Origin of the sequence: Bacillus sp. G16 (genome assembly GCF_021282335.1) — a bacterium.
In the GTDB taxonomy this organism is placed as follows: domain Bacteria; phylum Bacillota; class Bacilli; order Bacillales; family Bacillaceae; genus Bacillus; species Bacillus inaquosorum.
This window is the reverse complement of sequence record NZ_JAJSOZ010000004.1, coordinates 115,344-173,014: the sequence shown is the minus strand read 5'-3', so window position 1 is coordinate 173,014 and position 57,671 is coordinate 115,344. Positions and strand designations below refer to the sequence as shown.

The window sequence follows — 57,671 nt, the reverse complement described above, 5'->3', positions numbered from 1 at the left end:
GAAGCATACAACATGCCTGTTGAAAATATTAAACAAGCCATCGGTTCTACTGACGCGATGAAGGAAGATTTAAAAGTTCGCAAAGCAATTGATTTTCTTGTAGAAAACCGTTAATATGGTGCATAATAATAGTAATAATAAAACAGGGCGCGAATGATTCGTGCCTTGTTTTGTACAATTATGATATATCTCTTTTTCTTGGGGCAAGATAGTTAATGCAAGGCTGTTTTTTGTCATACATATAGAATGTGCAAGTCAGAAACACATTGTTACCGTCTTTTTGGAAAGTATGGTAAAATGCAATACATACTCGTTCGTTTCAAGAATCATTTTCTTTTGCTCTGCCGGTAAAAGAAAAAGTGAGACAAGATTAAGGGGTGAAAGAATGTTTAAATTTAACGAGGAAAAAGGACAATTAAAATGCTCGTTCTGTGGAAAAACACAAGATCAGGTTCGTAAGCTTGTAGCCGGACCTGGTGTATATATATGTGACGAATGTATCGAACTCTGCACTGAAATTGTGGAAGAAGAACTCGGAACTGAAGAAGAAGTAGAATTTAAAGACGTACCGAAGCCTCAGGAAATCCGCGAAATTCTGAATGAATATGTCATCGGCCAGGATCAAGCGAAGAAATCACTCGCTGTTGCTGTGTATAACCACTATAAGCGCATTAACTCCAACAGCAAAGTTGATGATGTTGAGCTTTCGAAAAGTAATATTTCATTAATCGGTCCTACAGGAAGCGGTAAAACCCTTCTGGCGCAAACATTGGCTCGTATTTTAAATGTGCCGTTTGCGATTGCGGACGCTACGTCTTTGACTGAAGCTGGATACGTGGGTGAAGATGTAGAGAATATTCTCTTGAAGCTCATCCAAGCTGCTGACTATGATGTAGAAAAAGCCGAAAAAGGTATTATCTATATTGATGAAATCGATAAAGTGGCAAGAAAATCAGAAAACCCGTCTATTACACGTGACGTGTCAGGTGAAGGTGTTCAGCAGGCGTTGCTTAAAATTCTTGAGGGTACAGTGGCAAGCGTGCCGCCTCAAGGAGGACGTAAGCATCCTCATCAAGAATTCATTCAAATTGACACAACAAATATTTTGTTCATTTGCGGCGGTGCTTTTGATGGCATCGAACAAATCATCAAACGCCGTTTAGGCCAAAAAGTGATTGGATTCGGTGGGGACAATAAAGCTGCTGATCTGGAGAAAGAAGATCTTCTTTCAAAAGTGCTTCCTGAAGACTTGCTTCGCTTCGGGTTAATTCCTGAATTTATCGGACGTCTTCCGGTTATTGCAAGCCTTGAAAAGCTCGACGAGGAAGCGTTGGTTGCGATCTTAACAAAACCGAAAAACGCTCTTGTTAAGCAATTCAAGAAAATGCTTGAGCTTGACAATGTTGAGCTTGAGTTTGAAGAAGAAGCGCTTTCTGAAATTGCTAAAAAAGCAATTGAACGCAAGACTGGAGCACGCGGACTCCGTTCTATCATTGAAGGTATTATGCTTGATGTGATGTTTGAGCTGCCTTCCCGTGATGACATTGAAAAATGTGTGATTACCGGGGCAACTGTAACACACGGAGAGCCTCCTCGCCTCTTATTAAAAGACGGCACTGAGGTAAGCCAAGATAAAACATCTGCATAAAGATAAGCACGAACCTCCTGAGTGGTGACATTCAGGAGGTTTTTTTGTCCTGCAAACTCTTCCGGAAAAACGTTTATTCCCGTCTTCTATGGGAGATACTAGCAATCAGAGGAATGAATTGGATACATAAATTGTTTTTCAGGAGGGACCATCATGAGTTGGACAGGGATCGCGTTATTTATTCAGCTGTTTTTTGGGATCATCATTGGTTTGTATTTTTGGAATTTGCTTAAAAATCAAAGGACACAAAAGGTCACGATAGATAAGGAATCAAAGAAGGAAATGGAGCAGCTTCGGAAAATGCGCGCTATCAGCTTGTCCGAGCCATTATCTGAAAAGGTCCGCCCCAAAAGCTTTCAAGATATCGTCGGACAGGAAGACGGTATTAAAGCATTAAAGGCGGCTTTATGCGGGCCGAATCCACAGCATGTCATTGTCTATGGACCTCCGGGCGTCGGGAAAACAGCTGCTGCACGGCTTGTGTTAGAAGAAGCGAAAAAACATAAACAATCACCGTTTAAAGAACAGGCTGTTTTTGTGGAACTCGATGCGACAACAGCTCGTTTTGATGAAAGAGGAATTGCCGATCCGCTCATCGGCTCTGTCCATGACCCCATATACCAAGGGGCCGGAGCAATGGGACAGGCGGGGATTCCGCAGCCGAAACAGGGAGCTGTTACCCATGCCCATGGCGGTGTGCTGTTTATTGATGAAATAGGGGAGCTGCATCCTATTCAAATGAATAAAATGCTGAAGGTGCTTGAGGACAGAAAAGTCTTTTTAGACAGTGCGTATTACAGTGAGGAAAACACACAAATCCCGAATCATATTCACGATATTTTTCAAAATGGGCTGCCGGCTGATTTTCGTCTGATTGGCGCGACGACAAGAATGCCGAACGAAATTCCGCCAGCTATCCGATCCCGCTGTTTAGAGGTGTTTTTCCGTGAGCTTGAAAAGGATGAGCTGAAAACCGTTGCCAAAACAGCAGCGGATAAAATTGAAAAAAACATTTCCGATGAAAGTCTGGATCTGCTGACCAGCTATACGCGGAATGGGCGGGAAGCTGTTAATATGATTCAAATCGCAGCGGGAATGGCGGTAACGGAGAATCGGAAAGACATTACGATTGAGGATATTGAATGGGTCATTCATTCCAGCCAGCTTACTCCAAAGCACGAACAGAAAATCGGCGCTGAACCGCAGGTCGGCATTGTAAATGGGCTTGCCGTATATGGACCTAACAGCGGGTCGCTGCTGGAAATCGAAGTGAGTGTAACTCCGGCTCAGGATAAAGGATCAATTAATATCACGGGAATAGCTGAAGAAGAAAGCATCGGGAGCCAATCAAAATCAATCCGGCGAAAAAGCATGGCGAAGGGTTCGGTTGAAAATGTGTTAACCGTGCTCCGGACAATGGGAATGAAGCCGTCTGATTATGATATTCACATCAATTTCCCAGGAGGGATTCCAATTGACGGTCCGTCGGCGGGCATCGCGATGGCTGCAGGAATTTTCTCGGCGATTCACAAAATTCCAATTGACAATACCATTGCCATGACGGGTGAAATCAGCTTGAACGGTCTTGTGAAACCCATTGGAGGCGTGATTCCGAAAATAAAAGCGGCCAAGCAGTCCGGTGCGAAAAAGGTGATTATTCCATATGAAAATCAGCAGTCGATTTTAAAGCAGATTGATGGAATCACGATTATTGCAGTAAAGACGTTCCAGGAAGTGCTTGATGAAATTTTAGTGAATCCGCCAACGGAACAAAAACCGTTTAATATTGAAATCAATAAAGAATCCGTTTAACCCTATTTTTTAAAATAGGGTTTTTTTCATGAAGGACATCTTTTCCTTTTTCATATCAGAAAGAAAGGGTATACTACGAGGAGACTGTTTTATAGAAAATGGAACCATGCCGTTTATTGTACAAGGATGAAAAAGTTGTATTATAATGGTTCATACTAAAGTCACGGAGGTGTCAGTCACATGGCAGAAGAATTAAAACGCAGCATCCCGCTCCTCCCTTTAAGAGGTTTATTAGTGTACCCGACGATGGTTTTGCATTTAGATGTAGGACGTGACAAGTCGGTTCAGGCCCTTGAACAGGCAATGATGCATGATCATATGATATTTTTAGCCACTCAGCAGGATATTTCGATAGACGAACCGGGTGAAGATGAGATTTTTACTGTCGGCACCTATACAAAAATTAAGCAAATGCTGAAGCTTCCGAACGGTACGATTCGTGTGTTAGTTGAGGGCCTTAAGCGCGCCCAAATCGTCAAATACAATGAGCATGAGGATTACACGTCGGTCGACATTCAGCTGATTCATGAAGATGAATCGAAAGATACAGAAGACGAAGCATTGATGCGGACTTTGTTAGATCACTTTGATCAGTACATAAAAATTTCTAAAAAAATCTCGGCCGAAACATACGCCGCGGTTACTGATATCGAAGAGCCAGGGAGAATGGCAGACATCGTTGCTTCTCACCTGCCTCTTAAACTAAAGGACAAGCAGGATATTTTAGAAACGGCTGACGTCAAAGACAGGCTGAACAAGGTTATTGATTTTATTAACAATGAAAAAGAAGTGCTTGAGATCGAGAAAAAGATCGGCCAGCGCGTCAAACGTTCGATGGAGCGTACGCAGAAGGAATACTACTTGCGTGAACAGATGAAGGCGATCCAAAAAGAGCTTGGCGATAAAGAAGGCAAAACAGGCGAAGTTCAGACACTGACGGAAAAAATCGAAGAAGCAGGCATGCCTGACCATGTGAAGGAAACCGCGCTTAAGGAATTGAACAGATACGAAAAAATTCCGTCAAGTTCCGCAGAAAGCTCTGTCATCCGCAACTATATCGACTGGCTGATTGCTCTTCCGTGGACGGATGAGACAGATGATAAGCTTGATTTGAAAGAGGCAGGACGCCTCTTGGACGAAGAGCATCACGGACTTGAAAAAGTGAAAGAACGTATCTTAGAATATTTGGCTGTCCAGAAGCTGACAAAATCCCTGAAAGGTCCGATTCTCTGCTTGGCGGGACCTCCTGGTGTCGGGAAAACGTCTTTAGCCAAATCAATTGCAAAAAGCTTGGACCGGAAATTCGTCAGAATCTCACTCGGCGGCGTGCGTGACGAATCAGAGATCCGCGGACACAGACGGACCTATGTCGGAGCAATGCCTGGACGCATTATTCAAGGCATGAAAAAAGCCGGCAAGCTGAATCCGGTCTTCTTATTAGACGAAATTGACAAAATGTCATCTGATTTCAGAGGCGACCCGTCATCTGCTATGCTTGAAGTGCTTGATCCAGAGCAAAACAGCACCTTCAGTGATCACTATATTGAAGAAACCTTTGATTTATCAAAAGTGCTGTTTATCGCAACGGCGAACAATTTGGCCACGATCCCGGGCCCGCTTAGAGACAGAATGGAAATTATTAATATTGCGGGTTATACAGAAGTAGAAAAGCTCGAAATTGTAAAAGACCACCTGCTTCCAAAGCAAATCAAGGAACACGGGCTTAAGAAAAGCAACTTGCAGCTTCGTGACCAGGCGATTCTCGATATCATCCGCTACTATACGAGAGAAGCGGGTGTGAGAAGCCTTGAACGCCAGCTTGCCGCGATTTGCCGTAAGGCCGCAAAAGCCATTGTTGCTGAAGAGCGAAAACGGATTACGGTCACTGAGAAGAATCTTCAGGACTTTATCGGAAAACGCATTTTCAGATACGGACAAGCTGAAACAGAAGACCAGATAGGTGTAGTTACAGGGCTTGCCTATACAACCGTCGGCGGAGATACGCTGTCGATTGAAGTATCGCTTTCTCCGGGGAAAGGAAAATTGATCCTGACAGGAAAGCTCGGAGATGTCATGAGAGAGTCAGCTCAGGCTGCATTCAGCTATGTGCGTTCAAAAACAGAAGAACTTGGCATTGAACCTGACTTTCATGAGAAGTATGATATTCATATACATGTACCTGAGGGTGCGGTGCCTAAAGATGGTCCGTCAGCCGGTATTACGATGGCGACAGCGCTTGTTTCTGCTTTAACTGGGCGGGCGGTTTCACGCGAAGTCGGCATGACTGGGGAAATCACGCTACGCGGACGTGTGCTGCCGATCGGCGGATTGAAGGAAAAAGCGCTTGGTGCGCATAGAGCGGGATTAACGACCATCATTGCGCCTAAAGAGAATGAAAAAGATATAGAGGATATTCCGGAAAGCGTCAGAGAAGGGCTGACATTTATATTGGCGTCCCACTTAGACGAAGTTTTGGAACATGCCTTAGTAGGAGAGAAGAAATGAAAGTCACAAAGTCAGAAATCGTGATCAGTGCAGTTAAGCCGGAACAGTACCCTGAGGGCGGGCTTCCGGAAATTGCACTGGCCGGAAGATCGAACGTGGGAAAATCATCTTTTATCAATTCATTAATCAATCGCAAAAATCTTGCGAGAACATCATCTAAACCGGGAAAAACACAAACGCTCAATTTCTACATTATCAATGATGAGTTGCATTTTGTGGATGTACCGGGCTACGGTTTTGCCAAAGTGTCAAAATCTGAGCGTGAAGCTTGGGGCAGAATGATTGAAACCTACATCACAACACGCGAGGAATTGAAAGCAGTGGTGCAGATCGTTGATTTGCGGCATGCGCCGTCTAATGATGATGTACAGATGTATGAATTCTTAAAGTATTACGGCATTCCTGTTATTGTTATCGCTACAAAGGCGGATAAGATCCCGAAAGGAAAATGGGACAAACACGCGAAGGTTGTCCGACAGACATTAAATATTGATCCGGAAGACGAACTGATTCTCTTCTCCTCAGAAACGAAAAAGGGGAAAGATGAAGCTTGGGGAGCGATCAAAAAAATGATAAACCGGTAGAGAAACTCTCTGCCGGTTTTAAATTGTTGAAAAATCCTAAAATGATTTCAGTTTTAGGATTTTGTCATCTTTTTTCAGCGTAATTGAAAACCTTTGAAGTCTAGGAAAGGCGAGCATTGGAGCGGAGCGAATGTTCTAATTCGTGAGCACCGACGCGCAGGCTTGACAACGAATGCGAGGGTTTGTCAACACGCTGAACCGGTAGAGAATACTCTCTGCCGGTTTTATTTATCGTATAGATTTTTTTCGTTTTATCAATAATAACAATAAACTGATTCCAATAAAGACAAACGGCCAATACTCTTTCAGAAGCGCTGTCGGAATACGAGCAGACTCAAGCCACGCCATTATTTGTTTGAAAAAGTACAAAAACAGGGAAAAACAAATCATCGACACAGCTTCATATACATATTCTTTTTTCTGAACGGTTGAAACAAAGAGCGAAAAACCGATCAGAAAGAGAAGCATTTCAAAATCATCCGGCCACCATGTCCATTTCGGCTTTGCAAAAAAGTGCAAACCAATCCCGAAAAGAAGCAAACCGATAAAAAAATGGGGTGTGACGGCTTCTTTTTTTCCTTGATATACAAAGGCAGCGCCTAACAGCATGAGGAGAACAGGCCATTGATCCTGCCCTGAAAACAGTTCAGCTTGGCCGCTCTCAAGCCATGCATATACAGAAGCGGCAAGGAGCAGACAAGGGAATAAAATTGATTTTTGTTTCATGCAAATATCACCTTCTTGTTTTTTAGAGCTGATGTGTAGTAAAATTCTGCTGTTTTTGGTATTGTCAATAGGAATGCTTCTTTTGCGTGAAGCTTTTTCTAATATAGCATAAGAATTTTAAAATCTGTTCACATTTTGCGAAAGAAACTATGTTATAATTATTATAAATAATGAGTTCTATGTTAGAATGATTATAAATAAAGATTGGGTGTTGGGGGTGTAATTAAAGCGATGCATATACTTGTTGTGGGAGTAGATTATAAATCCGCCCCTATTGAGATACGTGAAAAAGTAAGCTTTCAGCCAAATGAGCTGGCAGAAGCGATGGTGCAGCTGAAAGAAGAGAAAAGCATTCTTGAAAACATCATCGTTTCCACCTGCAACCGCACTGAAATTTATGCGGTAGTCGACCAGCTCCATACCGGCCGTTATTATATAAAAAAGTTTTTAGCTGATTGGTTTCAACTAAGCAAAGAAGAGCTGTCACCGTTCTTAACATTTTACGAGAGCGACGCGGCTGTTGAGCATTTATTCCGTGTAGCCTGCGGACTTGATTCGATGGTGATTGGCGAAACGCAGATTCTCGGCCAGGTGCGCGACAGCTTTAAAACAGCTCAGCTAGAAAAAACGATCGGGACGATTTTTAATGAGCTGTTTAAGCAGGCTGTTACGGTGGGTAAACGGACTCACGCTGAAACAGACATTGGCTCAAATGCAGTGTCAGTAAGCTATGCAGCAGTTGAACTTGCGAAAAAAATCTTCGGAAACCTTTCAAGCAAGCACATATTGATTCTCGGTGCGGGAAAAATGGGCGAGCTTGCAGCGGAAAACCTGCACGGACAGGGAATCGGCAAGGTTACTGTCATTAACCGAACTTACTTGAAAGCGAAGGAGCTTGCAGACCGTTTCTCCGGTGAAGCGAGAAGCTTGAATCAGCTTGAAAGCGCGCTTGCGGAGGCCGATATTCTTATCAGTTCAACCGGCGCAAGTGATTTTGTCGTGTCCAAAGAGATGATGGAAAACGCGAATAAGCTTCGTAAGGGACGTCCGCTGTTTATGGTGGACATTGCTGTGCCAAGAGATCTTGATCCGGCGCTGAATGACCTTGAAGGTGTTTTCCTTTATGATATCGATGATCTGGAAGGCATTGTAGAAGCGAACATGAAAGAGCGGAGAGAAACCGCTGAAAAAGTTGAACTGTTAATTGAAGAAACCATTGTGGAGTTTAAACAATGGCTGAATACACTTGGGGTTGTGCCAGTTATTTCCGCATTGCGCGAAAAGGCGCTTGCCATCCAGTCAGAAACGATGGACAGTATCGAGCGGAAGCTGCCGCACTTGAGCACAAGAGAGAAAAAACTGTTGAACAAACATACCAAAAGTATCATTAATCAAATGCTGCGCGATCCGATATTAAAGGTGAAAGAGCTTGCAGCAGATGCTGATTCTGAAGAAAAGCTGGCCTTGTTTATGCAGATCTTTGATATTGAAGAAGCTGCGGGCCGTCAAATGATAAAAACTGTCGAAAGCAGCCAAAAGGTCCATTCTTTTAAGAAGGCTGAATCAAAAGCGGGCTTTGCCCCACTTGTAAGTGAGTGAATGCTGAATGATTGATACTGCAATGGCAAGACTTAATGAGGGAACAATCGTCATTTACGCATTAAGTGTACTCTTTTATTTTATAGATTTTCTTCAACACAACCGGAAGGCTGGAAAAATGGCCTTCTGGTTGCTTTCTATTGTCTGGACTCTGCAAACCGTGTATTTGGCCTATTTTATGTGGGTGACGGGGCGGTTTCCAGTATTAAATGTGACGGAGGCGCTTTACTTTTATGCCTGGGTGCTTGTCACGCTGTCACTTGTTTTAACAAAGCTGTTACGAGTTGACTTTATCGTGTTTTTTACAAATGTAATAGGATTCTCTATGATCGCCATTCATACCTTTTCACCGACAGAGCAGCAATCAGCTGCTTTTTCCGGACAGCTAGTATCCGAGCTTTTGGTGATTCATATTACAATGGCGATTCTTTCATACGGCGCTTTTTCCCTTTCTTTCGTTTTTTCTGTGCTATATATGTTTCAATATCATCTGCTGAAAAAGAAAAAATGGGGAAAATGGCTGTTGAGAATAGAAGATTTGTCTAAGCTTGATTATATGGCATATGTTCTGAATGTCATCGGGGTTCCGATGCTGTTGCTGAGTTTGATTCTCGGCGTCATTTGGGCGTATGTCTCACTAGAAACGCTGTATTGGTTCGATGCCAAAGTGCTTGGTTCGTTTGTCGTCCTGCTGCTGTACAGCTACTATCTTTATATCAGGCTGATTAAAGAGCTGCAAGGAAAGGTCGCTGCACTGTGGAATACGGCTTGTTTTCTCGTGCTGATGATCAATTATTTCCTGCTGGGAAGCCTGTCGCAATTCCATTGGTTCAGTTAAATGATGTCCCAAGCAGATTCGGGAGGAAAGAAAAATATGAGAACGATTAAGGTAGGTTCCAGACGGAGCAAACTCGCTATGACTCAAACAAAATGGGTCATTCAAAAACTAAAAGAAATCAATCCTTCGTTTACCTTTGAAATAAAAGAAATCGTGACAAAGGGCGACCGGATCGTCGACGTTACGCTCTCAAAAGTGGGCGGGAAAGGGCTGTTTGTCAAAGAGATTGAACAAGCGCTTTTAAATGAAGACATTGATATGGCGGTACACAGCATGAAGGACATGCCTGCTGTTTTGCCTGAAGGACTTGTGATCGGCTGTATTCCTGAACGGGAAGACCCTCGTGACGCCCTTATTTCAAAGAATCGCGTAAAGCTTTCAGAAATGAAGGAAGGCGCTGTTATTGGCACAAGCAGTTTAAGAAGAAGCGCACAGCTTTTGATCGAGCGTCCTGACATTACAATTAAATGGATTAGGGGTAATATAGATACGAGACTTCAAAAGCTGGAAACTGAGGATTATGACGCGATTATTTTAGCTGCTGCCGGCCTTTCCAGAATGGGCTGGAAGCAAGACGTCGTAACCGAATTTCTCGAGCCTGAGCGCTGTTTGCCTGCTGTGGGCCAAGGAGCACTGGCGATTGAGTGCCGAGAATCTGATGAAGAGCTATTGGCGTTGTTTTCTCAGTTTACAGATGAATATACAGAACGGACCGTGTTGGCGGAACGTGCTTATTTAAACGCGATGGAGGGCGGCTGCCAGGTTCCGATCGCAGGATACTCAGTGTTAAACGGACAGGATGAAATTGAATTGACAGGGCTTGTCGCTTCTCCTGACGGCAAAATCATTTTTAAAGAAACCGTCACCGGAAACGATCCGGAGGAAGTCGGAAAGCGCTGTGCCGCTCTTATGGCTGACAAAGGAGCCAAAGAATTAATTGATCGTGTAAAACGGGAGCTTGATGAGGATGGAAAATGATTTTCCACTGAAAGGAAAAACAGTGCTAGTCACCCGGAATAAGGCGCAGGCAAAATCGTTTCAGCAAAAAGTGGAGGCGCTTGGCGGAAAAGCGGTTTTGACCTCTTTGATTACGTTTCGACGCGCTTTGCCGAATGATGTTGCGAAACAGGTGAAAGAGGATCTTGCTGCGCCTGGTTGGCTTGTTTTTACAAGTGTGAACGGAGCGGACTTCTTTTTTTCTTATCTACAGGAAAATCAGCTTTTTCTTCCTGCTCATAAAAAAATTGCGGCTGTTGGTGAAAAAACGGCTCGCCGCTTGGAAACGCATAACGTATCGGTTGATGCAATGCCTAAGGACTATATCGCTGAACAATTGGCGGAGGCCCTTAAGCAGCATGCTGAACCGGCGGAACGAATTACAGTGATTAAAGGCAATTTGTCACGTGATGTGATCAAACAAGAACTTGTCCCGCTTGGTTTTGAAGTGAAGGAATGGGTTGTTTACGAAACGATTCCGGATGAAGAAGGCATCGTGGCACTGAAAGAGGCTGCGGGCCAATATTCATTTGACTATGTGACATTTACGAGTTCATCAACCGTACATACGTTTATGCATGTCTTAGGAGAAGAATTGAAAAAGTGGCAGGCGAACAGGACGTCATGTATCAGCATCGGACCTTTAACAAGGGACGCCCTGCTGTCGTATGGCATCACATCACATACGCCTGACACATTTACAATAGACGGCATGCTTGAGTTAATGTGCAGCATGTCAAGAGAGGAAGAGAGAATATGAGTCAATCATTTAACAGACACCGCCGCCTGCGGTCCTCAAAAGCAATGAGAGAGATGGTAAAGGAAACGCGTTTGCATCCATCAGATTTTATTTATCCGATTTTTGTCGTTGAAGGGCTGGAAGGCAAAAAAGCTGTTCCGTCAATGCCGGATGTTTACCATGTATCATTAGATCTATTGAAGGATGAAGTGGCAGAGCTGGTCAAATTGGGCATTCAATCTGTCATCGTGTTCGGCATCCCGGAAGAAAAAGATGATTGCGGAACGCAAGCGTACCATGATCACGGCATCGTTCAAAAAGCCATTACAGAAATTAAAAAACACTTCCCTGAGATGGTTGTTGTTGCTGATACATGCTTGTGCGAATATACAGACCACGGCCATTGCGGACTTGTCAAAGACGGAGTCATCCTCAATGATGAATCGCTGGAGCTTTTGGCGCAGACAGCTGTCAGCCAAGCGAGAGCTGGTGCGGATATCATTGCGCCATCAAACATGATGGACGGATTTGTTACAGTGATCAGAGAAGCGCTTGATAAAGAAGGATTCGTCAATATTCCAATCATGTCTTACGCTGTAAAATATTCAAGTGAGTTTTACGGTCCGTTCCGTGATGCAGCAAACAGCACGCCGCAATTCGGGGACCGCAAAACATATCAGATGGACCCTGCCAACCGTATGGAAGCACTCCGCGAAGCACAATCAGATGTTGAGGAAGGCGCGGACTTTTTAATTGTCAAACCTTCACTTTCATATATGGATATCATGCGTGACGTAAAAAATGAGTTTGCTTTGCCGCTCGTCGCTTATAATGTAAGCGGAGAGTATTCTATGGTGAAGGCTGCAGCGCAGAACGGCTGGATCAAAGAAAAAGAAATTGTGCTAGAAATTTTGACAAGCATGAAGCGCGCAGGTGCCGATCTAATTATTACGTACCATGCGAAAGACGCAGCGAAATGGCTTGCGGAGTAATTTTATTCAGTTGACAGGAGTTGAGGCAGATGAGAAGCTATGAAAAATCAAAAGCGGCTTTTAAAGAAGCGCAAAAACTCATGCCGGGCGGTGTGAACAGTCCCGTTCGCGCATTTAAATCGGTAGACATGGATCCGATTTTTATGGAGCGCGGAAAAGGCTCAAAAATCTTTGATATTGACGGTAATGAATATATTGACTACGTCTTGTCATGGGGACCTTTAATTTTAGGGCATACAAATGACCGCGTCGTAGAGAGCCTCAAAAAAGTGGCTGAATACGGGACAAGCTTCGGGGCTCCGACTGAGGTGGAAAATGAACTGGCACAACTCGTCATTGATCGTGTACCATCTGTAGAAATTGTACGAATGGTCAGCTCCGGAACAGAGGCCACAATGAGTGCCCTTCGATTGGCAAGAGGCTATACAGGCCGCAACAAGATTTTAAAATTTGAGGGCTGCTACCACGGGCACGGCGATTCTCTCTTGATTAAAGCAGGTTCAGGAGTGGCCACTCTTGGTCTGCCTGACAGCCCTGGTGTGCCTGAAGGCATTGCGAAAAACACCATCACCGTTCCGTACAATGATTTAGAAAGCATAAAGCTTGCTTTCCAGCAATTCGGTGAAGACATTGCGGGTGTTATCGTAGAGCCGGTTGCCGGAAATATGGGGGTTGTTCCGCCGCAAGAAGGATTCCTGCAAGGTCTGCGTGATATCACTGAGCAATACGGTTCCCTGCTGATTTTTGATGAAGTGATGACAGGCTTCCGGGTCGATTATAACTGTGCTCAAGGCTATTTCGGCGTAACGCCTGATCTGACTTGTTTAGGAAAAGTGATCGGGGGCGGACTTCCTGTCGGCGCTTATGGAGGCAAGGCTGAAATCATGGAGCAGATCGCTCCGAGCGGACCGATTTATCAGGCCGGTACATTGTCAGGTAACCCGCTTGCGATGACGGCTGGCTTAGAAACATTAAAACAGCTGACACCTGATTCCTACAAGAATTTCATCAAAAAAGGTGACAGGCTGGAAGAAGGCATTTCAAAAGCGGCTGAGGCTCATGGCATTCCGCATACCTTTAACCGCGCAGGTTCGATGATCGGTTTCTTCTTTACAAACGAACCTGTCATCAATTATGAAACAGCTAAATCATCTGATTTAAAGCTGTTTGCTAAATATTATAAAGGGATGGCAAATGAAGGTGTATTCCTTCCGCCATCACAATTTGAAGGCCTTTTCCTTTCAACGGCCCATACTGATGAAGATATTGAAAAAACAATCCAGGCAGCTGAGAAAGTATTCGCTGAGATCAGCCGCGGATAAGAGTGAAAAACCGGTATCAAGGACATCCTTGTACCGGTTTTTTCTGTGCTCTCCCACTCATATTTTCCCCAGTTCATACATACACCTTTAGTGACATCTAATTTTAAGGATTAGATGAAAGGAGGATATGAACTTGCCGCAAAATCATCGATTGCAATTTTCTGTAGAAGAATCGATCTGTTTCCAAAAAGGACAGGAAGTTTCTGAACTGCTTTCTATTTCATTAGATCCTGATATTAGGGTTCAGGAAGTAAATGATTATGTATCAATCAGAGGATCGCTTGAACTTACAGGTGAGTACAACATAGATCAAAACAAACATACTGAAGAGTTTTATACAGATAAGCGGTTTGTTGAAGAAGTCAGAAAGAGAGAGGATGGAAGTGCGGAACTGACTCACTGTTTTCCTGTGGATATTACCATTCCGAAAAATAAAGTGAGCCATTTACAGGATGTCTTCGTCTTTATTGACGCATTTGACTATCAATTAACGGATTCGCGTATTTTAACGATTCAGGCTGATTTAGCGATCGAAGGGCTTTTGGATGATACGGCAAATAAAGAGCCGGAGATTCCTCTATATGAAGCTCCTGCGGCATTTAGAGAGGAAGAGCTTTCTGAGCCGCCGATACACAGTGCATTAGAAACGGATGCAGATCCGGCAGAGGAAGCAATTATGCAGGATGAACCGCCAGAACTTTTTGTCTCGAAAACCGGGCTTCGTGAAGAGTTGGAAACAGAAAAAGCAGAATCTGCGCCTCCGGAATCAGTTGCTTCAGAACCAGAGGCGCGAGAAGATGTGAAAGAAGAAGCCGAGCCAGCAGAGCTTGTAATGCCGGAAGCGGAGTCTCGTGAAGAATCGGAAACAGAAGAAGCTGAGCCAGAACCTAATGCATCAGAAATAGAAATTCAAGAGATCGTTAAAGCAGAAAAAGAAACACCAGAGCCAGCAGCTGCATTAGCAGATGTTCGGATAGACGCGGACTCTCCAGCAGAGGCAGAGCTTCGTGAAGGTTCTGGAGCAGAAGAATCGCCTGCTTTGGAAGCTGAGCTACAAGAAGAGACTGCAATTGAAGAGGAAAAAGCAGAAACACCAGTGTCCTCTATTCTTGAATATGCGTTGCGTCAAGAGGCTCAAAATGAAGAAGCAGATCAATCGGAACAGGCTGAGCCCGCACTTCGTCAAGAAGCAGATCAACCGGAGCAGGCTGAGCACGTACTTCGCCAAGAAGAGAAAGAAGCAGATCAATCGAAACAGGCTGAGCCCGCACTTCGTCAAGAAGCAGATCAACCGGAGCAGGCTGAGCACGTACTTCGCCAAGAAGAGAAAGAAGCAGATCAATCGAAACAGGCTGAGCCCGTACTTCGCCAAGAAGAAAAAGAAGCAGATCAATCGGAACAGGCTGAGCCCGTACTTCGCCAAGAAGAAAAAGAAGCAGATCAATCGGAACAGGCTGAGCCCGTACTTCGTCAAGAAAAGAAAGAAGCAGATCAACCGGAACAGGCTGAGCCCGCACTTCGTCAAGAAAAGAAAGAAGCAGATCAACCGAAACACGCTGAGCCTGTACTTCGTCAAGAAGAGAAAGAAACAGATCAACCGAAACACGCTGAGCCTGTACTTCGTCAAGAAGAGAAAAAAGCAGATCAACCGGAACACGCTGAGCCTGCACTTCGTCAAGAAGAGAAAAAAGCAGATCAACCGAAACACGCTGAGCCTGTACTTCGTCAAGAAGAGAAAGAAACAGATCAACCGGAGCACGCTGAGCCCGCACTCCGTCAAGAAGCGGATGAAGCTTCGGAGACTGTGACTGAGGCGGTTCTCTCTATAGAGGCAAGTAGAGAGAGGAAACCAGCATCAGCTGCATATGCGGAGAATGCCGAAGCCGATTCACATCATCCTACTAATCAAAAAGCAAGCTCGGAGGAGGCATCTCAAGAAGAAGAGCTTGCACCGGCATACCGCACCTTCCTGCCCGAACAAGAAGATGGGGATTCTTTTTATTCAGCGCCTAAACTATTGGAGGAGGAAGAACAAGGGGAAGAAAGCTTTGAAATTGAAGTGAGAAAAATACCTCCGGCTGAAGAGCCTGAGGAAGAAACACCTTTTCAATCCTTCCAGCTGCCTGAAACATCTGAGACTGAAAGGAAGGAAGCGGATGCTGTTCCTAGGGTTACTCCTGCTGCTGAAACGAAGGAATCTCAAACAAAAGAAAGTAATAATTCTCTTTATTTAACAAAACTCTTTACGAGAGAAGAGGATGAATTTTCGAGAATGAAAATATGCATTGTTCAGCAGGAAGACACGATCGAACGTTTATGCGAACGGTATGAAATCACCTCCCAGCAGCTGATCAGGATGAATTCCTTAGCTTTGGATGATGAATTGAAAGCAGGCCAAATCCTTTATATTCCTCAATATAACAACAGCCATGCGTAAGCCGTAAGCGATCGGAAAATGTGGTGAATGGAATGGAAGAAACCCAATCGGTTCTTCAGGAATACGGACTGACTGCTCAATTTATTGAGCCTGTCAGTCCTCTTGTATGGAAAGTGTATACAGACTACGGCGTATTCGCCTTGAAAAAATTGAAATCGGTTCGCAGCAAACAGTTTACAGATCATATGGTGGCGATTGAGGAAAAAGGTTTTCGTTCATTTGTTCCCGTTTACAGAACAAATAGTGGTGAGTTTTTCTCAGCGGGCGTACAATCAGGAGATTCCTATTATTTAATGCCTTGGCTCCAATTTGACCAAGAGGAAGAACGGGATCAGAAACATGCTTATTTATTTAGAGAAGCAGCCCGTCTTCACGAGAGAACTGCGCAGGAAATGAAGGTCAGCCGTGATGATATTGAACGTTATTACGGAGAAACGAAAAAAAAGTGGGAAAATGATAAAATTTTCTATGAACAGTTTGTGGACAGAGCGGAGAAGGAATGGTACCTTTCCCCTTTTGAACTCCAAGCCGTAACCTATTTTTCAGAAACCATTTCCGCGGTGAACTTTGCACTGGAGCGGTTGGAGGACTGGTATGAGTCGGCAAAAGAAAAGGGCATCTCAAGGGTTGTGATGAACCACGGCAGCCTATCTATACACCATTTTCTGTATAATGACGCCGGGACCGGGTATTTCACAAACTTCGAAAGAGCGTCTGCCGGCCCGCCGCAAAACGACTTGCTCGGCTTTTATACAAAAATGTTCAGAGGCTTTCCGAAAGCTTGTCCGGAATGCGTCGAATGGTTTTATGCATACACGAAATCATTCCCTTTGCGTGAAGCCGAGGTCAGTCTTTTTCTCAGCTATATGGCATATCCGGCAGCCATGTACAAGGTGCTGAACCGTTATCAAACCGGGAAAAGACAGCATGAAAAAGATGAATGTGCGCATTTATTAAAGGCTTACTGGCAAATGAAAAATATAGAGCCGTTTGTGATGAAAATTCATCAGATTGAACAAGAGAAAAAATTTCAGGCTGAAAACGAGTCCACGTCTTAATGGCGCGGACTTGTTTGTTTATATCCATTCTAAATGAAGAGCGCAAGCTAAAAAGATTAGGATTGCGAGCAGCAAAACATCAAAGGTTGTCGGAAAGAAAATGGTTCTGATCCCTTGAAAAATTGTAATGGGGATAATCACTTGCGCGGATACAAGCCGAATTTGCCTGACCCACGGCGGCAGTGAATAAGAGCTGAATCGTTTCTTCACGGTGCATCCTCCTCTACGCATTTACAAGCATCATATGTAAACTTGGGCAATAGGTGCCTGCCCATTTGTATAGAAAGCGGTGTTTTTGGAAAAGATGATTGACGAATCAAAAACACTTTTACTATAATAAAGAACATAAATAATGTATATAATGAGCTGATAAATACACCTGCTTAGAACGGGAAGAGTACAAAAAAGGCGCATGCAGAGAGAGAAGCCGTTTGCTGAAAGGCTTCTTATGTTGTCTGATTGGAAGGTCGCCCGGGAGCATAATTTCTTGAAAGAAGAGTAGAGAAATTCGGGAAACACCCGTTATCCGTTATAAGTGCATGAACTGATAGAGTTCATGAAAAAAGGTGGTACCGCGAAAGAGCTTTTCGTCCTTTTATAGGGATGAAAAGCTCTTTTTTCGTTCTCAGCCATTTTTAAACATGCTGGAGGGTTATCATGGAAACAAATGAACAAACAATGCCGACGAAATACGATCCGGCAGCGGTTGAAAAAGACCGATATGATTTTTGGCTAAAAGGCAAATTTTTTGAAGCGGGCAGTGACCAGACAAAAGAGCCATATGCTGTTGTCATTCCGCCGCCAAACGTAACAGGAAGACTTCACCTTGGCCACGCGTGGGACACAACGCTGCAAGACATTGTAACAAGAATGAAACGCATGCAGGGCTATGATGTGCTGTGGCTTCCGGGTATGGACCACGCCGGCATCGCGACACAGGCTAAAGTGGAAGCGAAACTTCGTGAAGAAGGCAAATCCCGCTACGATTTGGGGCGCGAGAAATTCCTCGAAGAAACATGGAAGTGGAAGGAAGAGTACGCTGACTTTATTCGCAGCCAGTGGGCCAAATTAGGGCTTGGCCTTGATTATTCCCGTGAACGCTTTACGCTGGATGAAGGCTTAAGCAAAGCAGTTCGCGAAGTTTTCGTTAAGCTTTATGAAAAAGGTCTGATCTACAGAGGCGAATATATTATTAACTGGGACCCTGCAACAAAAACAGCTCTATCCGACATTGAGGTTATTTACAAAGATGTTCAGGGCGCGTTCTATCATATGAGCTATCCGCTCACAGACGGTTCAGGCTCGATTGAAATTGCGACGACACGTCCTGAAACGATGCTCGGTGATACAGCTGTTGCCGTTCACCCTAAAGATGAGCGCTATAAGCACCTTATCGGAAAAACGGTAATCCTGCCGATTACAAATCGTGAAATTCCGATTGTCGGTGATGACTACGTAGATATGGAATTTGGTTCAGGTGCAGTGAAAATTACGCCTGCTCATGATCCGAACGACTTCGAGCTTGGAAACCGCCACAATTTAGAACGAATTCTTGTCATGAATGAAGACGGAACGATGAATGAAAATGCCCTGCAATATCAAGGTATGGATCGTTTTGAATGCCGCAAAAAGCTCGTGAAAGATTTACAGGATGCGGGAGTTCTCTTCAAAATCGAAGATCATATGCACTCTGTCGGCCATAGTGAACGAAGCGGGGCTGTTGTGGAGCCTTATCTTTCAACACAATGGTTTGTGCGCATGCAGCCGCTTGCTGATGCAGCGATTGAGCTGCAAAAGAAAGAAGAAAAAGTTAACTTTGTGCCTGACCGTTTCGAAAAAACGTATTTACACTGGATGGAAAACATCCGCGACTGGTGTATTTCCCGTCAGCTGTGGTGGGGCCACCGCATTCCTGCTTGGTATCATAAAGAAACAGGCGAGTTACATGTTGGGCTTGAAGCGCCTGAGGACAGCGAAAATTGGGAACAGGATACAGATGTACTGGATACATGGTTCAGTTCTGCGCTCTGGCCTTTCTCCACTATGGGCTGGCCTGATGTAACGGCTGAAGACTTTAAACGCTACTATCCGACAGATGTTCTCGTTACAGGGTACGACATCATTTTCTTCTGGGTGTCTCGCATGATTTTCCAAGCGATTGAATTTACAGAAGAGCGCCCGTTCAAAGATGTTTTAATTCATGGCTTAATCCGTGACGAGCAAGGCCGGAAAATGAGTAAATCTCTTGGCAACGGTGTCGATCCGATGGATGTCATTGACAAGTACGGAGCCGATTCTTTACGTTATTTCCTTGCGACTGGAAGCTCTCCTGGCCAGGATCTGCGCTTCAGCTATGAAAAAGTGGAATCGACTTGGAATTTTGCCAATAAAATTTGGAATGCCTCCCGTTTTGCATTAATGAACATGGATGGCATGACGTACGATGAGCTTGATCTGTCAGGCGAAAAATCAGTAGCTGACAAGTGGATTTTAACGCGATTAAATGAAACGATCGAGCATGTGACCCAGCTTGCTGATCGATATGAATTTGGTGAAGTCGGGCGCCATTTATATAACTTTATTTGGGACGATTTCTGTGATTGGTATATTGAAATGGCGAAGCTTCCGCTTTACGGAGAGGACGAAGCGGCTAAGAAAACAACCCGTTCTATCCTTGCTTACGTACTGGATCAAACGATGCGCCTCCTCCATCCGTTTATGCCATTCTTAACGGAAGAAATTTGGCAGCACCTTCCTCACCAAGGGGAATCGATTACAGTAAGTCAATGGCCTGTTGTAGTGCCGGAACATACTGATACTGAAGCGGCAGCTGACATGAAGCTTCTCGTTGAGCTGATCCGTTCTGTACGTAATATCCGCAGTGAAGTCAATACGCCAATGAGCAAGCAGGTTGAACTGTATATTAAAACAAGCACAGACGAAATAGCAGCCCGCCTCGAGGCGAACCGTTCATACGTTGAACGCTTTACGAATCCGAGCGCACTTAAAATCGGCACTGATATCGAAGCTGTTGATAAAGCGATGACGGCTGTTGTCTCAGGAGCAGAGGTTATTCTTCCGCTAGAAGGCTTAATTAATATTGATGAAGAAATTGCCCGTCTGCAAAAAGAATTCGATAAGCTGACGAAAGAAGTCGAGCGTGTCCAAAAGAAACTTGGAAATGAAGGATTTATGAAAAAAGCGCCTGCGCACGTAATTGATGAAGAACGTGAAAAAGAAAAAGATTATGTGGCAAAGCGTGACGCTGTTCAAAAACGAATGGCTGAGCTGAAGGGCTAATGAAAAGCCGGGGCGGTTTCTGTAGAAACCGCCTTGTCTTATAAAAGAGGGGATTATCATTGTTTACTGCATATGAAGAAGCGCGCAGCTGGATTCACGGGCGGCTGAAATTCGGAGTGAAGCCCGGACTCGGCCGAATGAAGCAGCTGATGGCGCGGTTAGGCCATCCTGAAAAAAAAATCCGCGCGTTCCACGTAGCAGGAACAAACGGCAAAGGATCAACTGTCGCTTTTATCCGTTCTATGCTGCAAGAAGCCGGATATTCGGTTGGAACGTTTACGTCACCTTATATCATTACGTTTAATGAACGGATCAGCGTAAACGGGACACCGATTTCAGATGAGGAATGGACAACACTCGTCAATCAGATTAAACCGCACGTTGAAGCATTAGATCAAACGGACTACGGCCAGCCGACAGAATTTGAAATTATGACGGCTTGTGCATTTTTATATTTTGCTGAGTTTCATAAGGTCGACTTTGTTATTTTTGAAACAGGTTTGGGCGGTAGATTCGACTCTACCAATGTGGTTGAACCGCTTTTAACTATGATCACAAGCATTGGACACGACCATATGAACATTTTGGGAAATACTATTGAAGAAATTGCTGGGGAAAAGGCCGGGATTATTAAAGAAGGTATTCCTATCGTTACAGCTGTTACTCAGCCGGAAGCCCTACAGGTCATTCGTCATGAAGCTGAACGACATGCTGCGCCGTTCCAGTCATTACATGATACATGTGTTATTTTCAATGAAGAGGCTCTGCCTGCCGGAGAACAGTTTTCATTCAAAACGGGCGAGAAGTGTTATGAAGATGTTCGAACATCTCTGATCGGCACCCATCAAAGACAAAATGCGGCTTTGTCCATTTTGGCTGCGGAGTGGCTCAATAGGGAGGATATTGCCCATATCAGTGATGAAGCGCTAAGAAGCGGGCTGGTAAAGGCTGCTTGGCCGGGACGGTTAGAGCTTGTTCAAGAACATCCGCCCGTATACTTAGACGGTGCGCATAACGAAGAAGGCGTTGAAAAGCTGGTGGAAACGATGAAGCAGCGTTTCCCTGACTCCCGCATTTCTGTGGTATTTAGCGCGTTAAAGGACAAACCGTATCACAATATGATTAAGAGATTGGAAACCATAGCGCATGCGATCCATTTTGCTTCTTTTGATTTCCCGCGTGCTTCTCTTGCAAAAGATCTCTATGATGCAAGTGAAATCAGCAATAAAAGCTGGAATGAGGACCCGGACAATGTGATTGAATTCATAGAAAGCAAAAAGGGCTCAAATGAAATTGTGCTCATTACCGGATCGCTTTATTTTATTTCTGAAATCCGCAAAAGATTGCAATAAAGGCATCCACCCGGCAGTATCGAAAATGAGATTCTGCCGGGGTTTTTTATGTGTAAAATTGAATATTCCCGATTAGAGTTCAGGCCGCTCACTCTGCTACAATCCATACCAGAATCTACAGTGAGTAAAGGTGTGTTGTCTATGCTTCCCATTCTCTTTATCCTCGGGCTTATCCTTGGTTCATTTTATTATACGGCCGGGTGCCGTATCCCCTTACATATATCCATTATCACGCCCCGTTCGGCATGCTCGTTTTGCCGGCGGACATTAACCCCGGCAGAATTAATCCCCATCCTGTCATTCCTTTTCCAAAAAGGCAAATGTAAAAGCTGCGGGCACAGAATTTCTTTTCTGTATCCTGTGGCAGAGCTTGTGACAGCGTGTTTATTTGCGGCAGCAGGAATACGCTTTGGCCCGTCTCCGGAACTGTTTCCCGCTCTCGTGTTTATCTCTTTTCTCATCATCGTTGCAGTGACAGATATTCATTTTATGCTGATACCAAATCGGATATTAATTTTCTTTGTTCCCGTTCTGGCCGCTGCAAGATTGATTTCTCCGCTTGATTCCTGGTATGCCGGCCTGTTAGGTGCGGCCGCCGGATTTCTATTCCTGGCCTTAATTGCCGCAATCACCCATGGGGGAATAGGGGGAGGAGATATTAAATTATTTGCGGTGATTGGCTTTGTACTTGGTGTGAAAATGCTGGCAGCTGCCTTTTTCTTTTCTGTTTTGATAGGTGCATTGTATGGAGCGGCAGCTGTCCTGACTGGAAGACTCGCCAAAAGACAGCCGCTTCCCTTTGCCCCCGCAATTGCTGCAGGGAGCATTTTAGCTTATTTATACGGTGACTCTATCATTTCTTTTTATATCAAAATGGCATTGGGCTGACTGCTGAAAAATTTGACGAACGTTTTTTGGACAAGACGACAAAAGTCTTGTTCTTTTTTTTTTCGCCTGTGCTAAAGTGTGTAGCATGAAAAGCCGACAAGAACGGTCAAGCAAATGAAGGGAGGAAGCGGAATTGAAAAAAAGAAAGAATAAAAAAAACAGTAAAGCCGCAGAAAAAGCCCTCAAGGTGACGATTAATGGAAAAGAAGAGACGGTTTACGAACAGGAGACGCCTGAGACTGAGACGGAAAAAAGCATGACATTTTCAAATTGGGAGGAAAAGAGAAAGGCAGAGCAAGAGGTTGCGGCATCCCATGAACATCCTGATGAAGATGAATTTAACTGGGATTCCGAGGAGGACAAGGTGTTTAAAGAGGATCCAAAAGTCGTTCAGTCCTATCAAAAGAAAAAAACAAAGCTGTATTCAAAAGGAAAGGCCGGGGCGGCCAAGCCGGTAAAAAAAGTGGCGGCGACGATTGCCTTTGCGGCCGTCATAGGCACTGGATTAGGGTTATTCGCGTTAAACATCTCGGGCAATAAAGAAGCGTCGGCACCGGCCTCTTTAGATGATTCTCTAGGAAGCCAAACAGCAAAAGCCGGAGATACATCTGCTGAAAAACAAAGCTCAGGCGCAGAAAAACAAGCGGCACAAACTGAAGGTACATATAAAACGTACGCTGTACAAGCCGGAAAATTCTCAAATGAAAAGGGTGCCGAAACGTTAACTGAACAACTGACCGCAAAAGGCTACTCCGCCGTGTCACTGTCAAAGGATGACGGGTATACGTACGTCATCGCAGGCTTAGCCGGTGATAAGGAAGTGTCACAGCAGTTAGGACAGCTTTTGATCGACAGCGATTTTGAAGCTTGGGGAGGCAAGGAGCTTTCCTTATCAATAGAGTCAGATATGACAGATTCGTTCAAGGAAACAGCGGAGCTTGCAGCAAAGGCGATTCTTGGTGAAGACATTACAAAAGCGAGTGTAGAGAAAATAGAAAAGTCGCTTGGTAAAACAGAAACGTCTGAAGGAGGAGAGAAAAAAGCGATTTTGCAGGCATTAAAAGAATTAGAGGACCCAAGTGCTGAAGCCGGGTGGAAGGCTCAGCAGGAGCTGTTAGCCGTCATTAAATAAGAGAAAATGCCTGAGCCTTCGTCCTTTAGTGACAGGCTTTTTTTATTTTGTCATGAAAAAGTTATTTTTCTGAAATTGTGACAAGCCTCGTGATTTGGTAGGATAAACGAGTATCTTTTTTTCTTAAGCAAACCCTGAAAGGATGACAAACATGACAAAGCCGCTAATACTTGCATCACAATCTCCGCGCAGGAAAGAACTCCTCGATCTTCTCCAGCTGCCCTACTCCATTATTGTCAGTGAAGTAGAGGAAAAATTAAATCGAAACTTTTCACCTGAAGAAAACGTCCAATGGTTGGCAAAACAAAAAGCTAAGGCTGTAGCTGATCTCCATCCGCATGCAATCGTTATCGGCGCTGATACAATGGTATGCCTGGACGGCGAATGTCTCGGCAAACCGCAAGATCAAGAAGAAGCTGCTTCTATGCTGCGGAGGCTTTCAGGCCGAAGTCATTCAGTGATAACTGCGGTCAGCATACAAGCCGAAAATCACAGCGAAACTTTTTATGATAAGACAGAAGTTACGTTTTGGCCCCTCAGTGAAGAAGAGATTTGGACTTATATTGAAACAAAAGAGCCGATGGATAAAGCAGGTGCATACGGCATCCAAGGAAGAGGCGCGCTTTTTGTAAAGAAAATAGACGGAGATTATTATTCAGTCATGGGCCTTCCTATATCAAAAACGATGAGAGCTCTTCGCCATTTTGATATGAAGGGATGACAGTTCTATAAACGGGAAGGGAAAGAAAAGGAGTGCTTGATCATACACGATCTGCCATTAAAACTCAGAGATTTCCCAACGAAAGAAAAGCCAAGAGAACGGCTTCTGAAAGTCGGAGCCGAGAACTTAGCGAATCATGAACTTTTGGCTATATTATTGCGGACAGGCACTAAACATGAATCTGTTATGGACCTGTCAAACCGGCTGCTGCGCTCTTTTGACGGGCTGCGTCTGCTGAAAGAAGCGTCAGTTGAAGAGCTGTCGAGCATTCCGGGAATCGGTATGGTAAAAGCGGTCCAAATACTGGCGGCAGTTGAGCTTGGAAGCCGGATTCATAAATTAGCCAACGAAGAACATTTCGTCATTCGCTCCCCGGAAGACGGCGCAAATCTTGTCATGGAGGATATGCGCTTTTTAACCCAGGAGCATTTTGTCTGTTTATACTTAAATACAAAAAACCAAGTCATCCATAAACGCACCGTATTTATCGGAAGCCTGAATTCATCTATTGTCCACCCTCGGGAGGTGTTTAAAGAAGCGTTTAAACGATCTGCCGCTTCCTTTATCTGTGTTCACAATCATCCTTCTGGAGATCCGACGCCGAGCAGGGAAGATATTGAAGTGACAAGACGGCTGTTTGAATGCGGAAACCTGATTGGCATCGAGCTGCTTGACCATTTGGTGATCGGGGACAAAAAATTTGTGAGTTTAAAGGAAAAAGGATATTTGTAACACTTTTTTTTTCGTCGAATTAAGCTATAATAGAGTTTATGAGTTTTTCCCTTTAGGGTATTTTTGCTTTAAGAAAGGAAGATACATACATATGTTTGGAATTGGTACAAGAGACCTTGGTATAGATCTTGGAACTGCGAATACGCTTGTTTTTGTAAAAGGAAAAGGAATTGTTGTCAGAGAGCCTTCAGTTGTCGCTTTGCAAACGGATACGAAGTCGATTGTTGCTGTCGGAAATGATGCGAAAAATATGATCGGACGGACACCTGGCAACGTGGTAGCTCTTCGCCCGATGAAAGACGGCGTTATCGCTGATTATGAAACAACGGCTACGATGATGAAATATTACATCAATCAAGCTATAAAAAATAAAGGCATGTTTGCCAGAAAACCATATGTGATGGTTTGTGTTCCATCAGGCATTACAGCTGTTGAGGAACGCGCTGTCATCGATGCGACAAGACAGGCGGGAGCGCGTGATGCGTATCCGATTGAGGAGCCGTTTGCCGCAGCAATCGGAGCCAATCTGCCAGTTTGGGAACCGACTGGAAGCATGGTTGTTGATATCGGGGGCGGTACGACAGAGGTTGCGATTATTTCCCTCGGAGGCATTGTAACGTCTCAATCGATCCGTGTAGCCGGTGATGAGATGGATGATGCAATTATCAACTACATCAGAAAAACGTACAATCTGATGATTGGTGACCGTACGGCTGAAGCGATTAAAATGGAGATCGGATCTGCAGAAGCTCCTGAAGAATCCGATAATATGGAAATCCGCGGACGCGATTTACTGACAGGTCTGCCGAAAACAATCGAAATTACAGGAAAAGAAATTTCTAATGCTCTACGTGACACTGTATCTACAATTGTTGAAGCAGTGAAGAGCACACTTGAAAAAACACCGCCTGAGCTAGCAGCTGATATTATGGACAGAGGTATTGTGTTAACCGGCGGCGGAGCGCTTCTTCGCAATTTGGATAAAGTCATCAGCGAAGAAACAAAAATGCCGGTCCTTATCGCCGAAGACCCGCTTGATTGTGTAGCGATCGGAACAGGAAAAGCACTGGAGCACATCCATCTTTTCAAAGGAAAAACTAGATAATCGGGAGTTCAATAGAAGAGGTGTAACACGATGCCGAATAAACGGTTAATGCTATTACTTCTGTGTATTATCATATTGGTGGCTATGATTGGATTTTCGCTGAAGGGCGGCCGCAATACCACCTGGCCTGAGAAAGTGATCGGCGATACGACGGGAGTATTTCAAAATATTTTTCATACGCCTGCCGAATTTTTTGCAGGGATATTTGAGAACATTGATGATTTAAAAAACACATATAAAGAAAACGAGCGTCTGAGAGAGAAACTGGACGGACAGACACAATATGAAGCCAAGCTTCAAGAACTTGAAGAAGAAAACAAATCCTTGCGTGACGAGCTTGGCCACGTCAAATCGATTAAAGATTACAAGCCGATTTTAGCGACGGTTATTGCCAGAAGCCCTGATAATTGGGCGAAACAGGTCACAATTAATAAAGGGTCTCAGCAAAATGTAGCGAAGGATATGGCTGTTACAAACGAAAAAGGCGCATTAATCGGCAAGATCAAAAGTTCCGGACTTAACAATTTTACGTCTACGGTTCAGCTTTTAAGCGATACTGACCGCAATAACAGAGTCGCGACGAAAATATCCGGAAAAAAAGGCAGCAAAGGCTACGGCCTGATCGAAGGATATGACAAAGACAAAAAACGTCTTAAGATGACCATTATTGAGCGCAAGGATAAACAAGACGTGAAAAAAGGCGATCTTATTGAAACATCAGGCACAGGCGGCGTTTTCCCAGAGGGGCTGACAATCGGTGAAGTGACTGATATTGAGTCAGATTCCTATGGATTAACAAAAGTTGCTTATGTAAAACCTGCGGCTGACCTTACCGATTTAAATAATGTGATTGTTGTTAATCGGGATGTGCCGACTGTCGATACAGAGGAGGAAGGATCGTGAAGCGTTTCCTTCTCCCTTTCGTTATGATGCTAGTTTTTTCTGCGGAAAGCATTTTTACAGATCTGGTGCATTTTCCGTTCGTTACAGATGATCAGGTGCTCGTCCCGCGTTTTCTGATGCTTGTACTGATATTTATGTCGGCTTTCATCAACCAAAAACACGCGATGATTTACGGCTTTATTTTTGGTCTTCTATATGACATGAATTATACAAGTCTATTAGGCGTTTATATGTTTGGTTTTGCCGGGTTATGCTATTTGGCTTCAAAAGCGTTTAAAGTGCTGCATACAAACGCATTTGTGGTGATATTGATAGCTGTTCTCGCTGTCTGCCTGCTCGAATTTTACGTATTCGGCATTCAGTCTTTGATTCATAAAGACATCATGACGTTTAACGGATTTGTACTTGACCGGTTTATACCGACAATTTTATTAAATATTGCAGCCGCTCTTATTCTGGTTCTGCCATTTAGATTATTTTTTATGAGTCTAAAGAAAGAATTGAGAGATGAGTAAAAAGGATTTTATCTTTTTTTGACGAAATGAGTATGTTGTTGAGGTGAATATTGTGAAGACCAAAAAGCAGCAATATGTAACAATAAAAGGAACAAAGAATGGGTTAACATTGCATCTGGATGATGCGTGTTCTTTTGATGAGCTTCTCGATGGTCTTCAGAATATGCTGTCAATTGAACAATATACGGATGGAAAAGGCCAGAAAATCAGCGTCCATGTTAAGCTGGGAAATCGCTTTTTATATAAGGAGCAAGAGGAACAGCTGACAGAATTGATTGCGTCAAAGAAAGATTTGTTTGTTCATTCTATTGACAGTGAAGTCATTACTAAAAAAGAAGCACAGCGTATGAAAGAGGAAGCTGAAATTATTTCTGTTTCAAAAATTGTCCGTTCAGGCCAAGTGCTGCAGGTGAAAGGCGACTTGCTCCTGATCGGTGATGTGAATCCCGGCGGAACAGTCAGGGCCGGAGGGAACATTTTTGTTCTGGGCTCACTTAAAGGAATCGCGCACGCCGGATTTAACGGAAATAATCAAGCGGTCATCGCCGCCTCTGAAATGCTGCCGACACAATTAAGAATCAATCACGTGTTAAATCGCTCCCCAGACCACATTCAAAAAGGGAACGAAATGGAATGTGCTTATTTAGATACAGACGGAAATATGGTCATTGAACGCCTTCAACATTTGGCTCATTTAAGACCTGATCTAACAAGGCTTGAGGGAGGAATGTGAATTGGGTGAGGCTATCGTAATAACTTCGGGAAAAGGCGGAGTAGGTAAAACAACAACATCTGCGAACCTCGGTACCGCCTTAGCCATTTTAGGGAAGCGTGTATGCTTAGTAGATACTGATATAGGGCTGCGCAACCTTGATGTTGTAATGGGTCTTGAAAATAGAATTATTTACGATCTTGTAGACGTTGTAGAGGGCAGATGCAAAATGCATCAGGCGCTCGTAAAAGACAAACGTTTCGATGATCTGCTCTATTTAATGCCCGCTGCTCAAACGAGCGATAAGACAGCTGTTGCTCCTGAACAAATTAAAAATATGGTCCAAGAGCTTAAACAGGAATATGACTATGTCATCATAGACTGTCCTGCCGGAATTGAGCAAGGATACAAAAATGCCGTTTCCGGAGCAGATAAAGCGATTGTGGTCACAACGCCTGAAATCTCAGCTGTTCGTGATGCTGACCGTATTATAGGGCTGCTGGAGCAAGAGGAAAATATTGAATCGCCGCGGCTCGTTGTAAACAGAATCAGAAATCATTTGATGAAAAACGGTGACACGATGGATATCGACGAAATCGTACAGCATTTGTCGATCGATTTGCTCGGAATTGTGGCTGATGATGATGAAGTCATTAAAGCTTCCAACCACGGCGAACCGATTGCGATGGACCCGAAAAACCGCGCTTCCATTGCATACCGCAATATTGCCCGCCGCATCTTAGGCGAATCTGTTCCTTTGCAGGTGCTTGAAGAGCAAAACAAAGGAATGATGGCTAAGATTAAATCATTTTTCGGAGTAAGATCTTAATGTAATAGAATCAAAGAGAAGAATCTGACAAAGCAAATGCTGTGTCAGGTTTTTTTGTTTTTGTCTGCTTTGAGTAACGAATATTTGCCGTGGACAAGACATATGATGTACAAACCCAACGAATGCAAAGGATGATGGCAATGAGTCACAGAGCAGATGAAATCAGAAAACGATTAGAGAAAAGAAGAAAACAGCTTTCCGGCTCGAAACGTTTCTCTACTCAGACAGTTTCTGAAAAGCAGAAACCCCCGTCCTGGGTGATGGTCACGGATCAAGAAAAGCATGGAACTCTTCCGGTCTATGAAGATAACATTTCAACATTTAATGGAAAACACCCTCTGGTTAAAACAGATTCAATTATCCTGAAATGTCTTCTGTCGGCCTGCCTTGTTCTCGTATCCGCCATAGCCTATAAAACAAACATTGGGCCCGTCAGCCAGATTAAACCCGTTGTTGCCAAAACCTTCGAAACTGAATTTCAATTTGCCTCAGCAAGCCATTGGTTTGAAACGAAATTTGGCAATCCGCTCGCTTTTCTGGCTCCTGAACATAAAAATAAGGAACAGCAGGTCGAAGTGGGCCAAGACCTGGTCGCGCCTGCATCCGGGAAAGTGCAGCAGGATTTTCAGGACAACGGGGAAGGGATTAAAGTCGAAACAAGCAGCGATACAATTGATAGCATAAAGGAAGGCTATGTAGTTGAAGTCAGCAAAGACAGCCAGACGGGACTGACAGTTAAGGTGCAGCATGCTGACAACACCTATAGTATTTATGGCGAGCTCAAAGATGTCGATGTTGCTTTATATGATTTTGTAGATAAAGGCAAAAAGCTCGGTTCGATTAAACTTGATGATCATAATAAAGGGGTCTATTATTTTGCCATGAAAGACGGCGATAAATTTATTGATCCGATTCAGGTGATTTCATTTGAATAAATGGCTCGACCTTATCTTGAAGATTCATGTGCACCCTTTTCTTTGGATTATCGCGGCGTTGGGACTGCTCACAGGCCATATGAAAGCATTATTATGTCTGCTCCTGATTGTACTGGTCCATGAGCTGGGGCATGCTGCTCTGGCCGTGTTTTTTTCTTGGAGAATCAAGCGTGTTTTTTTGTTGCCGTTTGGTGGAACCGTTGAAGTGGAAGAGCATGGGAATCGGCCGTTAAAGGAAGAGTTTGCGGTGATTATTGCCGGCCCTCTTCAGCACATCTGGCTTCAGCTTGCTGCCTGGATGCTTGCAGAATTCTCAGTGCTTCATCAGCATACCTTTGAACTCTTCACCTTTTATAACCTTTCTATTTTATTTGTGAATCTGCTGCCGATCTGGCCGCTTGACGGGGGAAAACTGTTATTTTTGTTGTTTTCCAAGCAGCTGCCTTTTCAAAAGGCTCACCGGCTCAATTTAAAAACGTCGCTCTGCTTCTGCCTGTTGCTCGGGTGTTGGGTTTTATTTGTGATTCCTCTGCAAATCAGCGCATGGGTTTTGTTTGTCTTTCTGGCTGTTTCTTTGTTTGAGGAATACAGGCAAAGGCACTATATCCATGTGAGATTTCTCCTTGAAAGGTATTACGGAAAAAACCGTGAGCTTGAAAAGCTGCTGCCGCTGACTGTAAAGGCAGAGGACAAAGTCTATCATGTGATGGCCGAGTTCAAACGCGGCTGTAAACACCCTATTATTATAGAGAAATCAGGACAGAAACTCAGCCAGCTTGACGAGAATGAAGTGCTGCACGCTTACTTTGCCGATAAGCGGACGAATTCCTCCATGGAGGAACTGCTGCTGCCTTACTAAAATCAATTGACAAACGTCTTGTATTTTGGTATATTTTTTAATGTTATGGATGTAGCACCATTGCTACAACCGCTCAGTACAGGTGTTAAGAGCTTTTACAGCCCCCTGGTGTCTGGCGAGTCTTAGTCTAATAGGAGGTGCAGAGAATGTACGCAATCATTAAAACAGGCGGAAAACAAATCAAAGTTGAAGAAGGCCAAACTGTTTACATCGAAAAACTTGCTGCTGAAGCAGGTGAAACAGTTACTTTTGAAGACGTTTTGTTTGTTGGCGGAGACAACGTGAAAGTCGGCAACCCTACAGTTGAAGGCGCAACAGTAACGGCTAAAGTTGAAAAACAAGGCCGTGCGAAAAAAATCACTGTTTTCAGATACAAACCAAAGAAAAACGTTCATAAAAAACAAGGTCATCGTCAGCCTTACACTAAAGTGACGATCGAAAAAATCAACGCGTAAGCATGATTCAGGCAACAGTCAGAAGGTCTCATGATAAAGGCATATTGTCTTTTGAAATGACGGGCCATGCGAATTTTGCTGAACATGGACAAGATCTTGTTTGTGCCGGAGTGACAGCTGTTGTGTTTGGAGCCGTTAACGCGGTCATTGTGCTCGCGGGTTTCGAGCCGCTTCTTGATATAGGGGAGGACGGGGGTTATTTTTACTTTGAATTCCCTGAATCTCTTGATCCAGAGGCGCGCCAAAAAGCTCAGCTGCTGATTGAAGGCATGATTGTTTCGCTGGATACAATCGAACGGGATTACAAAGATAACTTGCGTGTGACCACAAACATAATATAGGAGGTGAGCTACATGCTTAGATTAGATCTTCAGTTTTTCGCTTCTAAAAAAGGAGTAGGTTCTACAAAGAACGGACGTGACTCTGAGGCTAAACGTTTAGGTGCTAAACGTGCTGACGGTCAATTCGTAACAGGCGGTTCTATCCTTTACCGTCAACGCGGAACAAAAATTTACCCAGGTGAAAACGTGGGCCGCGGCGGAGATGACACTCTATTTGCGAAAATCGACGGAACTGTTAAATTCGAACGTTTCGGCCGTGACCGCAAAAAAGTGAGCGTATATCCTGTAGCTCAATAATGATTCAAAAAACTCCGGTCGATGATGACTGGAGTTTTTTTTGCAATATGCGGAGTAAACACCTAGAATGAAATGCAGAGTATGTGCGAGCAGACCCCGCCAAGAATGAGAATAAACGTCTCAAACCCACTGGATATGTTCCCCAAGCAGTAATACATAAAATGTTCTGCCTGGCTGCAAATCAACCAAAGCCAGAAAAAAGGAACATGATATTTCTGGGAAAAACAATTGTTTTTCTAACAAAGCCTTCTCTGTTATAATTCATAATACACACTTATACAGACTCCTAAATAAGAAATTAAATGATTGGGAGTGCGAAAATGAAGGATGTTTCAAAAAATCAAGAAGAAAATATAAGCGACACGGCATTAACAAACGAACTGATTCATCTGCTCGGCCATTCCCGGCATGATTGGATGAATAAGCTGCAGCTGATTAAAGGAAACTTAAGCTTGCAGAAGTATGACCGCGTCTTTGAAATGATTGAAGAAATGGTTATAGACGCAAAGCACGAATCAAAGCTCTCAAACCTGAAAACACCGCATTTGGCGTTCGACTTTCTTACATTTAATTGGAAAACCCATTATATGACGCTTGAATATGAAGTTCTTGGAGAAATTAAGGATTTGTCGGCTTATGATCAAAAGCTGGCGAAACTGATGAGAAAGCTGTTTTATCTGTTTGATCAAGCAGTCAGCAGAGAGAGCGAAAATCATTTAACGGTTTCGCTTCAAACGGATCATCCTGACATGCAGCTGATTCTGTACCTTGATTTTCACGGCGCTTTTGCCGATCCATCTGCTTTTGATGATATTCAGCAAAATGGATATGAGGACGTTGATATCATGCGTTTTGAGATCACAAGTCACGAATGTCTGATTGAAATTGGGTTGGACTAGCGGAGTTTTTAACGGTTTAGAACGGAGGACATTATGTTTGTAGATCAGGTCAAAGTATATGTAAAAGGTGGCGACGGCGGCAACGGGATGGTTGCGTTTCGCCGTGAAAAATATGTGCCGAAAGGCGGCCCTGCCGGCGGTGACGGAGGAAAGGGAGGAGACGTCGTTTTTGAAGTGGATGAAGGTCTCCGCACCCTGATGGATTTTAGATACAAAAAACACTTTAAAGCGATTCGCGGGGAGCATGGCATGTCCAAAAACCAGCATGGGCGAAATGCTGATGATATGGTCATTAAAGTTCCGCCAGGCACCGTTGTGACAGACGATGATACAAAGCAGGTCATCGCTGATTTAACAGAGCATGGACAGCAGGCTGTCATTGCAAGGGGCGGAAGAGGCGGAAGAGGGAATTCCCGCTTTGCTACACCGGCTAATCCCGCGCCTCAGCTTTCAGAAAACGGCGAGCCGGGAAAAGAACGCTACGTTGTTCTTGAATTAAAAGTGCTTGCGGATGTCGGACTTGTTGGATTCCCGAGTGTTGGAAAATCCACTTTGCTGTCTGTTGTCTCATCTGCAAAACCGAAAATTGCGGACTATCACTTTACAACGCTTGTCCCAAATCTCGGCATGGTTGAAACGGATGACGGACGCAGCTTTGTCATGGCTGATTTGCCGGGACTGATTGAAGGCGCACACCAAGGGGTCGGACTTGGCCACCAGTTTTTGCGCCATATTGAACGGACGCGGGTTATCGTTCACGTCATTGACATGTCCGGTTTGGAAGGCCGCGATCCGTATGAGGATTACGTCACGATTAACCAGGAGCTGAGCGAGTACAATCTGCGTCTCACTGAGCGTCCGCAAATTATCGTTGCCAATAAAATGGACATGCCGCAGGCTGCGGAAAATCTTGAAGCCTTTAAAGAAAAGCTGACGGATGATTACCCGGTATTCCCGGTCAGTGCGGTGACAAGAGAAGGCCTTCGTGAGCTTCTGTTTGAAGTCGCCAATCAGCTGGAGAACACGCCGGAATTCCCGCTGTATGACGAAGAAGAGCTTACACAAAACCGTGTCATGTACACGATGGAGAATGAAGAAGTGCCGTTTAACATTACACGCGATCCGGACGGTGTATTTGTACTTTCAGGAGACAGTCTTGAGCGGTTATTCAAGATGACTGATTTCTCGCGTGATGAATCGGTTAAACGGTTTGCAAGACAGATGCGCGGAATGGGTGTTGATGAAGCGCTCAGAGAACGCGGAGCCAAGGATGGAGATATTATCAGGCTTCTGGAATTCGAATTTGAATTTATTGATTAATGATGGCTGAGAGGAGAGCCTGGATGTCAGGCTCTCTATTTTAAAGGGGGGATGCAAATGAAAGAGGAGACATTTTATCTTGTCCGTGAAGATGTATTGCCCGATGCGATGAGAAAAACATTGGAAGTCAAAAAGCTGCTTGACCGAAAAAAAGCAGATTCAGTGGCAGATGCCGTTCAAAAGGTGGATTTAAGCAGAAGTGCGTTTTATAAATACAGAGATGCTGTTTTTCCGTTCTACACTATGGTTAAAGAACAAATTATCACACTTTTCTTTCATTTGGAGGATAGATCAGGTGCACTATCTCAGCTCCTGCAGGCGGTAGCTGATTCTGGAAGCAACGTTCTTTCCATTCACCAGACCATCCCGCTTCAGGGCAGAGCAAATGTGACACTGTCTATCAGTACGTCTGCAATGGAAGAGGACATTCATACGTTAATGAATAAGCTCAGGAAGTTTGATTTTGTAGAAAAGGTTGAAATATTAGGTTCAGGTGCATAAGGGAGAGAAGATCGTCATGAAAGTCGGTTATTTAGGTCCAGCAGCTACATTCACACATCTAGCAGTCAGTTCTTGTTTTCAAAACGGCGCCGAACATGTTGCTTACCGCACCATACCGGAGTGTATAGATGCGGCAGTTGCAGGCGAAGTTGATTTCGCTTTTGTTCCTTTAGAGAATGCATTAGAAGGATCAGTAAATTTAACGATAGACTATTTAATACATGAGCAGCCCTTGCCAATCGTGGGTGAAATGACATTGCCGATTCATCAGCACTTGCTTGTCCATCCTTCCAGAGAGAGTGCATGGAAAGAGCTCGACAAAATTTATTCACACTCACATGCGATTGCGCAATGTCATAAATTTCTCCATCGTCATTTTCCTTCCGTTCCATATGAATACGCCAACTCAACTGGGGCGGCAGCAGAATTTGTCAGTGACCATCCTGAGCTGAATATCGGGGTCATTGCCAATGAAATGGCAGCTTCTACATACGAATTAAAAATCGTGAAACGAGATATACAGGATTATAGGGACAATCATACGAGATTTGTGATCCTGTCTCCTGATGAAAACATATCATTTGAAGTGAATTCAAAATTGAGCTCAAGGCCCAAAACGACCCTGATGGTGATGCTTCCGGATGATCAATCCGGGGCGCTGCACAGAGTGCTGTCTGCTTTTTCTTGGAGAAACTTAAACTTGTCAAAGATTGAATCACGTCCGACTAAAACCGGATTGGGCCATTATTTCTTTATTATTGATATTGAGAAAGCGTTTGATGAGGTATTGATTCCAGGTGCCATGCAGGAGCTCGAAGCGCTCGGCTGCAAAGTGAAGCTTCTTGGTGCATATCAGTCCTACCAATTATAAAAAAAGCCCAATAAAGGGCTTTTTTTAGTCTTTAATTAAAATACCGGCTTCCTCGAGTGCTTGGCAGGCTTGGTCGATGCGGTGTTCATCCGGTGCTGTCAGTGTATGAAGATGCACGCCGTCCGTCAGCTGTGATAAATAGGCGGCATTCGTAGAATTGATTTTTTTGATGAAATTGCTAACTTCCTTCCGGGTGCCTACTTGGATAGCTGCAGTTAAATCTCCGTATACTGGATGTTCAATTTTTACGTCTTTTACTGTAACACCTTCGTCCACGATAAGCTGCAGTTCCTCTTCTGTCCGTTCAGGACCGTGCAGACAAGCTATGATTCTTTTGGCCTGCTGGTGCTGCTGAGCGGCTGCATCCATGTATACATATCCTTGGCTTGTGGCGATAATCGGTTCATTTTTCGCTTTCAAGAGCGATATATCCTGAACAATTACCTGTCTTGAAACGTTCGCTTTTTTTGCGAGTTCTCCTCCTGTCAGCGGTGATGTGGATTCCTTCAGCCACAGAAGAAGCTGGTCACGCCTGTTGGCGCCCATGAGCTTTAATTCTTCGGTCAATATCAAGTTCTCCTTTCTTTTGTTCCCAAAGCGCTGTAAACGTATGTAATAACTTATCCAGCTGTTCCTCCGTTGTATGCCTTCCAAAAGAGATGCGGATAAATTGCAGGGCTTCTTGGTCTGTTTTTCTTAATGCTTTCATCGCTGCAGACGGACCGTGATAACCGGCAGAACAAGCGCTGCCCGTTGATATGCAAATATTGCTCCGATTACATTCTAACATAACATATTGTCCTTCAAATGCGTGAAAAAAACACCCGACAATATGCGGAAGACATTCCGTTTTTGAAGTGTCTGCCGCAAGAGTTACAGGGAGAGACCGAATGCTGATTTGGTCTAAAAGGTATGTTCTTAATGTCTCATTGCGGGATATTTGTTTATCCATTTCGCTTAACATCAGCTCAGCAGCGGCAGTAAAGGCTCCGATCCCGGGAACATTCACGGTACCGGCTCTGAATCCGTGTTCGTGAGAGGTAAGAGGGTAAACGGGCTTCCAAGGGGCATCTGGCCGAATATAGACCGCGCCAACTCCTTTAGGACCGTGGACTTTATGGCTGGACATTGAGAGTGCATCCACCCCCAGTTCTTCTGTACTGATAGGGATTTTCCCAAATGTTTGAACAGCGTCGCAATGAAGAAGAATGTCCCTATTATGCAGGTAAGAAGACAGACGTTGAATGGGCTGAATGATCCCGGTTTCAGAATTGGCATGCTGGATAGATACCAGACCTGTTTCCGGGCGGATATGAGCTGCTAATATTTCCTCGGTAATAAGCCCGTATTCATCCGGTTCAATGATTGTTACATCAAATCCATGCTGTTCCAGAAAAGCAGCACAGTTATGAATGGACTGATGCTCCATAGCAGACGTAATGAAATGTCTTTTTGTTTTTGGCAGGCCGTTTAACAGTGATTGAATAGCCAGAAAATTGGATTCAGTGCCGCCGCTTGTAAAATAGATGCCGCTTGCTTCTCCGCCAATGATGTCAGCGATTTTCTCGCGGCAGTACTCCAGTATGTGCTTTGCTTTTCCTCCTGCATCATGCAAGCTGCTGGCATTACCGTACATATCCATACTGAGCTTCTGATATACATTAAGGGCTTCCTCGCAAATAGGCGTTGTCGCTGCATAATCTAAATAAATCATCGGGTCGTTCCTCCATCCGTTCTCCAAAAAACTCTTGAGTTTATTTTATCCTTGTGTAAATATAGGTGTCAAGACAGGTGTAAACAACAGGAGGGTGGCATATGTCTAAAAAGACGATTGCAGTCATCGGTTCAGGGGCGGCGGCACTTTCCTTAGCGTCCGCTTTCCCGCCTTCATACGAAGTGACTGTCATCACAAAGAAAAGCACCAAAAACAGTAATTCAGTCTATGCACAAGGCGGGATTGCTGCGGCTTATGCAAAAGGTGACTCGATTGAAGCCCATCTGGAGGATACGTTATATGCGGGTTGCGGACATAACGATCTGACGATTGCATCAGACGTTTTACATGATGGGAAAATCATGATTCAAAGCTTATTGGAGAGCGAATTTCCATTCGACCGCAATGAACAAGGCGATGTTTGTCTTGGCAGAGAAGGAGCCCACTCATACAACCGCATTTTTCATGCAGGCGGAGACGCAACAGGCAGACTGCTAGTTGATTATTTGCTGAAACAGATCGACAGCAATATCGAGGTAAATGAGCATGAAACAGCAGCAGATTTGCTGATGGAGAATGGGCATTGTATCGGTGTCATCACAAAAGACAGCCAAGGGCGGATCAAGGTAAGATATGCGGATGCAGTTGTGCTGGCGGCCGGCGGATGCGGAAGCCTGTTTCTTCACCATACGAACGATCCATCTGTCACAGGTGACGGCCTTTCTTTAGCTTACCGGGCCGGAGCGGAAATAACTGATTTAGAGTTTACCCAGTTTCACCCGACACTGCTAGTGAAAAATGGTGTTTCCTATGGGCTTGTTTCAGAAGCTGTCAGAGGGGAAGGCGGATGTTTAGTTGACGAAAACGGCCGCCGGGTTATGGCTGACCGGCATCCTTTAGGTGATTTGGCTCCAAGGGACATCGTCTCCCGGGTTATTCATGAAGAAATGGCAAAAGGAAACCGTGTTTATATCGACTGCAGTGCGATTTCTGATTTCGAAGCACGTTTCCCTACCATCACCGCTATTTGTGAAAAAGCAGGGGTGAAGATCCAAAGCGGAAAAATACCTGTTGCCCCGGGAATGCACTTCTTAATGGGAGGTGTTTCAGTTAATCGCTGGGGGGAAACGACAGTGCCGGGGCTTTATGCAATAGGCGAGACTGCATGCACCGGTTTACACGGAGCCAATCGGCTTGCAAGCAATTCCTTATTGGAAGCACTGGTGTTTGGAAAAAGAGCAGCAGAGCATATCATGCAAAAACCGGTTTATAACATGCAATATCAATCAGCACCAGAAAACAGTGTAATCTATGAGGTACCGCACACAGAGGTGTATGAACTGCAAAGCAGAATGACAAGCAACATGTCTATCTTGCGGGAACAAGGCAGTCTGATTGAGCTGAGCATCTGGCTTCATACGCTTCCTTTTCAGGAAGTGAATGTGAAGGATATCACAATCCCGCAGCTGGAACTTTCTCATTTATGGCAAACTGCAAAGCTGATGACATTTTCAGCGCTTTTGAGGGAGGAAAGCAGAGGGGCTCACTTCCGCACCGATTTTCCTCAAGCTGATGTACGCTGGCAAGGAAGACAAATTGTTCATACAAAAAAGGGAACGAAGATTAGAAAAAACGAGGGGATTTGGAAAAATGAATCATTTACAGCTGAAAAAATTGCTGAATCACTTTTTTCTTGAGGACATAGGGATGGGGGATCTTACATCGCAGTCAATCTTTGGAGAACAGAGCTGTGAAGCGGAGATTGTTGCAAAATCAGACGGCATCTTTGCCGGAGCTGCAGTGATAAAAGAAGGCTTTGCTTTATTAGACGAACATGTTCAAATCATTTTGCATAAAACAGATGGGGACATTTTGCGAAAAGGTGAAGTGATTGCCGTGTTATGCGGTCCGGCGGCTGCGCTTCTTTCAGGAGAGAGGGTCGTATTAAATCTCATTCAGAGGATGTCAGGAATTGCGACGATGACAAAGGAGGCTGTTCGGCGGCTGGATGATGAACAGATTAAAATTTGTGACACGAGAAAAACAACACCGGGGCTGAGAATGCTGGAAAAATACGCTGTCAGAGCCGGGGGCGGATATAATCATCGATTCGGCTTGTATGACGGCATCATGATTAAAGATAATCATATTGCAGCATGCGGCTCTATTTTAGAGGCATGCCAAAAAGCTCGTCAGGCCGCGGGGCATATGGTAAATATCGAGGTGGAAATTGAAACGGAGGAACAGCTGCGGGAAGCAATTGAAGCAGGAGCAGATGTTATTATGTTTGACAACTGCTCGCCTGATACGGTCCGACATTTTGCAAATCTCACACCGAACCATATAAAAACTGAAGCTTCGGGCGGGATTACGTTAGAATCTTTGCCTGCTTTTAAAGGGACGGGCGTGAATTATATTTCATTAGGATTTCTGACTCATTCCGTCAAAAGTTTAGATATCAGCATGGATGTTACATTATCAAATGAATTTGCGGAGGAATGCCGTTATGTCAATTCTTGATGTGATAAAACAATCGAATGATATGATGCCTGAAGGTTATAAAGGAATGTCGAGAAAGGATATGGAAACGCGTGTTGCCGCCATTAAGAAAAAGTTCGGCAGCAGGCTCTTTATACCAGGCCATCATTATCAAAAAGACGAAGTGATACAATTTGCTGATCAAACAGGCGATTCCCTGCAGCTGGCCCAAATTGCGGAAAAAAACAAAGAAGCGGATTATATCGTATTTTGCGGCGTGCATTTTATGGCAGAGACCGCTGATATGCTGACAGGTGATCAACAAACGGTCATCCTGCCTGATATGAGAGCAGGATGTTCTATGGCAGACATGGCTGACATGCAGCAGACCAATAGGGCGTGGGAGAAGCTTCAGCATACATTCGGAGATACGATCATACCATTAACTTATGTGAACTCCACTGCGGAGATCAAGGCTTTCGTCGGTAAGCATGGCGGAGCGACTGTAACTTCTTCGAATGCGAAAAAAGTGCTTGAATGGGCGTTTACACAGAAAAAAAGAATTTTATTTTTGCCTGACCAGCATTTAGGGAGAAATACGGCTTATGATCTGGGCATCGCGCTTGAGGATATGGCTGTGTGGGACCCGATGAAAGATGAATTAGTGACTGAGTCTGATCATAAGAATGTAAAAGTGATTTTGTGGAAAGGGCATTGCTCTGTTCATGAAAAATTCACCGCGAAAAATATCCATGATGTGAGAGAGCGTGACCCTGACCCTGACATTCAGATCATTGTGCATCCGGAATGCTCACATGAAGTCGTGACGCTAAGTGACGACAGCGGATCAACGAAATATATTATCGATACAATCAACAAGGCTCCGGCGGGAAGCAAGTGGGCAATCGGAACAGAAATGAATCTTGTCCAGCGGATCATTCAAGAGCATCCTGATAAACAAATCGAATCACTCAATCCTGACATGTGCCCGTGTCTGACAATGAATCGAATCGATTTGCCGCATTTGCTGTGGTCTTTGGAACAAATAGAAAAAGGAGAACCTTCAGGCGTGATCAAGGTGCCAAAAGCCATTCAGCAAAATGCCCTCCTTGCCTTGAATCGAATGCTTGCGATCACGTAAATCAGAAATATTTCCCCTCCTTTACTCATAACTTCTTTTGTTCAGGCATATGTTGTGAAGAAACATATTGTAATCACAGCTGAACTGTTCACGTTTTGCATAGGAGGGGAAAACGTTGAAAATCCATATCGTTCAAAAAGGCGATTCGCTCTGGAAAATAGCTGAAAAGTACGGAGTTGATGTTGAGGAAGTGAAGAAACTCAATACACAGCTCAGCAGTCCAGACTCAATCATGCCTGGAATGAAAATAAAAGTGCCGTCCGAGGGTGTCCTGGTCAGAAAAGAGCCAAAAACGGGCCCGGCGGCCGGGAGTGTGAAGCAAGAACATCCAGAACACCCATATGCGAAAGAGAAGCCTAAATCCGTTGTCGACGTGGAAGACACAAAGCCGAAAGAAAAGAAGTCTGTGCCGTATGTCCCGCCGATGCCTAATTTGCAGGAAGATGTGTATCCTGAAGCTGATGTGAACGATTATTATGATATGAAACAGCTTTTCCAGCCTTGGTCGCCTCCAAAACCGGAGGAGCCAAAACATCATGACGGAAATAATGATCATATGTATCACATGCAAGATCAATTTCCACAACAGGAGGCTATGAGTAATATGGAAAATGCAAATTATCCGAATATGCCTAATATGCCAAAGGCGCCAGAGGTAGGCGGTATTGAAGAAGAAAACATTCATCACACAGTTCCGAATATGCCGGCTGTTCAGCCTTATTTTCATTATCCGGCTCATTTCGTGCCGTGTCCGGTTCCTGTCTCACCAATTCTTCCGGGTTCAGGATTATGCTACCCGTTCTATCCGGCACAACCTTATCCAATGTATCAGCCTCATGGATACCAGCCAAGTTTTGTATCGCCTCAGTATGATCCGGGTGAATATGAAAACCAGCATCATGAAAACAGTCATCACGGACATTACGGTTCATTCGGAGCGCCTCAATACGCATCACCGGCTTTTGGTTCTCCGTATGGACATATGCCGTATGGCCCTCATTATGGCACACCTCAAGTAATGGGAGCATACCAGCCGGCTGCTGCTCCAGGATACATGCCGTACAAAGATCATGACGACTGCGGCTGTGATGATGGTCATCAGCCATATTTCTCCGCACCTGGATATTCGGGACTTGGAGCTTATGGAAGTCCTAATTTGCCTTACGGCGCAGCTAACCCAAATCCTAATCCTAATCCTAATCAAAATCCATATGCGGCCGGAGTTTCAATGCCGATGACGAATCAGCCTTCAGTAAACCAAATGTTTGGCCGGCCGGAAGAAGAAGATGAGTGATTGTTCGGAACGATGTAAATCGTTCCTTTTTTTGTTTCACTGCTAAATGGACAGAACTTACAAGCTTAACATGCCCCTCGGACGCACATGATAAAAACGAGCAAACATGCTCAAATTCGTCCACGGGGGGCTTTTCCATTGGGTAAAAAAATGACGATCGCTAGCTTGATTCTAATGACAGCCGGCTTAACAGCATGCGGAGCAAACGATAATGCTATGAATGATACGCGCAATAACGGCAATACCCGTCCAATCGGATATTATACAAATGAAAATGACGCTGACAGGCAGGGAGAAGGAATCGTCGACAATGACGGTCCTGTTACTGAATTAATGGAGGACCAGAACGGCGGTAACCGAAACACTACTAATGTAAATAACCGTGACCGTGTTACTGCTGACGATCGCGTTCCTTTGGCAACTGACGGAACATATAACAACACGAATAACAGAAACATGAATCGGAACGTGACGAACAACGGATATGACAACCAAGAAAACAGAAGACTGGCTGCAAAAATTGCCAACCGTGTGAAACAAGTGAAAAACGTCAATGACACACAAGTTAAGGTAACGGATGACCGAGTGGTCGTTGCAGTCAGAAGCCACAGAGAGTTCACAAAGTCCGACAGGGAAAATGTTGCAAAAGCGGCACGCAACTATGCGAATGGCCGTGACGTCCAAGTGTCCACAGACAAAAGGCTGTTCACGAGACTTCATAAAATGAACTCCCGCTAGGACGGAAAGGCTGCCGGAAATGATATTCGGCAGCCTTTTTCTTTGCGTCAGCGAACAATACCTATTAAAGTGTACATAGAAAATGTCAAAAGAAGGTGAAAATATGGCAGGCCATTCCAAGTGGAAAAACATACAAAAAAGAAAAAATGCACAGGATGCAAAGCGCGGGAAAATCTTTATGAAACTCGCGAAAGAAATCTATGTGGCAGCGAAAGAAGGCGGAGCTGATCCAGAAGCAAATTCAGCATTGCGTCTTGTCATCGAAAAAGCAAAAGGCGCCAATATGCCGAATGAAAATATAGACCGTGCCATTAAAAAAGCCGCAGGGAGCCAAGACGGAAGCAGCTATGAGGAAATCACCTATGAAGGCTATGGTCCATCAGGGATCGCCGTTATGGTTGAATGTGTAACGGATAACAAAAACCGAACGGCGTCAAATGTGCGTACAGCATTTAATAAAAATGGCGGAAGTCTGGGAGAAAGCGGATGTGTAGCCTTCTTATTTGAACGGAAGGGATTCATTGCAATCGACCGTACAGAACGGCAAATAGAAGAAGATGAGCTTATGCTTGATGTGCTGGAAGCAGGGGGAGAAGAGCTGCAGACAGAAGAAGAGCAATATGAGGTATTAACAGAGCCCGAGCGTTTTGCTGAGGTAAAAACAGCTCTAGAATCGAAATATCCCATTTCTTCGGCAGAGGTGACCATGCTTCCGAAAACCTATGCAGATGCCGATGATCAGGCTGTTGAGAAGCTGGAAAAACTGATTGACATCCTTGAAGATGACGATGATGTTCAAGAAGTCTATACCAATTACCGCTTATAAAAAACCGGCACGATGTTATATCGGGCCGGTTTTTGTATATTCAAGAGACACGCTCATTTTCCTGTGTGTATTCCTTCTCCCAGAAATCAGCGTTTTTGATGCCCAACGCCTTCGGATCAAAGACTGGGTCTAAGCCTTGCTTCTTTTGGCGCTCGTAATCCTTTAAGGCGAGAAGCGCGGGTTTGGCAAGCAGCACGATGGCTATGACGTTCAGCCATACCATAATGCCAAGCCCTGCATCGCCTAATGCCCAAGCCAGTGAAGCGGTTTTCACAGTTCCATAGAACGTCGCGGCTAAAATAATCAGTTTTAATCCGAGCATTGCCCATTTGCTTTCTCTGCCTCGGGCTAAATAAGCGATATTTGTTTCTGCGATGTAGTAATACGCCATTATTGTTGTAAATGCGAAGAAGAATAAAGCGATGGCGACAAAGCCTGCACCGAATCCGGGAAGCACGCTGTCAATGGCCGCTTGAGTGAAGCCAGGCCCCGCCTCTACGCCTTTAAGTTGTTGAACAATAAAGGAACCATCTGCAGCCTGAGTATTATACATACCGGTAAATAAGATCATGAATGCTGTAGCGGAACATACAAATAGGGTGTCAATATAAACGGAAAATGCCTGAACCAATCCCTGCTTGACCGGATGGGAAACTTCTGCAGCGGCGGCCGGATGCGGGCCTGTTCCCTGGCCGGCTTCGTTTGAGTAAATGCCCCGTTTGACTCCCCAAGAAATCGCCATGCCGATCAGGCCGCCAAAAGCGGAATCTAATGCAAAAGCGCTTTTGAAAATCAATGAGATGACAGCAGGCAATTCAGTAATATTCATGACAATAATGATCAAAGAAAGCAGGATATATCCAATGGCCATAAACGGAACAATCATTTGCGCGGCATTGGCAATTCGTTTGACGCCGCCAAAAATAATAAACCCTAATAATAAAACGAGAATACAGCCTGTGATGGCAGGAGAGATGCCGAATGCATTTTGGACGCCAGCTGCAATGGAGTTGGACTGTACGCCCGGCATCAGAAGGGCCATTGCAATAAGGGCAGCAGCGGCAAATAGGACGGCAAACCATTTAATGCCTAAGCCTTTTTCTATATAATAAGCGGGGCCCCCTCGATATTGGCCGCCTTGTTTCACTTTGTAAATTTGAGCAAGAGTTGATTCAACAAAGGCGCTCGCAGCACCGATAAAGGCAATCGCCCACATCCAGAACACTGCGCCGGGTCCGCCGAATGCAATCGCTGTCGCCACACCCGCAATGTTTCCTGTTCCCACTCGGCCGGACAGCGCAATCGATAATGCTTGAAAAGAAGAAACGCCGGCTTCAGAGCTCTTTCCCTGGAACATCAGAACTATCATTTCCTTCAAATGCCTGACTTGTAAAAAGCGGGTCATAATAGAAAAGACTAATCCAATTCCCAATAAAATATAAATGACGGGTGTACTCCATAAAACCGCATTCAAACTAGCAACAAAATCTCCCATCAAGCTTCCCCCTCACTTCATTTCGAATACATGTATAAAAAGGATTTTGGTCTAATCGAACTATTTCTACAATCGATTTGTCACATTATATGACCGGTAATTATCAATGAGAAGAGAAGGGGAAAAAGAAAACGCGGCATATCGATTACGCCGCGTTTTTCTTACAGAGGCAAACTGATGGCAATTGTAAAAAGGTCCTTCAACAACAAATAGCCAAGCTCTGTCAATCCGTATATAAAAGGAAAAGCAATCAGGAATTGTTGGAATCGTTTTTCATTTGTTCCATTTATCACATTCATGTTTTCGCCTCACTGACGCCTGCGGCGGTTCTTCACGGATCCAATGATCATCCTTTCGCCAATCATATGTTTCATCAGTATCGAGATGTAAAGTCTGATTGCCGATTTTCACTGTATTGTGATTAATCCATTTAACAGCTGGGCTGCTGTCCGGATAATTACAGTAAATTGTTTTTTTTAACAAGTGTTTTTTTATTCACAAGTTCGCCTCTGGCTGCATCTAAGCTTAAGGTATTTCGGGATACATACGTGTTTAACATATAGCAGCTGCCGTCCGGCGATTCAATCGATTGGACGAGACTGCCTTTTGGAACGTTTTTCAGTGAAAATAACATCCAATAGACGGCGCCGCCGAAGAATATCAGAAGTGCAAATATGATAATCGGAATTTTGCTGCGTATATTGATGTGACTCTCTCCCTTTTTTTCTCTCATGTTACCATATACCGGGTTTATGCTATCTTTACATTTCCTTAAAATTCCCTCAATAAACTGATGGTATGATGAAATAAAACAAATAAAGGGTGGGGGAGACAGAAATGGAGAAAACATATTGTCATTCCGGCGAGAAGGGCTCAGAAGCGGTTTACTTAACTGTGAGAGGCTATCGAATTAAGTTGTCACCTGAACAAATGAAACTGATTTCTGCTGTCAGAAAGTAAATATAAATGGACAAAAGGCAGCCGCTTGAGCGGCTGCCTTTTCGATTTAAGAATATTTTCTTTTCCGTTGCGCGAAACGCTTTTGGAACCAATCTTTCTTATATAAAAATGCAATAATCTCAAGCCAAAAACCCGGAATCTTTTTGGGGAATATCGGTTTTTTATAGAGTGCATGATACGCTGATTTTAAATCGTCCCACTGAGTGCACGTTTTTGTCTGTTCAAATCTCGCAACATCAATCACCCGCACCGCTCCGCTTTCTGTCAGAATCAGATTCCGCAAATGAATGTCTGACGGGTTCAGACCGGCTCCCCGTGCGTCAGAGAGTGCTTCTTCAACCTGCTGAATCATGTCATCACTGATCGCAATGCCTTTCTTTAGACAGTTATAAAAGGTTTCACCTTTAATATATTCCATGAGAATAAATGAATCACCAGTTTCGTAAATGTCAGGGTAGAATGCGGACCCGGCTAATTTTTCATAGATCGCGGCTTCTTTGACGGCTGTCGCTTGATATTCCGGAAAAAATACTTTCAGCGCCATTTTTCGATCACCTTCTGTTAAGGCGAACACATAGGCGCTTCTTCCCTTGCCGATGAGAGTCAATTCCTCGGACTTTTCTTTGACTTTATCAAATCTGCTGTTCTTGCGGTATATGACTGAATGGGCCAGTGCCTCTGCTTTTGTCAGCATTTCATTCACCTTCTTTGCTCTATTTTATGCAGTTGTTTATAGGAAAATCATAAACTGTTCGGGAAAAAGAGCCTATTTCTAGTGTATCTGGTCTTGAAGAAGAAGGCTACCTATAAGTCTTGATTGTGATAAAAGAGACATAAAGCGATCATTTCCATTCTTGAAAAGCGCTTACAAATGGGATAGTATTAATTTTAAATAAAGCGCTTTCGTAAATGTTCAAGGAGGAACAAGCTATGACAAAACAGATTGTGACAGGGATTATCGGTGCGGGGCGCATCGGCAAACTTCATGTTCAAAATATACGCCGGATTCCTCACATGAAAATAAAAGCGGTCTCTGATATTCAGGCAAGCCGTATAAAAAGCTGGGCTGACAGTCATCAGATTGAATACATAACCTCTGACTATCGTGATTTATTACATGACCCTGATATTGACGCTGTTTTCATTTGCTCACCGACAGCTGCACATGCGCAGATGATCAGAGAAGCGGCCGAGGCGAAAAAGCATATTTTTTGTGAGAAGCCCATCAGTTTTTCTCTAGATGAAACAAAAGAAGCGCTCGCAGCCGTCCGAAAACACGGGGTTGCACTTCAAGTCGGATTTAACCGCCGTTTTGATCCTCATTTTAAGAAAATCAAAACGATTGTTGAAAATGGTGAAATCGGTACGCCCCATTTATTAAAAATTACTTCTCGGGACCCAGAACCCCCGAATATAGATTATGTCCGTACCTCGGGCGGCTTGTTTATGGATATGTCGATCCATGATTTTGATATGGCCAGATATATTATGGGAAGCGAAGTGACGGAAGTGTATGCAAAAGGAGCGGCTTTGGTGAATCCTTCTTTTGCAGAGCTGGGAGATATTGATACGGCTGTCATTACACTGACTTTTGAAAACGGTGCCATGGCTGTAATTGACAACAGCCGCCAAGCTGTCTACGGATATGACCAGCGGATTGAGGTCTTCGGGACGAAAGGCTCGGCAGCAGCGGACAACAGCAGGCCGACGACGGTCGAAGTGTCAACAGCTGATTTTGTGATGAAGGATAAACCGCATTTCTTTTTCCTGGAACGCTATAAGGGTTCGTATGAGGAGGAGATTCTTCGGTTTGCGGAAGCGATTGATACAAACCGGGAGACTGCCTGCACCGGCAACGACGGTTTTCAGGCGGAACGGATCGCCAGAGCGGCCCAGCAATCGCTTGCTATTGGCATGCCTGTCAGTATTGAGCACACTGAAAAAATCGTTTTTTGATCAAGCAGGATTACATTTCAGCAAGCTTGGGTATATACTCCATTGATACTTTAAGTAGGCGGTGGAGAGAATGAATACAGCACATGCTAAAGGAAATGTTTTGAACAAAATCGGAATTCCTTCTCACATGGTTTGGGGTTACATTGGCGTTGTCATCTTTATGGTTGGAGATGGCCTCGAACAAGGCTGGCTGTCTCCTTTTCTCGTTGATCATGGTCTCAGTATGCAGCAATCCGCATCGTTATTTACCATGTACGGCATTGCTGTCACAATCTCGGCTTGGCTTTCAGGCACGTTTGTCCAAACTTGGGGGCCAAGAAAAACAATGACTGTCGGCTTGCTTGCATTTATCCTCGGTTCGGCCGCTTTTATCGGCTGGGCGATTCCTCATATGTATTATCCGGCTCTCTTAGGCAGCTATGCTATTAGAGGCTTGGGATATCCGCTGTTTGCGTACTCTTTTCTTGTGTGGGTGTCATACAGCACCTCTCAAAAGATTCTTGGAAAAGCCGTCGGCTGGTTTTGGTTTATGTTTACGTGCGGCCTTAACGTGCTCGGTCCATTCTATTCAAGCTATGCGGTTCCGGCATTTGGGGAAATCAATACGCTTTGGAGCGCTTTACTGTTTGTAGCGGCAGGCGGATTTCTCGCTCTATTTTTTAACAAAGATAAATTTACACCTGTGCAAAAACAAGATCAGCCGAAATGGAAAGAGTTGTCGAAGGCATTTACAATTATGTTTGAAAACCCTAAAGTCGGCATCGGCGGAGTGGTCAAGACAATTAATGCCATAGGACAATTTGGATTTGCCATCTTTCTCCCGACTTATTTAGCGCGCTACGGATATTCTGTTTCAGAATGGCTGCAAATATGGGGAACGCTGTTTTTTGTTAATATTGTGTTTAATATTATTTTCGGTGCAGTCGGAGATAAACTTGGCTGGCGCAATACCGTGATGTGGTTTGGAGGTGTGGGGTGCGGCATTTTTACGCTGGCGCTTTATTACACGCCTCAGTTAATCGGGCATCAGTATTGGGTGCTGATGATTATCGCCTGCTGCTACGGTGCGGCATTGGCAGGCTATGTGCCATTAAGTGCGCTTTTGCCGACGCTTGCTCCTGATAATAAAGGCGCTGCCATGTCTGTGTTAAACTTGGGGTCCGGATTATGTGCGTTTATTGCACCGGGCATTGTGAGTCTTTTCATTGGACCGATCGGCGCTGGTGGCGTCATTTGGATCTTTGCGGCGTTGTATTTTTTCAGTGCTTTTCTGACACAATTTTTGACGATTTCTGAGCAAAGCGCTGATGTGTATACGGAAGAACGGCTGGTCAGGGAAAACGTGCAAACAAATTTTGAGAAAACGGTTAAGCAGTAGCCTCTTTGGTCAAACTAATCATAAACGTGTGCAAAGAGGTGTAGAGGGTGAAACGATTCAGCACGGCGTATCTGTTGCTGGGCATTCTTTGCTCAGCTGCAGCATTTCTAATAGGTGCTCCTCCCCGCGTACTTGGGGCGGAAGTGGAGCACTATGAACCGCTGCAGGTGCATGTGCAGCTTGAAAAAGTGTATTTGGACGGAGATGTCAGCATTGAGCATAAGCGTGAAAAAGTGCTTTCTATGGATGATTTTTGGGCAGCTTATGCCGGCTGGACACTGGTCGAACAAAAAAAGGGTTATGTGCTCTTCCGGAAGCAAATGGACGATATTTCTCCGCTCAGCAAGGTGAACGGGTATATCGGTGTATCGGATAATGGAGTGATTTCCACTTTTCATGGTCGGCCTGAGTCAGCTTCCGAACCGATTCAGTCTTTTTTCCAAATTGATTTAGAAAGGCTGGAAAGCCATATGCAAAAAAATCTGCTGAAAGGCATTCCATTTCGGACAAAAGCGGAGTTTGAGGACGTCATAGAACATATGAAGACATACAGCGGGTGACGTTCGCTGATTGAAGACATGTATTCATGTCTTTTTTTTCGTGGAAGAATGAGAGAGAAGCGAACATATGTTAACTTTTCTATAAGACTTTGGCTGTTTTTATGGTACAATGAAGAACAGTCAAAGAGGTGAATTTGCGTGATCGAATTTGTTAAAGGGACGATTGATTATGTATCTCCCCAATATATTGTGATAGAGAACGGCGGCATTGGCTATCAGATTTTCACGCCGAATCCGTTTATATATAAGGAGAGAAGTCAAGAAACGATTTTTACGTACCATCATATCAGAGAGGATGCTTTTTCGCTCTACGGTTTTTCAACAAGAGAGGAGAAGGCGCTCTTTACAAAGCTCTTAAACGTGACCGGGATCGGTCCAAAAGGCGCACTCGCCATTTTGGGCTCAGGTGATCCGGGAGCGGTTATCCAAGCGATTGAAAATGAGGATGAAGCCTTTTTGGTCAAGTTTCCTGGTGTAGGAAAGAAAACCGCGCGCCAGATTATTCTTGATTTAAAAGGAAAGCTTGCTGATGTTGTGCCTGAAATGATTGAAAATCTGTTTAATCATGAAGAAAGACTTGAAAAGCAAACAGCAGAAACGGCTCTCGAAGAAGCGCTTGAGGCCCTCAGGGTTCTCGGATATGCTGAAAAAGAAATCAAAAAGGTGCTTCCTCACTTAAAAGAAGATATTGGGCTGACTACAGACCAATACGTGAAAAAAGCATTACAAAAACTATTGAAGTAAGGTGATGTTCATGGATGAACGGCTCGTCTCAAGTGAAGCAGACAACCATGAATCAGTGATAGAGCAAAGCCTGAGGCCGCAAAATCTGGCGCAGTATATCGGGCAGCATAAGGTGAAAGAAAATTTGCGCGTGTTTATAGATGCGGCAAAAATGAGGCAGGAGACGCTGGATCATGTACTTCTGTACGGGCCGCCCGGACTCGGGAAAACCACGCTTGCTTCCATCGTTGCCAATGAAATGGGAGTGGAATTGCGGACGACATCAGGGCCTGCGATTGAAAGACCTGGTGACTTGGCTGCCATATTAACGGCGCTGGAGCCGGGAGATGTATTATTTATTGATGAAATACATAGGCTGCACAGATCGATTGAAGAAGTGCTTTATCCTGCAATGGAGGACTTTTGTCTGGATATTGTGATCGGCAAAGGTCCCTCTGCCCGCTCGGTCCGGCTTGATCTGCCGCCTTTTACGCTGGTAGGCGCCACGACGAGGGTAGGGCTTTTGACAGCGCCGTTAAGAGATCGATTCGGCGTAATGTCGCGCCTTGAATACTATACGCAAGAGGAACTGGCGGATATTGTCACAAGAACTGCAGATGTATTCGAGGTTGAGATTGATAAACCGTCCGCTCTTGAAATTGCAAGAAGATCGAGAGGTACGCCCCGCGTAGCGAATCGTCTCCTGAGAAGGGTCCGCGACTTCGCCCAGGTGCTGGGTGACAGCCGGATTACGGAAGAGATTTCGCAGGATGCGCTTGAGCGGCTTCAGGTTGACCGTCTCGGTTTGGATCATATTGATCACAAGCTGCTGATGGGCATGATCGAAAAATTTAACGGCGGCCCGGTGGGTCTTGATACCATTTCAGCCACAATCGGCGAAGAACCGCATACGATTGAAGACGTGTACGAACCGTACCTCCTGCAAATCGGATTTATCCAAAGAACGCCGCGTGGAAGGATCGTGACACCGGCCGTTTATCATCATTTCCAAATGGAGGCTCCCCGATATGACTGAATTCCCTAAGATCATTATGATTCTTGGTGCTGTTTTGCTTATCATTGGAGCAGTTTTGCATTTTGTCGGCAAGATGCCGGGAGATATTTTTGTGAAAAAAGGAAATGTCACATTTTTCTTCCCGGTTGTCACTTGTATCATCATAAGTGTGGTATTATCAATTTTGCTTAATCTTTTCGGCAGAATGAAATAACAAAAGACTAGAATAAAGGTGAAATCATCATGAAAGTCGATTTATTTGATTTTGAACTACCGGAACGTTTAATTGCACAAGTGCCGTTGGAGCAGCGTGATGCTTCAAGGCTGATGGTGCTTGATAAACATACAGGAGAGCTGACTGACAGCTCGTTTAAACACATTATCAGTTTCTTTAAAGAAGGAGATTGTCTTGTACTGAACAATACCCGTGTGCTGCCTGCGCGGTTATTCGGGACAAAAGAGGATACCGGCGCGAAAGTGGAACTGCTTTTGCTGAAACAGGAAGCTGGTGACAAGTGGGAAACACTTGCCAAACCAGCGAAACGGGTAAAAAAAGGAACCGTTGTGACATTTGGAGACGGAAGATTGAAGGCTGTCTGCACGGAAGAGCTTGAGCATGGCGGCAGAAAAATGGAATTCCAGTATGACGGTATTTTCTACGAAGTGCTGGAATCTCTTGGAGAGATGCCGCTCCCGCCATATATTAAAGAACAGCTCGATGACAGAGAGCGCTACCAGACCGTATATTCTAAAGAAATTGGCTCTGCGGCCGCGCCTACTGCGGGACTTCACTTCACGGAAGAAATCTTGCAGCAATTGAAAGACAAAGGTGTGCAAATTGAGTTCATCACTCTGCACGTAGGCCTTGGAACGTTTCGTCCTGTGAGTGCCGATGACGTTGAAGAGCATAATATGCATGCAGAGTTTTATCAAATGTCAGAAGAAACGGCGGCAGCCTTAAACAAAGTAAGGGAAAATGGCGGCCGGATTATTTCTGTCGGCACGACATCGACACGCACGCTTGAAACGATTGCCGGAGAACATGACGGGCAATTTAAAGCATCAAGCGGCTGGACATCTATTTTTATTTATCCGGGCTATGAATTTAAAGCCATTGACGGAATGATTACAAACTTCCATTTGCCGAAATCGTCATTGATTATGCTGGTCAGCGCGCTTGCGGGAAGAGAAAACGTTCTCCGCGCTTATAACCATGCGGTGGAAGAGGAATACCGTTTCTTCAGCTTCGGAGACGCGATGCTGATTATATAATTTTGAGAACAGGAGGCCTCATTAAAAGTGGCTGAACAACCAATACGCTATGAATTTATAAAAGAATGCAAACAAACAGGGGCTCGGCTAGGCAAAGTGCATACCCCTCACGGCTCCTTTGAAACACCAGTGTTTATGCCGGTCGGCACACTGGCGACAGTCAAAACGATGTCACCTGAAGAGCTGAAAGCAATGGATGCGGGCATCATTTTAAGCAACACTTATCACCTATGGCTCCGCCCGGGTCACGATATTGTCAAGGAAGCAGGCGGACTCCACAAATTTATGAATTGGGACCGCGCGATTTTAACAGATTCAGGCGGTTTTCAGGTCTTTTCCTTAAGCAAGTTTCGTAATATAGAGGAAGAGGGCGTCCATTTCCGCAATCACCTAAATGGAGACAAGCTGTTTTTATCTCCGGAAAAAGCGATGGAGATCCAAAACGCACTCGGCTCTGATATTATGATGGCGTTTGACGAATGTCCGCCGTACCCGGCAGAGTACGATTATATGAAGCGGTCAGTTGAGCGGACAAGCCGATGGGCGGAACGCTGCCTGAATGCCCACAACCGTCAGGATGAACAAGGGCTGTTTGGCATTGTACAGGGCGGAGAATATGAAGATCTGCGTACACAAAGTGCGAAGGACTTGATCTCCCTTGATTTCCCGGGATATGCTATAGGCGGATTATCAGTCGGAGAGCCGAAGGATGTCATGAACCGTGTACTCGAGTTTACAACACCGCTCCTGCCGAAGGATAAACCGAGATATCTGATGGGAGTCGGTTCTCCGGACGCACTGATCGACGGAGCGATCCGCGGGGTCGACATGTTTGACTGTGTGCTGCCTACCCGGATTGCAAGAAACGGCACAGTGTTTACAGCTGAAGGCCGTCTCAATATGAAAAATGCGAAATTCGAAAGAGATTTCCGTCCGATTGATGAAGAGTGTGATTGCTATACATGTAAAAACTACACTCGCGCGTATATCAGACACTTGATCCGCTGCAATGAAACATTTGGCCTTCGATTAACAACTTACCATAACCTTCATTTTCTGTTACACTTAATGGAGCAGGTAAGACAGGCTATTCGTGAGGATCGTCTGGGTGATTTCAGAGAAGAGTTCTTTGAGCGTTACGGCTACAACAAGCCAAATGCGAAAAGCTTCTAAATAAAAATGAAAAACAGGCTTACAGAAAGGGGTGAAAATCATGACAGGCACTTTAGGTACATTGGTTCCTATTATTTTAATGTTTGCGGTCCTTTACTTCTTGCTGATTCGTCCTCAGCAAAAACAGCAAAAGGCAGTACGCCAAATGCAGGAGGAACTGAAAAAAGGCGATTCAGTAGTGACAATCGGGGGATTGCACGGTACTGTTGACTCTATCGACGAAAGCAAAGTCGTCATTAAGACTGGTGAAAACACACGTCTTACGTTCGACCGCCGCGCGATCAGAGAAGTTTCTGCTGCTGAATAACAGCAGGAGCTATACATAGCAAACAAAAAAAAGAGCGGGTGAACCCGCTCTTTTTTTTTATGTGGAAGACCTGTTTCCCCTCATGTTCACGCCGAAAATCCCGCCCAGCATGCATACCCCTAAAAATCCAAGATGGAATAGCAGCTGTTCCGCCGTAAATGTCTTTCCGAATCCTAAATACTGAAACAATAAAATAATCAGAGAAAAGCTTAAGGCAGTCAATGCCCCGATCATCCAGCCTCTTTCTTTCCCTTTCCCCCCTGAAATAAACCCGCCGATAAATAAAGAAAGAAATGAGATGGCGTTGATCAGCCAGTTGAATGATGCCTCTTCAAGCGAGGTTGCTGTCAGTAAAAGTGAAACGGCTAAACTCGTCAGGAGCATGGCTGAGAATATGGCGATTAAGCCGTAAAGAATGCCTTTTCCAACTTGTTTCGTTTCCTCCATGAATGTCTCCTCTCTGCCTGTATTAAAAGGCTTCTGATCTTTTTGAACAAAGCCGTCAGACATGCTGATGGCTCGTCTTTGTAAAAATGTATTCCCTTACCCCATGAATTAGACGTAAAAGCTTTATGAAATACGATCAGTTTTCCTTACATAAATTGTTCGTTTTGTTGCATCCTATTATGAGTTGGAGGTGCATGATGGAAGAGCTTCTCACTATTGCGTTTCGCACAATCGTATTATATTTTGTGATACTGGTCATTTTTCGTTTCATGGGCAAACGGGAAATCGGGGAGCTTAGTATTTTAGATCTCGTTGTCTTTATCATGATGGCTGAAATTGCCGTTTTAGCCATAGAAAACGTAGAAGATCATCTATTTCACACCATTTTGCCAATGCTTGTATTAATGATCATCCAAGTGACATTCGCATACTTATCTTTAAAAAACCGAAAAGTTCGCCAGCTTCTGGACGGCAAGCCGACCATTATTATTAAATACGGGAAAATTGACGAAGATGCCATGAAATCACAGCGTTATAATTTTGATGATTTAATGGTTCAGCTCAGAGAAAATAATATCGACAGAGTATCTGATGTATCATTTGCTATTTTAGAGCCGTCAGGCAAACTGACTGTTGTAAAGAAAGAAAACAGCGGAGAGCATCGGCAGCTCGAAATGCCGCTCATTATAGACGGCTCTATTCAAACAGAAAACCTGTCCAGAATCGGCAAAGACAAACAGTGGCTGCATGAAAAGTTACGAAAACACGGATATACAAACCCTTCAGACATTTCTTTTTGCTCGTTTACTGACGGAGAGTTATTTATTGATGAAAAAGATGGGCACCGCACGTGACCTTTACCGGACGATCAGACGTCCGATAATAGGAATGCGGCGAAGCTCATCTTTTTTAATTAAACCGAATGCGAGCAGGAGGATGATATAGATGCCTGCACTCATCGCAATCCATCCGGCGACATTCACAGCCTCGGACGCTCCAAAGCTTACATATTGTTTGATGGCGGAACTGATGAATCCGGAAATCACAATAACAGCAAAACTGAGTGCGTACTCCTTGATTTTAATACTGATCGGCAGTACCTTGCTTACTGTTGCCGCGTGCAAAAGCGTGACGAGCACCATACCTGTCACAATGGCTAATGCTGCGCCCATAATGCCGAGGGACGGTCTGGTGGCAAGGACGAAAATAAGGCCTGTTTTGACAAGCGCTCCGATTAGGCTGTTCATCATCGCAGCCCCGGCTAAATTAAGCGCCTGCAGCACTGCTTGAAGAGGGCCTTGGAAATAATAAAGCAGAAAAAATGGGGCCATCACTTTTATAAATACAGCAGCGCCTGAGGACCCATACATCACCCTCATCAGCTCATCCGCAAATACGAATAAAATGACAACTGAAATGCCTCCGCTAAGCAGGCAGAGCCGCATGGCTTGTTCCAAGCGGTATTCCACCACCTGCAATTTTTTCTGCTCCATTCCTTCACTGATCGCAGGAACAAGCGCGGTCGACAAAGAATATGTAATAAAGCTGGGCAGAGTCAGCAGCGTCATGGCAAAGCCCGTCAGTTCGCCGTATTGCTTTGTTGCGGCAACTGTCGCCACGCCGGCAATGGCAAGGCTTTGGGCGACGACAATCGGCTCAAAAAACCAAGAAAGATTTCCGATAAAACGGCTTCCGGTCGTTGGAAGGGATACGCTCATTAACTGGGAAAAAGTTTGTTTTCCGTTTTTTATTGACTGGAAAAAGTGCTTTCTGATTTTAATTGTCTTTTTATACTTAAAGCAAATGAATAAATAAAGGAGTGACGCCAGTTCCCCTGCGACTGAGGAGATCATTGCCCCCGCTGCAGCATATTCAATTCCGTAAGGGAGAAAAATCGTCGTGCATACGGCGACAAGTGAAATCCGGACGACCTGTTCAAGGACTTGAGACACGGCAAGCGGGTTCATATTCTGTTTTCCTTGAAAGTAACCCCTCAGCACACTCGATATAGCGATAATCGGTACAACTGGCGTAATGGCCAGAAGCGGGTACAATGTTCTCTTATCTGTCAGCATCGTTTCAGCCATAACCGGGGCGAAAAACAGAAACAGCGGTGTAAAGATCAGGCTGAGCACTCCTGTGATGGTCAGAGACATGACTAAAATATTTTTCGTTTTTTGATGATCGCCGCGCGCGCTGGCTTCAGCCACAAGCTTACTGATCGCCACCGGCAGACCGAATTGAGTTAATGTAGTGGCTAAGAAAAAGGTA

General features: G+C 44.5%; 59 protein-coding genes, 2 pseudogenes and 2 other annotated features (2 of these 63 cut by a window edge). Of the genes and pseudogenes, 50 read left to right on the top strand and 11 right to left on the bottom strand.

The features are described from left to right. The 5 genes from tig to yihA form a co-directional block, all read left to right on the top strand. Positions 1-114: the 3' portion of a trigger factor gene (gene tig, locus LWH95_RS06455; protein WP_019259085.1), read on the top strand. 1,161 nt of this gene lie to the left of the window's left edge; the window shows 114 of its 1,275 coding nt (coding positions 1,162-1,275); its start codon lies beyond the left edge, outside the window; its stop codon occupies positions 112-114. A gap of 271 nt (positions 115-385) precedes the next feature. Beyond that, on the top strand, positions 386-1,648 hold the full coding sequence (gene clpX / locus LWH95_RS06450) for an ATP-dependent protease ATP-binding subunit ClpX (RefSeq protein WP_003222561.1): 1,263 nt from the start codon (positions 386-388) through the stop codon (positions 1,646-1,648). A gap of 153 nt (positions 1,649-1,801) precedes the next feature. Beyond that, positions 1,802-3,460: an ATP-dependent protease LonB gene (lonB, locus tag LWH95_RS06445; protein ID WP_003237608.1), complete on the top strand. Its 1,659-nt coding sequence runs from the start codon at positions 1,802-1,804 to the stop codon at positions 3,458-3,460. Positions 3,461-3,640: 180 nt separating this feature from the next. Continuing rightward, positions 3,641-5,965 carry an endopeptidase La gene (lon, locus tag LWH95_RS06440; RefSeq protein WP_003237606.1) on the top strand — a complete coding sequence of 775 codons (2,325 nt, stop codon included), beginning with the start codon at positions 3,641-3,643 and terminating at the stop codon, positions 5,963-5,965. Further along, on the top strand, positions 5,962-6,549 hold the full coding sequence (gene yihA / locus LWH95_RS06435) for a ribosome biogenesis GTP-binding protein YihA/YsxC (protein ID WP_003229621.1): 588 nt from the start codon (positions 5,962-5,964) through the stop codon (positions 6,547-6,549). Before lon ends, yihA begins: the two co-directional genes overlap by 4 nt. A 228-nt stretch (positions 6,550-6,777) precedes the next feature. On the opposite strand, the gene LWH95_RS06430 is transcribed toward yihA, so the two are convergent. After that, a complete protein-coding gene (locus tag LWH95_RS06430; protein WP_232919176.1) occupies positions 6,778-7,275 on the bottom strand; it encodes a hypothetical protein in 498 nt (165 codons plus the stop codon). Between the two features lie 231 nt (positions 7,276-7,506). On the opposite strand from LWH95_RS06430, the gene hemA reads away from it, so the two are divergent. The 8 genes and pseudogenes from hemA to cotN all read left to right on the top strand — a co-directional run bounded on the left by hemA (position 7,507) and on the right by cotN (position 17,256). Continuing rightward, complete coding sequence (hemA, locus tag LWH95_RS06425; RefSeq protein ID WP_060399213.1) at positions 7,507-8,874, top strand: glutamyl-tRNA reductase; 1,368 nt, start codon at positions 7,507-7,509, stop codon at positions 8,872-8,874. Positions 8,875-8,881: 7 nt separating this feature from the next. Then, a complete protein-coding gene (locus LWH95_RS06420) occupies positions 8,882-9,712 on the top strand; it encodes a cytochrome c biogenesis protein (protein ID WP_003222575.1) in 831 nt (276 codons plus the stop codon). Positions 9,713-9,748: 36 nt separating this feature from the next. Beyond that, a complete protein-coding gene (hemC, locus tag LWH95_RS06415) occupies positions 9,749-10,690 on the top strand; it encodes a hydroxymethylbilane synthase (protein WP_060399212.1) in 942 nt (313 codons plus the stop codon). Further along, positions 10,680-11,468, top strand: coding sequence for a uroporphyrinogen-III synthase (hemD, locus tag LWH95_RS06410; protein ID WP_232919175.1), 789 nt, complete (start codon positions 10,680-10,682; stop codon positions 11,466-11,468). Before hemC ends, hemD begins: the two co-directional genes overlap by 11 nt. Continuing rightward, complete coding sequence (hemB, locus tag LWH95_RS06405; protein ID WP_084995801.1) at positions 11,465-12,439, top strand: porphobilinogen synthase; 975 nt, start codon at positions 11,465-11,467, stop codon at positions 12,437-12,439. The genes hemD and hemB overlap by 4 nt, the downstream gene beginning before the upstream one ends. A 29-nt stretch (positions 12,440-12,468) precedes the next feature. Beyond that, positions 12,469-13,761, top strand: a complete 1,293-nt coding sequence (gene hemL, locus LWH95_RS06400) for a glutamate-1-semialdehyde 2,1-aminomutase (RefSeq protein WP_133486571.1) — start codon at positions 12,469-12,471, stop codon at positions 13,759-13,761. A 133-nt stretch (positions 13,762-13,894) separates the two neighbouring features. Further along, positions 13,895-14,957 (top strand): annotated as a pseudogene (locus tag LWH95_RS06395) (LysM peptidoglycan-binding domain-containing protein); the annotation flags it as partial. A 1,273-nt stretch (positions 14,958-16,230) separates the two neighbouring features. Next, entirely contained in the window at positions 16,231-17,256 is a 1,026-nt protein-coding gene (gene cotN / locus LWH95_RS06385; RefSeq protein ID WP_232919174.1) for a spore coat protein CotN, read from the top strand. Between the two features lie 18 nt (positions 17,257-17,274). Here the strand turns inward: cotN and LWH95_RS06380 are convergent, their stop codons facing one another. Beyond that, the gene (locus LWH95_RS06380; protein ID WP_003222590.1) at positions 17,275-17,466 is read right to left on the bottom strand and encodes a hypothetical protein; all 192 of its coding nucleotides are present in this window, start codon (positions 17,464-17,466) and stop codon (positions 17,275-17,277) included. 165 nt (positions 17,467-17,631) lie between these two features. Then, positions 17,632-17,854, top strand: a binding site (T-box leader). Positions 17,855-17,913: 59 nt separating this feature from the next. Between LWH95_RS06380 and valS the strand changes: the two genes are divergently transcribed. The 16 genes from valS to rpmA all read left to right on the top strand — a co-directional run bounded on the left by valS (position 17,914) and on the right by rpmA (position 32,332). Further along, complete coding sequence (gene valS, locus LWH95_RS06375; protein ID WP_232919173.1) at positions 17,914-20,556, top strand: valine--tRNA ligase; 2,643 nt, start codon at positions 17,914-17,916, stop codon at positions 20,554-20,556. Positions 20,557-20,615: 59 nt separating this feature from the next. Beyond that, positions 20,616-21,908 (top strand): bifunctional folylpolyglutamate synthase/dihydrofolate synthase, encoded by a 1,293-nt coding sequence (locus LWH95_RS06370; RefSeq protein WP_133486577.1) that lies wholly within the window; start codon positions 20,616-20,618, stop codon positions 21,906-21,908. A gap of 141 nt (positions 21,909-22,049) precedes the next feature. Next, entirely contained in the window at positions 22,050-22,796 is a 747-nt protein-coding gene (locus tag LWH95_RS06365) for a prepilin peptidase (protein WP_232919172.1), read from the top strand. Positions 22,797-22,929: 133 nt separating this feature from the next. Next, on the top strand, positions 22,930-23,928 hold the full coding sequence (locus LWH95_RS06360) for an SPOR domain-containing protein (RefSeq protein WP_232919171.1): 999 nt from the start codon (positions 22,930-22,932) through the stop codon (positions 23,926-23,928). A gap of 151 nt (positions 23,929-24,079) precedes the next feature. Further along, entirely contained in the window at positions 24,080-24,649 is a 570-nt protein-coding gene (locus LWH95_RS06355; RefSeq protein WP_003237578.1) for a Maf family nucleotide pyrophosphatase, read from the top strand. A gap of 36 nt (positions 24,650-24,685) precedes the next feature. Then, entirely contained in the window at positions 24,686-25,381 is a 696-nt protein-coding gene (radC, locus tag LWH95_RS06350; protein ID WP_003237576.1) for a RadC family protein, read from the top strand. A 91-nt stretch (positions 25,382-25,472) separates the two neighbouring features. Then, positions 25,473-26,486: a cell shape-determining protein MreB gene (gene mreB, locus LWH95_RS06345; protein ID WP_003237574.1), complete on the top strand. Its 1,014-nt coding sequence runs from the start codon at positions 25,473-25,475 to the stop codon at positions 26,484-26,486. A gap of 30 nt (positions 26,487-26,516) precedes the next feature. Next, on the top strand, positions 26,517-27,389 hold the full coding sequence (mreC, locus tag LWH95_RS06340) for a rod shape-determining protein MreC (RefSeq protein ID WP_003237571.1): 873 nt from the start codon (positions 26,517-26,519) through the stop codon (positions 27,387-27,389). Beyond that, positions 27,386-27,904 carry a rod shape-determining protein MreD gene (mreD, locus tag LWH95_RS06335; protein ID WP_060399156.1) on the top strand — a complete coding sequence of 173 codons (519 nt, stop codon included), beginning with the start codon at positions 27,386-27,388 and terminating at the stop codon, positions 27,902-27,904. Before mreC ends, mreD begins: the two co-directional genes overlap by 4 nt. 52 nt (positions 27,905-27,956) lie before the next feature. Next, complete coding sequence (gene minC, locus LWH95_RS06330; RefSeq protein ID WP_003237567.1) at positions 27,957-28,637, top strand: septum site-determining protein MinC; 681 nt, start codon at positions 27,957-27,959, stop codon at positions 28,635-28,637. A gap of 1 nt (position 28,638) precedes the next feature. Further along, positions 28,639-29,445, top strand: a complete 807-nt coding sequence (gene minD, locus LWH95_RS06325) for a septum site-determining protein MinD (RefSeq protein ID WP_003237566.1) — start codon at positions 28,639-28,641, stop codon at positions 29,443-29,445. Between the two features lie 140 nt (positions 29,446-29,585). After that, complete coding sequence (spoIVFA, locus tag LWH95_RS06320) at positions 29,586-30,380, top strand: stage IV sporulation protein SpoIVFA (protein ID WP_060399154.1); 795 nt, start codon at positions 29,586-29,588, stop codon at positions 30,378-30,380. Beyond that, positions 30,373-31,239, top strand: a complete 867-nt coding sequence (gene spoIVFB / locus LWH95_RS06315; protein WP_019259068.1) for a stage IV sporulation intramembrane metalloprotease SpoIVFB — start codon at positions 30,373-30,375, stop codon at positions 31,237-31,239. Before spoIVFA ends, spoIVFB begins: the two co-directional genes overlap by 8 nt. 57 nt (positions 31,240-31,296) lie before the next feature. Beyond that, positions 31,297-31,372: a sequence feature (ribosomal protein L21 leader region), on the top strand. A gap of 13 nt (positions 31,373-31,385) precedes the next feature. Continuing rightward, the gene (gene rplU / locus LWH95_RS06310; RefSeq protein WP_003229668.1) at positions 31,386-31,694 is read left to right on the top strand and encodes a 50S ribosomal protein L21; all 309 of its coding nucleotides are present in this window, start codon (positions 31,386-31,388) and stop codon (positions 31,692-31,694) included. Positions 31,695-31,696: 2 nt separating this feature from the next. Next, positions 31,697-32,035 (top strand): ribosomal-processing cysteine protease Prp, encoded by a 339-nt coding sequence (locus LWH95_RS06305; protein WP_003237563.1) that lies wholly within the window; start codon positions 31,697-31,699, stop codon positions 32,033-32,035. 12 nt (positions 32,036-32,047) lie between these two features. Next, positions 32,048-32,332 carry a 50S ribosomal protein L27 gene (gene rpmA / locus LWH95_RS06300; RefSeq protein ID WP_003222623.1) on the top strand — a complete coding sequence of 95 codons (285 nt, stop codon included), beginning with the start codon at positions 32,048-32,050 and terminating at the stop codon, positions 32,330-32,332. A gap of 120 nt (positions 32,333-32,452) precedes the next feature. Here rpmA and LWH95_RS06295 read toward each other — a convergent pair whose 3' ends face one another. Beyond that, positions 32,453-32,575, bottom strand: coding sequence for a hypothetical protein (locus LWH95_RS06295; RefSeq protein WP_003229671.1), 123 nt, complete (start codon positions 32,573-32,575; stop codon positions 32,453-32,455). 77 nt (positions 32,576-32,652) lie between these two features. Between LWH95_RS06295 and spo0B the strand changes: the two genes are divergently transcribed. From spo0B to pheA, 4 genes are read left to right on the top strand one after another with little or no spacing between them, the layout of a single operon-like run. Continuing rightward, positions 32,653-33,231 (top strand): sporulation initiation phosphotransferase Sop0B, encoded by a 579-nt coding sequence (gene spo0B / locus LWH95_RS06290; protein WP_003237562.1) that lies wholly within the window; start codon positions 32,653-32,655, stop codon positions 33,229-33,231. Positions 33,232-33,264: 33 nt separating this feature from the next. Beyond that, positions 33,265-34,551 carry a GTPase ObgE gene (obgE, locus tag LWH95_RS06285; protein ID WP_003237561.1) on the top strand — a complete coding sequence of 429 codons (1,287 nt, stop codon included), beginning with the start codon at positions 33,265-33,267 and terminating at the stop codon, positions 34,549-34,551. A gap of 57 nt (positions 34,552-34,608) precedes the next feature. Further along, complete coding sequence (thrR, locus tag LWH95_RS06280; RefSeq protein WP_003222630.1) at positions 34,609-35,052, top strand: transcriptional regulator ThrR; 444 nt, start codon at positions 34,609-34,611, stop codon at positions 35,050-35,052. A gap of 16 nt (positions 35,053-35,068) precedes the next feature. Further along, positions 35,069-35,923: a prephenate dehydratase gene (gene pheA / locus LWH95_RS06275; protein ID WP_003237560.1), complete on the top strand. Its 855-nt coding sequence runs from the start codon at positions 35,069-35,071 to the stop codon at positions 35,921-35,923. A gap of 24 nt (positions 35,924-35,947) precedes the next feature. Here the strand turns inward: pheA and LWH95_RS06270 are convergent, their stop codons facing one another. Next, the gene (locus LWH95_RS06270) at positions 35,948-36,490 is read right to left on the bottom strand and encodes a transcription repressor NadR (protein ID WP_133486652.1); all 543 of its coding nucleotides are present in this window, start codon (positions 36,488-36,490) and stop codon (positions 35,948-35,950) included. After that, complete coding sequence (locus tag LWH95_RS06265; RefSeq protein WP_133486654.1) at positions 36,450-37,637, bottom strand: IscS subfamily cysteine desulfurase; 1,188 nt, start codon at positions 37,635-37,637, stop codon at positions 36,450-36,452. Before LWH95_RS06265 ends, LWH95_RS06270 begins: the two co-directional genes overlap by 41 nt. Positions 37,638-37,738: 101 nt before the next feature. Here LWH95_RS06265 and nadB point away from each other — a divergent pair, with 101 nt between their 5' ends. From nadB to LWH95_RS06235, 6 genes are all read left to right on the top strand, one after another. Continuing rightward, on the top strand, positions 37,739-39,334 hold the full coding sequence (nadB, locus tag LWH95_RS06260; protein WP_133486656.1) for an L-aspartate oxidase: 1,596 nt from the start codon (positions 37,739-37,741) through the stop codon (positions 39,332-39,334). Further along, entirely contained in the window at positions 39,288-40,157 is an 870-nt protein-coding gene (gene nadC, locus LWH95_RS06255) for a carboxylating nicotinate-nucleotide diphosphorylase (RefSeq protein WP_133486658.1), read from the top strand. The genes nadB and nadC overlap by 47 nt, the downstream gene beginning before the upstream one ends. Next, a complete protein-coding gene (gene nadA, locus LWH95_RS06250; protein WP_232919170.1) occupies positions 40,144-41,256 on the top strand; it encodes a quinolinate synthase NadA in 1,113 nt (370 codons plus the stop codon). Before nadC ends, nadA begins: the two co-directional genes overlap by 14 nt. Before the next feature lie 115 nt (positions 41,257-41,371). Continuing rightward, positions 41,372-42,550, top strand: a complete 1,179-nt coding sequence (gene safA, locus LWH95_RS06245; protein WP_232919169.1) for a spore coat assembly protein SafA — start codon at positions 41,372-41,374, stop codon at positions 42,548-42,550. A 138-nt stretch (positions 42,551-42,688) separates the two neighbouring features. Then, the gene (locus LWH95_RS06240) at positions 42,689-43,288 is read left to right on the top strand and encodes a YhcN/YlaJ family sporulation lipoprotein (protein ID WP_003237553.1); all 600 of its coding nucleotides are present in this window, start codon (positions 42,689-42,691) and stop codon (positions 43,286-43,288) included. 103 nt (positions 43,289-43,391) lie between these two features. Next, the gene (locus LWH95_RS06235; protein ID WP_232919168.1) at positions 43,392-44,114 is read left to right on the top strand and encodes a YebC/PmpR family DNA-binding transcriptional regulator; all 723 of its coding nucleotides are present in this window, start codon (positions 43,392-43,394) and stop codon (positions 44,112-44,114) included. A 40-nt stretch (positions 44,115-44,154) separates the two neighbouring features. Here LWH95_RS06235 and LWH95_RS06230 read toward each other — a convergent pair whose 3' ends face one another. The 3 genes and pseudogenes from LWH95_RS06230 to LWH95_RS06220 all read right to left on the bottom strand — a co-directional run bounded on the left by LWH95_RS06230 (position 44,155) and on the right by LWH95_RS06220 (position 46,243). Continuing rightward, on the bottom strand, positions 44,155-45,609 hold the full coding sequence (locus tag LWH95_RS06230; RefSeq protein ID WP_148982092.1) for an alanine/glycine:cation symporter family protein: 1,455 nt from the start codon (positions 45,607-45,609) through the stop codon (positions 44,155-44,157). Positions 45,610-45,770: 161 nt separating this feature from the next. Next, positions 45,771-45,908: a hypothetical protein gene (locus tag LWH95_RS06225; RefSeq protein WP_232919167.1), complete on the bottom strand. Its 138-nt coding sequence runs from the start codon at positions 45,906-45,908 to the stop codon at positions 45,771-45,773. Continuing rightward, positions 45,883-46,243, bottom strand: a pseudogene (locus LWH95_RS06220) (DUF5412 family protein). Before LWH95_RS06220 ends, LWH95_RS06225 begins: the two are co-directional and overlap by 26 nt. A gap of 203 nt (positions 46,244-46,446) precedes the next feature. Between LWH95_RS06220 and LWH95_RS06215 the strand changes: the two are divergent. After that, on the top strand, positions 46,447-46,569 hold the full coding sequence (locus LWH95_RS06215; protein WP_003237547.1) for a hypothetical protein: 123 nt from the start codon (positions 46,447-46,449) through the stop codon (positions 46,567-46,569). A gap of 46 nt (positions 46,570-46,615) precedes the next feature. Here the strand turns inward: LWH95_RS06215 and LWH95_RS06210 are convergent, their stop codons facing one another. Continuing rightward, positions 46,616-47,263: a phosphotransferase gene (locus LWH95_RS06210; RefSeq protein ID WP_232919166.1), complete on the bottom strand. Its 648-nt coding sequence runs from the start codon at positions 47,261-47,263 to the stop codon at positions 46,616-46,618. A 236-nt stretch (positions 47,264-47,499) separates the two neighbouring features. On the opposite strand from LWH95_RS06210, the gene iolG reads away from it, so the two are divergent. The 9 genes from iolG (at position 47,500) to yajC (ending at position 54,953) form a co-directional block, all read left to right on the top strand. Next, complete coding sequence (iolG, locus tag LWH95_RS06205; protein ID WP_133486670.1) at positions 47,500-48,525, top strand: inositol 2-dehydrogenase; 1,026 nt, start codon at positions 47,500-47,502, stop codon at positions 48,523-48,525. A gap of 70 nt (positions 48,526-48,595) precedes the next feature. Then, entirely contained in the window at positions 48,596-49,903 is a 1,308-nt protein-coding gene (locus LWH95_RS06200) for an MFS transporter (protein WP_232919165.1), read from the top strand. Between the two features lie 47 nt (positions 49,904-49,950). Further along, entirely contained in the window at positions 49,951-50,463 is a 513-nt protein-coding gene (gene bofC / locus LWH95_RS06195; RefSeq protein WP_133486672.1) for a sporulation cell-cell signaling protein BofC, read from the top strand. A gap of 138 nt (positions 50,464-50,601) precedes the next feature. Continuing rightward, positions 50,602-51,207 carry a Holliday junction branch migration protein RuvA gene (ruvA, locus tag LWH95_RS06190; RefSeq protein WP_064814390.1) on the top strand — a complete coding sequence of 202 codons (606 nt, stop codon included), beginning with the start codon at positions 50,602-50,604 and terminating at the stop codon, positions 51,205-51,207. Positions 51,208-51,217: 10 nt separating this feature from the next. Next, positions 51,218-52,222: a Holliday junction branch migration DNA helicase RuvB gene (gene ruvB / locus LWH95_RS06185; RefSeq protein WP_019259052.1), complete on the top strand. Its 1,005-nt coding sequence runs from the start codon at positions 51,218-51,220 to the stop codon at positions 52,220-52,222. After that, a complete protein-coding gene (locus LWH95_RS06180) occupies positions 52,215-52,415 on the top strand; it encodes a DUF2905 domain-containing protein (protein ID WP_003222669.1) in 201 nt (66 codons plus the stop codon). Before ruvB ends, LWH95_RS06180 begins: the two co-directional genes overlap by 8 nt. Positions 52,416-52,444: 29 nt before the next feature. After that, entirely contained in the window at positions 52,445-53,473 is a 1,029-nt protein-coding gene (queA, locus tag LWH95_RS06175) for a tRNA preQ1(34) S-adenosylmethionine ribosyltransferase-isomerase QueA (RefSeq protein ID WP_019259050.1), read from the top strand. A 27-nt stretch (positions 53,474-53,500) separates the two neighbouring features. Further along, a complete protein-coding gene (tgt, locus tag LWH95_RS06170) occupies positions 53,501-54,646 on the top strand; it encodes a tRNA guanosine(34) transglycosylase Tgt (RefSeq protein WP_003237529.1) in 1,146 nt (381 codons plus the stop codon). Between the two features lie 40 nt (positions 54,647-54,686). Next, the gene (yajC, locus tag LWH95_RS06165) at positions 54,687-54,953 is read left to right on the top strand and encodes a preprotein translocase subunit YajC (RefSeq protein WP_003237527.1); all 267 of its coding nucleotides are present in this window, start codon (positions 54,687-54,689) and stop codon (positions 54,951-54,953) included. A 57-nt stretch (positions 54,954-55,010) separates the two neighbouring features. Here the strand turns inward: yajC and LWH95_RS06160 are convergent, their stop codons facing one another. Further along, positions 55,011-55,400 (bottom strand): TIGR04086 family membrane protein, encoded by a 390-nt coding sequence (locus tag LWH95_RS06160; protein WP_032731974.1) that lies wholly within the window; start codon positions 55,398-55,400, stop codon positions 55,011-55,013. A 197-nt stretch (positions 55,401-55,597) separates the two neighbouring features. Between LWH95_RS06160 and LWH95_RS06155 the strand changes: the two genes are divergently transcribed. Next, the gene (locus LWH95_RS06155; RefSeq protein WP_060399142.1) at positions 55,598-56,254 is read left to right on the top strand and encodes a DUF421 domain-containing protein; all 657 of its coding nucleotides are present in this window, start codon (positions 55,598-55,600) and stop codon (positions 56,252-56,254) included. Positions 56,255-56,257: 3 nt separating this feature from the next. Here the strand turns inward: LWH95_RS06155 and spoVB are convergent, their stop codons facing one another. Further along, positions 56,258-57,671 carry the 3' portion of a stage V sporulation protein B gene (gene spoVB / locus LWH95_RS06150; RefSeq protein ID WP_100275606.1) on the bottom strand. The gene runs 143 nt beyond the window's last position, so the window shows 1,414 of its 1,557 coding nt (coding positions 144-1,557); its start codon lies off the right edge, out of view; its stop codon occupies positions 56,258-56,260.

Coding starts and splice junctions, on each gene's coding strand:
- clpX (WP_003222561.1), top strand. CDS start 386: ATGTTTAAATTTAACGAGGAAAAAGGACAATTAAAATGCTCGTTCTGT.
- lonB (WP_003237608.1), top strand. CDS start 1,802: ATGAGTTGGACAGGGATCGCGTTATTTATTCAGCTGTTTTTTGGGATC.
- lon (WP_003237606.1), top strand. CDS start 3,641: ATGGCAGAAGAATTAAAACGCAGCATCCCGCTCCTCCCTTTAAGAGGT.
- yihA (WP_003229621.1), top strand. CDS start 5,962: ATGAAAGTCACAAAGTCAGAAATCGTGATCAGTGCAGTTAAGCCGGAA.
- LWH95_RS06430 (WP_232919176.1), bottom strand. CDS start 7,275: ATGAAACAAAAATCAATTTTATTCCCTTGTCTGCTCCTTGCCGCTTCT.
- hemA (WP_060399213.1), top strand. CDS start 7,507: ATGCATATACTTGTTGTGGGAGTAGATTATAAATCCGCCCCTATTGAG.
- LWH95_RS06420 (WP_003222575.1), top strand. CDS start 8,882: ATGATTGATACTGCAATGGCAAGACTTAATGAGGGAACAATCGTCATT.
- hemC (WP_060399212.1), top strand. CDS start 9,749: ATGAGAACGATTAAGGTAGGTTCCAGACGGAGCAAACTCGCTATGACT.
- hemD (WP_232919175.1), top strand. CDS start 10,680: ATGGAAAATGATTTTCCACTGAAAGGAAAAACAGTGCTAGTCACCCGG.
- hemB (WP_084995801.1), top strand. CDS start 11,465: ATGAGTCAATCATTTAACAGACACCGCCGCCTGCGGTCCTCAAAAGCA.
- hemL (WP_133486571.1), top strand. CDS start 12,469: ATGAGAAGCTATGAAAAATCAAAAGCGGCTTTTAAAGAAGCGCAAAAA.
- cotN (WP_232919174.1), top strand. CDS start 16,231: ATGGAAGAAACCCAATCGGTTCTTCAGGAATACGGACTGACTGCTCAA.
- valS (WP_232919173.1), top strand. CDS start 17,914: ATGGAAACAAATGAACAAACAATGCCGACGAAATACGATCCGGCAGCG.
- LWH95_RS06365 (WP_232919172.1), top strand. CDS start 22,050: ATGCTTCCCATTCTCTTTATCCTCGGGCTTATCCTTGGTTCATTTTAT.
- LWH95_RS06355 (WP_003237578.1), top strand. CDS start 24,080: ATGACAAAGCCGCTAATACTTGCATCACAATCTCCGCGCAGGAAAGAA.
- mreB (WP_003237574.1), top strand. CDS start 25,473: ATGTTTGGAATTGGTACAAGAGACCTTGGTATAGATCTTGGAACTGCG.
- mreC (WP_003237571.1), top strand. CDS start 26,517: ATGCCGAATAAACGGTTAATGCTATTACTTCTGTGTATTATCATATTG.
- spoIVFA (WP_060399154.1), top strand. CDS start 29,586: ATGAGTCACAGAGCAGATGAAATCAGAAAACGATTAGAGAAAAGAAGA.
- rplU (WP_003229668.1), top strand. CDS start 31,386: ATGTACGCAATCATTAAAACAGGCGGAAAACAAATCAAAGTTGAAGAA.
- LWH95_RS06305 (WP_003237563.1), top strand. CDS start 31,697: ATGATTCAGGCAACAGTCAGAAGGTCTCATGATAAAGGCATATTGTCT.
- rpmA (WP_003222623.1), top strand. CDS start 32,048: ATGCTTAGATTAGATCTTCAGTTTTTCGCTTCTAAAAAAGGAGTAGGT.
- spo0B (WP_003237562.1), top strand. CDS start 32,653: ATGAAGGATGTTTCAAAAAATCAAGAAGAAAATATAAGCGACACGGCA.
- obgE (WP_003237561.1), top strand. CDS start 33,265: ATGTTTGTAGATCAGGTCAAAGTATATGTAAAAGGTGGCGACGGCGGC.
- thrR (WP_003222630.1), top strand. CDS start 34,609: ATGAAAGAGGAGACATTTTATCTTGTCCGTGAAGATGTATTGCCCGAT.
- pheA (WP_003237560.1), top strand. CDS start 35,069: ATGAAAGTCGGTTATTTAGGTCCAGCAGCTACATTCACACATCTAGCA.
- LWH95_RS06265 (WP_133486654.1), bottom strand. CDS start 37,637: ATGATTTATTTAGATTATGCAGCGACAACGCCTATTTGCGAGGAAGCC.
- nadB (WP_133486656.1), top strand. CDS start 37,739: ATGTCTAAAAAGACGATTGCAGTCATCGGTTCAGGGGCGGCGGCACTT.
- nadC (WP_133486658.1), top strand. CDS start 39,288: ATGAATCATTTACAGCTGAAAAAATTGCTGAATCACTTTTTTCTTGAG.
- nadA (WP_232919170.1), top strand. CDS start 40,144: ATGTCAATTCTTGATGTGATAAAACAATCGAATGATATGATGCCTGAA.
- LWH95_RS06235 (WP_232919168.1), top strand. CDS start 43,392: ATGGCAGGCCATTCCAAGTGGAAAAACATACAAAAAAGAAAAAATGCA.
- LWH95_RS06230 (WP_148982092.1), bottom strand. CDS start 45,609: ATGGGAGATTTTGTTGCTAGTTTGAATGCGGTTTTATGGAGTACACCC.
- LWH95_RS06225 (WP_232919167.1), bottom strand. CDS start 45,908: ATGAATGTGATAAATGGAACAAATGAAAAACGATTCCAACAATTCCTG.
- LWH95_RS06215 (WP_003237547.1), top strand. CDS start 46,447: ATGGAGAAAACATATTGTCATTCCGGCGAGAAGGGCTCAGAAGCGGTT.
- LWH95_RS06210 (WP_232919166.1), bottom strand. CDS start 47,263: ATGCTGACAAAAGCAGAGGCACTGGCCCATTCAGTCATATACCGCAAG.
- iolG (WP_133486670.1), top strand. CDS start 47,500: ATGACAAAACAGATTGTGACAGGGATTATCGGTGCGGGGCGCATCGGC.
- LWH95_RS06200 (WP_232919165.1), top strand. CDS start 48,596: ATGAATACAGCACATGCTAAAGGAAATGTTTTGAACAAAATCGGAATT.
- ruvB (WP_019259052.1), top strand. CDS start 51,218: ATGGATGAACGGCTCGTCTCAAGTGAAGCAGACAACCATGAATCAGTG.
- LWH95_RS06180 (WP_003222669.1), top strand. CDS start 52,215: ATGACTGAATTCCCTAAGATCATTATGATTCTTGGTGCTGTTTTGCTT.
- queA (WP_019259050.1), top strand. CDS start 52,445: ATGAAAGTCGATTTATTTGATTTTGAACTACCGGAACGTTTAATTGCA.
- yajC (WP_003237527.1), top strand. CDS start 54,687: ATGACAGGCACTTTAGGTACATTGGTTCCTATTATTTTAATGTTTGCG.
- LWH95_RS06160 (WP_032731974.1), bottom strand. CDS start 55,400: ATGGAGGAAACGAAACAAGTTGGAAAAGGCATTCTTTACGGCTTAATC.
- LWH95_RS06155 (WP_060399142.1), top strand. CDS start 55,598: ATGGAAGAGCTTCTCACTATTGCGTTTCGCACAATCGTATTATATTTT.